Here is a 57,671-nt window from a genome sequence, read left to right as displayed (position 1 = left end):
CGGAGCTTGCCGCCGCAGCCCGCGAACTCTTCGCCGCTGCCTTTCCGGACGCGCTCGAGCCCGCCGGCGTGTGGGCCGCACCCGGCCGCGTCAATCTCATCGGCGAGCACATCGATTACGCCGGCGGCGCCTCCATTCCCTTTGCGCTGGAACAAAACACCGCCGTCGCCGTCGCACTCCGCACCGATGGCCTTCTCCGGATAGCCTCCGAATACGACGGCAGCGTTGCCCAGACCAGTCTCCGACTCTCCGAAGTCCGCCCCGGCCACCCTTCCGACTGGTCCGGCTACGTCGCGGGCACCGTCTGGGCCGCCACTGCCGCGGACGTTCTGACCTGCACCGGCCTCGATATTGCCATCGTCTCCGATGTCCCCGTCGGCTCTGGCCTGTCCAGCTCCGCCGCCCTCGAGTGCTCCGTGGCTGTGGCCGCCTACGAGCTTTGCCACGGCAAAGCTCCCGATGACGCCCCCCGCGCGCAGCTGGCCCAGGCTTGCATCCGCGCCGAAAACGAGGTGGTTGGCGCCTCTACCGGTGGCTTGGATCAGAATGCCAGCCTCTTCGGCCAGCGCGGCAAGGCGCTATTTCTGGATTTTTCCACCGGCGCCGTCGAGCGCGTGCCGTTCAATATCGAGGCCCAGGACATGGTGCTGCTTATCGCGGACACCAATGCGCCGCACACGCTTTCCGACGGCCAATATGCCTCCCGCCGTGGCATCATCGACGCCGTTCAGGCTGTCGCCGGCCGCTCCATCCGCGAAATCCCAGATGCCGTCGCCTTCGCCGCGACCGTCAACCCCCAGGAGGCTGAACTCTACCGCCGCCGCGTGCGCCACGTGGTGGAAGAGACTGAGCGCACCTTAGCCGCCGCTACCGCGCTCACCTCATCCGACCCGGCAGAGTTCCGCCGCCTCATGTGCGAAAGCCACATTTCCCTGCGCGACCTGTACGAAGTCACGACCCCCGAGCTTGACTCCGCTTTCACCGCGGCCGGCGAAATCGGCGCCCGCATGACTGGTGGCGGCTTCGGCGGCGCAGTCATCGCGCTCATCCCGCGCTCTGACGTCGAGTCCACCGCCCAGGCCATTTACGACGCCGCAGCATCCCGCAGCTTCCCGGAACCCACCTTCTTGGTGGCCCGCCCGGGAGACGGGGCCCGCCGCCTCGCCTAACTCTGTAGCCCGGCTCGGCTCAGTCGCGACCCTCCCAGCGCGCCTCTTGTCGTAAGGTCCATACTGATCAGGCTGATCTGAAGACCGGGCCGTCTCAGATCGGCCTTAACTCCCTCAATTCGGCCTGATCAGATCAGCCCCAAAGCCCTAAGCGTTCGGATCACAATGCCGAGAGGGCTTTCTGAATTCCCTCGCGTAGAGTCTCGCGAGACTGCTTCATCGGATGCGCAATCGCGCGCAACCCCATGTACGCAATCTGGTCGGCCGCCCGATTCAGCGGATCGCCCGCATGCCCGAGCACACGGCGAATGTCGACCTCGCATTGGCCTTGGATATCGCCCCAAGCTTGCTGGAATCGGGACCGCGCACCCGAAGACACCCCTCGCCACGTGCGCCCCGGCCGCGATGCTTTAGAGCCGCGCTTATGCACAATCTGCTCGACCGCCTCCAAAGCGGCTACGGAATCGGACTCAATAACCGCCTTGCGCGCGCCCACCTTGAGCAGGTATTTCAGCGCGAGCGTCAGTGCTTCGAGCTCGAGCTCATCCGTGCTCGCCTTGGTTTCTCGAGTTCGTAACCGGTAGTCGCCGTTGCCCGCAACGAAGCACATCGACCCCTTGAATACGGTATCCGAGGAAGCATCGGTGGCTATGCGAACCACGTCGCCCTCAGGCCACGAGGAGGCGCGCGAGAAGTTCGGCCACCAGTGTGCTTGCGGCGTCTCTACCTGTGCCGCTTGCTTCTTTTTCGGCGCCTCACCCATCTTGCGCGCTTTTCGTGCGGTGATGCCGGCTTGTTTTCGGCGCACAGAGCTCGCGGTTTTCGAAGCCCTATTTTCTCCCGCAAAGCTTCCCGTCACCGTGAAACCGTCGGCCGTAAGTGCCGCTCGCAACGCATTTTGTCTGCGACCAGTGACAATCCACACCCGTCCGTCGAGTCCCTTGAGTGCGCGTTTGACCTCGCGCACGGCGATATCGACGATATCGCCCTTCTTCGTCTGGCCGCGGCGCACAAAACGCGTCTGTTTAGTATTGACCGCGATGACCCAGCCTTCGATGGTGCCGTTGGGGGCGGAATCCCAACGCTCGTCCCAGAGCGCGACCGCAACATGGATTGGTGCCGAGACCATATCCGAGGTGATCTTGCGGGTGCCGTAGGTGCGCGATTGCGTACCGGTTAGTTCTGAGAGCTCGATGGGTTCCATTATCTCTAGTAAAGCACGGTTAACCGCGCTGCTGAATTATCCCCCACACCGCTGCTTTGAACTACTTCCCCTTAGGTCGAATGTGATCGAGCCGATCTGAGCACAACCCGCTCTCAATTCAGCCTCAACACCCTCAATTCGGCCCGATCTCCTTCGACCTAAAGTTCCGTCCGCCCCCTACTCAAGGTCCTCGGAAGTTCACCTTCCTGAGCCTCATGACGCGTGCCCCGCCCCGCCAGCCGCGAAGATGAAACCATGATTACAGATCACTTCATCAACCTTCGTTACGCCGGAGCCGAAAGTCCGCACCATTTAGCCCTCCAGTGCGGGGAGCTCACCCAGATAGCGCCCTGGGTCGCCGTTCCCACGGCCACCTGGAGGCAATGGGTGCGCCATAAACAACAATTCGCCAAGGTAGTCGCTGCCGGGTGGAGCACTCACCGCGCCGTCCTCATCAGCAAATCGGCCGCGCGGCTGTGGGGAATATGGGTAATTTCTAGGGAAGGGGAGGAGGTGGAGTTAGCGGTGCCTTCGGGAAGCGTTCCCCCTCGCAGGCTCACCGCGAAAGGATACCGGTACCGCCGGGTAAAGTCCCTCCAGGAATCCACGGTGTCGATAGCTGGTGTGCGCGCCACGAATCCCGCCCGCACCTGCCTCGAAATCGCCCGGCTACACGGCTTCCCAGATGGCCTGGTAGCTACTGATTCTGCGCTCAGACAACATGACGTCACCACCTATGACTTGCGCGAAGAACTGGCAAAAATGCGGCGCACTAGGGGACAAGCAGCTATGCGTAAGGTTATCGAGCACGCGTATGGCGGATCGGAATCGCCCTATGAGTCCTATCTGCGAGCCCTCATTATCGAGCGTTTCCCGCAGGTGAAAATTGAGCCGCAGAAACCGTTGCTCGGGAAATATCGGGCGGATCTCTGTCTCGATGGCTGGCTGGTACTTGAGGTCGATGGCGATGCCAAATATGACGGTACCTATGGCGAGACACCCGCCCACGTGGTCAAGCAACAGATAAAGAGGCAGCGTGCGCTAGAAAACCGCGGATACGTGGTGCTGCGCTTTGGTTCCAACGAGGTGAAAGCGGCGGACGAGGCATTGCGGATAATCTCTAGCCACCTGGGAAAACGCGGCGGGAAAGTTGCCTAGATCACCCCCGCGCCACCCCGTAGTACATAAACGTTGTTGAACAAAAGGCATAGCAACCTTTAAGATGATGCGCATCACAAACTAATGCGACCTGCATCACGAAAGGTGAAATCTAGTGAGTGCTGAGACATCACACGCCACTCCGGCGCAGGCGGGGGACAAGACTCCGCCCAAAGGCCTCGGCGCCATGGCGGGTGCCATGTTCCTTATGGCCACCTCCGCCATCGGTCCGGGATTTTTGACCCAGACCTCGGTCTTTACTGTGCAGATGGGCGCTTCCTTCGCATTTGCGATTATGCTGTCCATCCTCGTTGACATCGCCATCCAGCTCAACGTGTGGCGCGTGCTGTGCGTGACCGGCATGCGCGCCAATACTTTGGGCAATACCGTGCTCCCTGGCCTGGGCTGGGTGCTTGCCGTATTCGTGTTTATCGGTGGCGCGGTCTTTAATATCGGCAATATCGCCGGTTCTGGCCTGGGCATTAACGCGATGCTGGGTATCGATTCGCGCATCGGCGGCGTCATTGCCGCGGCCATCGCGATCTTCATCTTCCTCTCCAAAAAGGCGGGTATGGCCCTCGACCGCCTCGTCGCGGTCCTGGGTGCAGTCATGATCTTGCTTATGCTCTACGTTGCGGTGGTCAGCCAGCCACCGGTGGGCGAGGCCCTAAAGAATACCGTCGCGCCGGGCGAGATTGACTTCTTCGTCATTACCACCATCATTGGTGGCACCGTGGGTGGTTATATCACCTTTGCCGGCGCGCACCGCCTCATCGATTCCGGCCACACGGGCGTGGAAAACGTCAAGAACATTACCTATACCTCGGTAAGCGGCATCGTGGTCACCGGCATCATGCGTATGCTCCTTTTCTTGGCCGTTCTCGGTGTGGTCGCCACCGGCGTGGCGCTTTCGGACGACAACACCGCGGCCGATGCGTTCTACCATGCCGCCGGCGAGTTTGGCCTGCGTGCCTTCGGCGTGGTCCTCTTCGCGGCCGGTTTGTCCTCGGTTATCGGCGCCGCCTATACCTCGGTATCCTTCGTGACCTCCCAGGGCACCTCGACGCGCACCCGCAATATCCTCACCATTATCTTCATTGCGGTGTGCACGGTAGTCTTCGTAGCCATCAACTCCGCGCCACAGAAGTTGCTTATCTTCGCCGGCGCCATCAATGGCCTGATCCTGCCTATCGGTTTCGCCCTCGTGATGTGGGTGGCCTGGCGCCGCCGCGACCTCCTACAGGGCTATAAGTATCCCAAGTGGTTGCTGGTTATCGGCGCCCTGGCGTGGGTGCTCACCATCTTCATCGGCTTCAAGGCTTTCTCCGGCATCACCGAGCTGTGGGCATAATGCAGACCCCAGAGCAAGTGCGTGAGTATGCGCGCAGCCATGACATGGTCACCACCGCCGGGTATGCCCGCGGTTTCATGCAGGCTAACCTGCTGGCCGTGCCGCAGGAATACGCCTTTGACTTCTTACTCTTTGCCCAGCGCAATCCCAAGCCATGCCCGATTGTGGGCGTGCTGGAAGCCGGTCAGTACACCTCCGAGCTGCTGCCGGGTGGGGACATCCGCACCGATATTCCGGCCTACCGTGTCTTTGAAAACGGCGAGCATACAGCCACGCTTGCCGACGCCACCTCGTACTACACCCCAGACATGGTCAGCTTCCTCATCGGTTGCTCTTTTACCTTTGAGACTGCGCTGCAGGATAACGGCATTGAGGTCGCGCACATTGCCCAGCAGCGCAACGTGCCGATGTTTAAAACCACGATTCCCACCACCCCGGCCGGTGTCTTTTCCGGGCCCATGGTGGTCTCCATGCGCCCGATCCCGGCCGCGCAGGTCTCCGATGCCGTGCGGATTACCTCCCGTTACCCATCAGTTCACGGCGCCCCGGTCCACGTGGGTGACCCGGCGGCCATTGGCATTGAGGACTTGAACCGCCCGGACTTTGGTGATCCGGGCGAAGTGCCGGAGGGCTGCCTGCCGGTCTTTTGGGCCTGTGGTGTGACCCCGCAGGCCATCGTGATGGAATCTAAGCCGCGCTTAGCGATTACACACGCACCGGGCCAGATGCTCGTGACCAACGCCCGCGATCAAGATTTTCTCATTCCTTAATCGTCCAACACGGCGAGGATCTTCTCGCAGGTATTCATGAGGCTGTCATGCGAAAGCGTGGCGGCCTCGAGGCGTTTTCCATCTGCGATAAGCGTGGCCAAGGTGATATTGCCTTGAATATGGTCCGCATGAAGCTGCGGGTACCGCGGGATTGCTAGCAAGAAGGTGAGCCGCATGCGGGCGAGCAGATTATCCATCTGCTCATTCAAGGTAGGGGAGCCTAGCGCGGCCACCAGCGCGCGGTGGAAGCGCTGATTGATGGCGGAGACTTCCTGGTGCTCGCCGCGTGCCGCGTAGTCGAAGGCAGAGGAAGTCAGGGTGACGAGTGAGGGGGCGTCGGCAAAAGCGCCCCAACGTACCGCGGCCGGTTCAATGGCTGCGCGGGCAGCGAAGAGGTCGCGGATGTAGTCTGCATCGGGCGTCGCAAGGAATACGCCTCGGTTGGGGATGCGCTCGACGATGCGCTCCGCGGCAAGCCTGGTGAAAGACTCGCGGAGGGTATTGCGCGAGCAGTTAAAGCGCTCGGCCGCCTTGACCTCGCTGAGCTGCTCGCCCGGCTGAAACTCGCCGGAGGAGATGGCCTCGCGCAACTCGGAGGCGACAGACTGGGAAAGCATGACCACAACTGTACTAAAAAGTTATGCACCTCACATTGAAATGAGGTGCATAACGATGGCGCGAGCGCTAATCGATGGTCGCGATGACCTTGGAGGAATCCAGACGGTCACCTTCTGCGGCCAGGAGCTTGATGGTACCGCCGCGCGGAGCCTTGATGGCCGATTCCATCTTCATGGCCTCGACGGTGGCGATGGCATCGCCCTCGGCCACGGTATCGCCGTCCGCGACGTTCCAGGCCACGAGGTTGGCCTCGAACGGGGAGGTGACCGCATTGTCATCGGTGGACTGCGCGCCAGCCGAAGACGGTGCGGTGGACGCGGAGCCACCGGCCGAGGCGGCGCCCGGCGCGGCGAGGAAGTCCACGGGGACGCCGACGTTGACCAGCTTGCCGTCGATTTCTACGGCCACAGTGCGGCGCTGGGTGTAAATGGCCTCGACCTTTTCCACCTGGTTGGCGGCAGACGGGCGGTAGTTGTGATCCACCCAGTCAGTAAATACGCCAATCTCGGAGGCGCCGGCGGCAGCGGCATCGTCTGCTGGGGCGGCGGTGCCGATGAGTGCAGGCTCATCCATCATGTCGCGGTGGAACGGCAGCACGGTGCGCACGCCGGTGACGGTGAACTCACGCAGGGCAAAGCGGGCGCGGGCCAGGGCGATCTCGCGGGTCGGGCCCCATACCACCAGTTTGGCAATCAGGGAATCATAGTACGGCGGGATGATAGAGCCAGAGCGTACCGCGGAATCTACGCGGATGCCCGGGCCGGTGGGCGGCTCGAAGGAGACAATGGTGCCGGGGCACGGGGCGAAGCCATTGAGGATGTCCTCGGCATTGATACGGAATTCAAAGGCGTGGCCATGGGACTGCGGATCCGCATCGAAGGACAGCGGCTCGCCGGCCGCGATGCGGAATTGCTCGGCGATGATATCGGTGCCGGTGACTACCTCGGTGACTGGGTGCTCGACCTGCACACGGGTATTGACCTCGAGGAAGGAGATGGTGCCGTCTTCGGAGACGATGTATTCCACGGTGCCGGCGCCGGTGTAGCCTACTTTGGAACAAATGGAGCGGGCGCCTTCGATGATGCCGTTGCGTTGGGCGTCGGAAAGCGCGGGCGCCGGAGCCTCCTCAATGAGCTTTTGGAAGCGGCGCTGGGTGGAGCAATCGCGGGTGCCGAGCACGCGGACATTGCCGTGCGTATCGGCCAGCACCTGGGCCTCGACGTGGCGCGGGTGGGTGAGGAACTTCTCCACATAGCACTCCGCGCGGCCGAAAGCCTCCATGGCCTCGCGACCGGCAGAATTGAATGCACCCTCAATCTCTTCCATATTGTCCACGACCTTCAAGCCGCGTCCGCCACCGCCATAAGCGGCCTTGATGGCAATGGGCAGACCGTGCTCTTCGGCGAAGGCGCGGGCCTCCTGCCAGTCATCGATGGGATCGGAGGTACCCGGTGCCAATGGCGCGCCGACCTCCTCGGCCACGCGGCGTGCAGCGATCTTGTCACCGAGCAACTCGATGGACTCTGGCGACGGGCCAATCCAGATCATGCCGGCCTCGGTAACCGTGCGGGCAAAGTCGGCGTTTTCGGACAAGAAACCGTAGCCCGGGTGGATGGCATCGGCACCGGCGCGCACCGCGATATCAAGCAGCGCGGGCACGTTCATGTAGGTATCGGCCGCGGTATTGCCCGGCAGCGCATAAGCTTCATCCGCTACCTGGGTATGCAGGGCACCTGCGTCCGCTTCGGAATAAATGGCGATGGACTTAATGCCCAGGTCGCGGGCGACGCGGGCGATACGCACGGCAATCTCGCCGCGGTTAGCAATGAGGACGGTTTTAATCTGCATTCTGTTCTCCAGTGTTCAAGGCTTGGGGTGCAACGAGTTCAAAGTTCACGCGCGCGCCGGGTGGCAGCTGCGCGGCAATATCAATATCTTCTTCCAAGACGGTGGCGATGACCGGGTAGCCGCCGGTCACGGCATGATCGCGCAGGAAGACCACGGGCTTGCCATTAGGTGGGATTTGGATGGAACCGGCGACCATGCCCTCGGAGGGGAGCTCGCCGTCTTTGACGCGTTCAATCGTCTCTTCGCCATCGAGACGCAGGCCCACGCGGTTGGAATCCGAAGTGACGGTCCACTCGGTGTCCAGGAAGGCGGAGACATTATCGCCAAACCAATCATCGCGCGGTCCGAGCACGCAGCGCAAGGTGGCGCGGGTCTTGCCATCGGAGCTTTCGCGCACGCGCAGTGGGTTGGCCAGCTGGGCGTCGGTCATGCCGGTAGAGCGCGGCAGCACGCCGATGACATCGCCGGTGGTGACCGGGTCCGGGCCAAGGCCAGAAAGGACGTCGGTGGCCGCGGAGCCAAGCTCGGATTCAGCAATAATGCCGCCGCGGATGGCCACGTAATTGCGCATGCCTACCGTTGCAGGATCCACCGTGACGGTGTGCCCGGCCGTAACCAGTACGGGGCGAGCAAGGTGGACCGGCATCTCGCCGAGGCGCACACGCGCGGTCGCGCCGGTGACACAAATGACGGTATCGGTGAGCGCGTGGAGCTTAATGCCGCCGATATTTTCCAGCACTGTTGCCCCACGCGGATTGCCCACGGCCACGTTGGCGGTCGCGGCGGCGGCGCGGTCGGCAGCACCGGAGGGGGTCACGCCGAGATCGCCCACACCGGGGCGGCCCAAGTCCTGGTAGAGCGTGAGTAGGCCGGCATCGATAACCTCCATGCGCGGCAAGCGGGCAGGGGCGCGTTTCGAGCGGGCAGAGTGATCAACGAGCTCCGGCAGCTTATCCACGCTGCGATAGCGCACGCGGTCTCCCGGCTGTACCAGCGCCGGCGGGTTAGCATTGGAATCCCACATCGGCGTATTGGTGGTGCCCAACAGCTGCCAGCCGCCCGGGGAAACGCGCGGGTACACCGCGGAAAACTCACCCGCGATACCTACGGCACCGGCCGGCACCGCGGTACGGGGATTGGATCGGCGTGGCACAGCACGCGCCTGGGAGGGGTCCGACGGCGCACAGTAGGTAAAACCCGGGGCAAAGCCACCGAATGCCGCGGTCCACTCGGTAGAGGTATGCCAGTTAATGAGCGCTTCGCGCGAAAGACCCAGCAGGTCTGCGGCCTCGTCCACATCCTCGCCGTCATAGAGCACATCAATTTCTACCGTGCGCGCCTCCGCAGCCGTCGCGGCGGCAGGGGAGAAGTCCTGCAAAAATTCCGCCGCATCTCGCGCCGAATCGGGTGCTTCAAAGGTCAGCAGCAAGGTGGTGGCGGCCGCGATGCAGTCCACCTGATTCTTCAACGGCTTGGCAGAAAGCGCCGCGTGCCAATCCATCACCTGGTTCAATCCATCCAGGTCAATGAGCAACGCGCGCGTGCCCACAAAATTAATGTGCATTAGATAAAGCTCCGAATCTCGATGCCTTCTTCCCGCAGGCGCTCCACCACGCCGCGCAGCAACTTCACCGCGCCGGGCGAATCGCCGTGGGTGCATACGGATTGTGCATCTACCTCTAACTTCGTGCCATCCACAGCCGTGATCGACCCGGTCTGCGCCACCTCCAGTACTCGCTGCACCACCTCATCGGCGCTACCCAGCACCGCATTGGCTTCCTTGCGTGAGACCAGCGTGCCATCGGGGTTGTAGTTGCGGTCCGCAAAGGCTTCACGGATGACGGTAAGCCCGCTGCGCTTGGCGACGTCCACCGCTACTCCCCCCGGCAGCAGCATCACCGGCAAGTCATCAAAGGCCTTAATGCCCTTGATGACGCCTTCTGCCTGCGCCTTATCCTTGACGATGGCGTTATACATCGCGCCGTGCGGCTTCACATAGGAAACCTTGGTGCCATTGGCGCGGGCCAAAGCATCGAGCGCGCCAATTTGGTAAGTTACCTCGTCCGCGAGTTCGTCCGGGTTGTAATCGATAAAGCGGCGACCGAAACCTGCGGCGTCGTTGTAACCTACATGTGCACCTACGGTAACGCCCGCTTCTGCAGCTGCCTCGAGCGTGCCGGCAATCGAGTGTGGGTCACCCGCGTGGAAGCCCGTGGCCACGTTTGCTGAGGACACCATCTCCAGCATCGCCGCGTCATCCGCGACCGGATTGCCCGCGGTCGTTTCTCCCAAGTCCGCGTTCAAATCAATATGGAGCGAGGACATTCAACACCGTCCTTTAAGATTGTTGAACAATTCGAATGCCTTTAAGTGTAACCCTCGCCACTGTCATTTGTGAAGACGGTTACTTTTTATTTACCCGCGTGCGCACCCCCACCTAGGCATGAGAAAACCGCCCCGCCCCGGGCAAGAGGTCCGGGAGGGGGCGGGGTGGCCCGCTAGAGCCCAAGGGGCCGAAGGCCCTAGCTTGTGTAATCTTTAGCGGCCGTAGTTCTGGACAGCGTAGAGCTTGCCCTCAGAGTTTATGGCAACACCAACGCCGATGGTCTTGGCGCGTGGGTCGAGCATGATCTTGCGGTGACCCGGAGATTCGTACCAAAGCTTGACCAGGAGGGCATCGGAGTAGTCGCTCCATGCCTGCAGTACGTTCTCGCCGCCGGCCGGGATGTTGGAAGGGTAGTAGTTCCAGTGCTGTGGGCGGTGGCTGAGCTTATCGGCGCGAACCAGCTGGTTGGCCCAATCCTGAGCCAGCGCATTGAGTGCACCGTTGGCGCGAACCGGGCGCAGGCCGTGTGCCTGGCGGTAGGCGTTGGTGTGGTTGATGATGCTCTGGACTCGGTTGGAAGCTGGGGCAACTGGCTTCGCAGCGGCAGCTGGGGCGACGGGCTGGCTGGCGGACGGTACCGGAAGCTTTACACCACCGAAGCTACTCAAGGAGCTGGAGGCCTCTGCTGGAGCTGCGCCAACGCTGAGGGCGACGGCTGCTGCAAGTGCAGGAGCAAAGAACTTCTTGGCGGAGAAGTGAATTTTGGGGGTAAACATGAGCGGCACCTTTCTGCTGGGACCTAGCGGAAATCAAGAGGGCGGGAATCTCGGAGTGTTAACCGCTAACTTCCGTTCCCCTTCACTTAAAAGTTAATCAATTCCGCTCGGGTAAAATCCAGCTGACCAGCAAATATTAGGATTCATGAAGTTGATGTCGCGTAAAACTAATTGCCTCTTAGTTATTTCTCGATTTGAGCTAGGAAACCCCTAAATTTCCTCAGTGATGTCGCTCAGTTCCCCGCCCCTACGGGGGTAGATCTCAACCAGTATCTCAGGTTCCCAGAGGAGTGAGGTTCTTTTAAGACATACAGCCTTAGTTTTAAGCCCGTCTCTGGTAAAGCTGGCCATTTTCTTGAAAGAGCCTATGAGAAACCTTGTGTATTTCTGGCTGTCTAAGGAGTGTAAGAGAGCATCAGGGTGATGCCGGGTCTCGTTTGAACCCGCCGCGCTACCGCTGCTCCTCCCGCGAAACCGCCCCATTCGCCCCATTCCTGTGCGGTGTTGGCATAAGAAAAGCGCCCAGCGGGTATAACCGCTGAGCGCTAGTAGCTGCAAGACAATTTAGGCCTGGGAGGTTGCGGCTGCGTTGTCAGTCGATGGTGCAGGGGAGAGCACCTGTGAAATGATGTCGGCGGCTTCCTTGCGCGTCTTCGCACCGTGGAGCTGGGCTCGGAAGTCCTCTTTCATGATGCTGCGGGCCAGCTTGGAGAGCAGCTTGAGGTGCTGCTTTCCGGCGTTATCCGGAACGGCAATAAGGAAGGCCAAGGTGGTCGGGTCCTCACCCGCGGCCCACGTGACGCCCTGGGGCAGGCGCGCGAAGGCGAGAGTTGGTACCTTCGCCCCCGCAGATCGAGCGTGCGGAATGGCCACTCCGTGGCCCACTCCGGTGGAACGGGTAGATTCGCGCTTCAACGCGGCGCTGGCGACCGCTTCCGCATCAGACATACGCGAAGAGGTGAGCTTCACCATGGAGCGAATGACCTCTTCGCTGGAAGAACCCAGGTCTTTATCGAGGCTAATCGTATCGACAGCAACAAGCGGCTTATCCTTGCGCTGCGTCAATCCCACTAGCAGGAGAATAAGGCCAGCACAGACAGCGATGCCGGCAAGCATGGCGATAAAGAAGCCAACGACGTTATCTACCGCGCCGAGCACCGCGACGATGGGGCCGCCGTGCATGACGTGGTCTTGTGCACCAAATAGACCGGCGAGCGCACCAGCTACGGCGCCACCGGCAACGTTGGCAGGGATAACCTGTAGCGGGCGTGCAGCCGCGAGCGGAATGGCGCCCTCAGTAATGCCGAAGAATCCCATGAACAACGCGGCGATGCCCGCATCATTTTCGGCCTTGGTGAACCAGCGGCGGCGCAGGAGCGTAGCTACACCAACGGCGAGAGGCGGTACGGCAATCGCGCATGCTGCCATGCCCATGGGTGCCGCATTGCCGGCCGCGATCATGCCGCCGCCAAAGAGGAAGGCTGTTTTATTAAAGGGACCACCCATATCGAAGGCGATCATGGCGCCCAGGATAAGACCCAGCACGATGACGGAGGAGCCCTGCATGCCAGCGAGATAGTCGGTCATTGCCTCGAACGCGGCCGAAACTGGTGCGCCAATGAGCAAGATGAAGATGAGCCCCACGATCAGTGTGGTGAAAATCGGGATGACGATGATGGGCCAAATCGGTGCAATGAACTTGTGTACCGGAATCTTCTTAATGGCAAGAGCCACATAACCGGACAAAATACCGGTGACAATGCCGCCCAAGAAACCGGCGCCCGCCTCAGAACCGTAAAGCGAGCCGGTGGTGGCGATGAGGCCAGTAATAAGGCCAGGGGCAAGGCCCGGCCGGTCCGCGATGCCCACCGCAATATAGCCAGAGAGCACTGGGACCATCAGCGAGAACGCCAGGGCGCCGAGCTCATTGACTATGTTCCAGAAGCTATCTTCTGGAATCGCCATGCCCTCAGGCGTGGGCGTGCCGCCGATGGAGAGGGCGACCGCGATGAGCAGACCACCGGTTACCACGAACGGGATCATGTGCGAGACGCCGTTCATCAGCGCCTTATACATGGTTTGACCAACGTTGTTTTTACGCGGTGCCTCTTCTTCCGTTTGCTCGGAAGTGCCCTCCCAGCGCGAGGCGCTCAAGGACCTGCTGAGCAGTTCCTTCGGGTGCTTGATGGCCTCGTCCACACCGGTGGCCTCGAGGCGTTTGCCGTGGAAGCGGTCTTTGGAAATTACCGTATCGGCACCGATGACAATGGCATCAGCGTCTTCGATATCTTGCTTGCTAAAGGTTCCTTCGACGCCGATGGAACCGTGAGTTTCAATCTTGATGCGGTAGCCCAATTCTTGGGCTGCGGCCTCGAGGTTTTCGGCTGCCATGTAGGTATGTGCGATGCCCGTCGGACACGCCGTGATGGCGAGGATGAGGGGCGATGACTCTGAAGTGCTCATGACTCTCATTAAACGGCAAACGTTTGCGCTGGCACAAGAGGCAGTGATCCACTTCTTGGACTGTACGCTGGAAGCACTCCACTACAGAAAGGGAATGCTCGCCTGTGAGTAAAGCATCGCCGGATAATATCTTGCTCTACCTGCCGCAAAAGCAGGAGGAACAGGTGCGCGAAATCTTTGCCGGCCTTGCAGAGCGCGGCTTTCCTGTCCAGCAGCAACGCCCGCATATTACTGTGACCTTTTCGCCGCATATGCAGCCGGAGGTCGTGGATTTAGCAGCGCAGCTGTTGCCGGCCGTCATACCGGCAGACTTCCGGCGGGTAGGAAACGTCATTTTCGGCACCAAGCGCAAGCAGACGGTGGCTTGGCTCCTTGAAACGACTAACGAGCTAGAAATTGCCGCGCGAAAAATCAGTGCCGCTAATCCGGATGGGCGCGGGCCGCGGTGGACCCCGCATCTGACCATGGGGTTGCGCCTGCCGCGTGAGGAGGTTCCTGGCTATATCCAAGCAATGGATGAGCTCACCTCATCGCATTTCAAGGAGCTTAGCGCCGTAGAAGCCGCCTATTGGCGGCCGCGCACGCAGGAAAAGACAGTGCTGGCCGAGGCCTAGAGCAGGGCCTGCAGAGCGCGGGCAACGCGCAGCACGGTCAGGTCCTCGCCCGGCTTGCCGACGACCTGCACCGCATCACCCACGCCTTCTTCCTCTTCGCCGCGCAGCGGCACCGTAATCGCCGGCCATCCGAGCACATTGAAAGGCTCGGTCCAGCGCCGCAGGCTCGCGGCCGATTCCGCGGTATTTTCCGCGGTGATATCGGACCACTTGAGGGGGCCGGAATCGAGGGTAGGGGTGAGGATAACGGGGGCGTCGCCGAGCAGGGCAAGCGCTTTCTCGCGCAGCTCTTTCACGCCCTGTGCGGCCGCGTCATAATCTTCTTGGCTGATATTTTCTCCGCCCAGTACACGCTGCAGGATCACGTCCTGGTACTTATCGCGTTGGTCCAGCAACGGCCGGTGGACGTCATAGACCTCCTTCAAGCGCATCGGCTCGTAGAGCTTGGCCGTGGCGGCGATGGTGTCTTCCAAATCCACGCTCTCGGTGAGCTCAAAGTCCGAGTGCTCCAGCGCCGCCAAAAGATCCGCGAAGCGCTCTCCCTTGGCCTTGAGGGCCGTGATATCAACTGTAGAAACGTCTTGCGCTGCGGCTGGTTCCTCATCTGCGGTGGCAATAAAGGCCTGCTCAATCAGGTCAATTGAGCTGGCAAAGAATCCAACGCAGTCAAAGCTCGGGGCGAAGGGAAAGACGCCTTCTACCGGAATGAGACCAAAGGTGGGTTTGAAACCCAGCACGCCCTGGCATGCGGCAGGCACACGCACCGAGCCGGCGCTATCGGAACCCACCGTAAGCTGCAGCGCGCCGCAAGCTACCAGTGCCGCCGAACCGGAACTCGATCCACCGCCGCACACTTCGGGATCCCGCGGATTGATAACTCGTCCATACGCGGAGGCATCGCCCAAAATGCCATAGGAAAATTCCTGCAGGTTCGCCTTTGCCACCGGCAGCGCACCCTTCGCCGTCAAGCGCTGCACCACTGGCGCATCCTTGACCGGTGCGCGGCCAACATTGACCTTGGTGCCGCAGGTAGTAGCCACACACGCCACATCAACGATGTCCTTGAATGCCACCGGTTGTCCCATGAGCGTGGGCGATTCATCCACCGCGTGCTCATCAAACGGGATGATGGTGATCACCGCGTTAAAATCCTGCTGGGCTCGGTGCAGGCGATCAGAAACTGTAGGCATAATGGAAGCTAAGTCCTTTCAACGTCGGCGTCCTTTGCTGCTGACGATGTAGTAGAAGGGTGCAGATGTTACTACCGTACATCAGGAATCGGTGAACAATTTCCCGTTTCCAGGCAAAGCACCGCCTGCGCGGTGTTACTTAGCAAAGATTCCCAGCGCATCCCAAGCTAGCCAGCCGCCTTCGCGCAGGGTGAAGACCAGCTGGTTCTCTCCTTCCTTGAGGGTATCTGCGGCGAGATCAAACTCGATTGCTGCGGGGCGCAGCGGGGTTGGCTCGCCGCTGGCATCGCCTTGGCGCGAACCTTGCGTTGCGCCCTGTGGGAGCTCTATTTGTTTATGAAAATCATTAATCGTGATATCGAGAACACCGCCGAGCTTGGTGGTATCAATGAGCCACAATGCCAGCGCCGCTTTTGAAGCAGGCTTATCCAATTTCACCGTCCACCTCAGCGTGTAGGACTTGCTGCCCGCCCACTTGTCGCCGGGGCCGGGGAGGAGATAGGGGACCTCGGCAGGCGTAGCATCCGGTCCAACAGTGATTGTCTGGTCTGGGTGCGCGGTGACGATCTTCTTATAGTCCTTTGGTGAGTACTGAAACTCCGTGCCCTTTCGGTCAAAGGAACCAATCGTGGCTAGCGCTTTGCCGGCAGTGACCGAAGGCAGGGAGGTAGACGTCGCTTTGCCAGAAGGAGAGGACTCAGCACCGGCAGCATCAACCACCTTGACATAATATGACCATTTTTCACCGGCAACATCGCGCCGTGAGTGGTGGAAGAAAGGGAAGATGGTCTTGCCCAGCAGCACGTCTACACCATTAGGATCGGTGCCGATGACTCGGTAGTGATCCAAAACGACGTTCCAAGAAACAGGTTCCCAGGTGATGTAGTTTTCCATGAGCTGCGGCTCTGCCTGAACACCGGTTACGACCGGCGGAGCAGCACTCGCGGTAGGAGCTGGAGCAGAGGAATCCTGGTCAGAGGAATGTTTGCGGGAAGAACCGTGGCGAGGGGAAGAAGAGGAAAGCGAGCTAAAAAGTCCCATGATGAATTGTCCTTTCGGGGCTTAGAGGGAGCGCAGCGTGTGCTCGCCGGCATTGGTACGGAAGGAGAAAGCAGTCTCACGCGGGGCGGTATCATCGCGCTCGATCCAGGGCACGACAACGAATTCGGAATCGAGGTGCTCGCGGGTAGCGCGCACTTTGATGTAGCCACGGCGCTTATCCATGGCCTTCACATACGGCTTTTCCAGCCACTCGGTGCTCTTGGAACCAGCGAAGCCATCGCCATCGGAAGCAATGGAGGTAGCGACCAATTCCACGCCGACGGGCTGGCCGGATTCGGATTGGATTTCGGCAGCGCAGTGTTGGTGAATATCGCCGGTGAAGACAACGGGATCGCTGACCTTGGAGAGGGACTCGATAAGGCGGCGGCGGGCTGCTGGGAAGCCGTCCCACTGGTCGGTGCTATCGGCGATCGGTACGACGATCACGCTATTGACCACCACGTTCCACTGTGCCGGGGAGGTGGTGAGTTTATCGTTGAGCCACTGCTCTTGCTCCGCGCCCAAGATGCTGGCATCCTCCGCGGATTCTTCGCGGTATTGGCGGGTATCGACTAGATTGAAACGCATTAGCGTGCCCACGTCGAAAGAATCATAGATGCGGTTATTGGGGCCTTCGGGAAGCGCCGGCGGGGCCACCGGAAGATTCTCATAAAAGGCACGGTAGGCAGCCGCGCGCTGGTACAGGAAGTGCTCGGCCGTGGTGCCAATCTCGGACCAACTACCGGCGTAGTTATTTTCTACTTCGTGGTCATCCCACACAATCGCCATCGCGGCGCGCGCATGCGCGGCCTGCAGGTGCTCATCAGATTTGAAGAGCGAGTAGCGCAGGCGATACTGCTCCAGAGTCTCCACCTTTGCCTTGAAAACATCGGGCACCCTTGCGCCTTGGCGCCAGAGATTATCGCCTTCCACAATGCCGTATTCGTAAATGTAGTCACCCACGAAAATCGTCATATCCAGGTCCGGTTCCTGCGCAATATGCTTCCACGGGGTGAAATAGCCGTGGTACCACGCCTGACACGAAGCCACAGTGAAGGTGAAATTATCCACCTTCGCACCGGGCGCCGGCAGAGTCTTAAACCGACCTACGGGGCTCACCTTGCCATCCACGCGGAAGCGATAAAAGTACTCAGTTGCAGGTTCCAGCCCAGTTATCTGTGGATGTACCGAGTGTGCCAGCTCGCGTTGGGCTAGGGCTTCGCCCTGCTTGGCGACGTCCCCAAACCCCTCATCCTTCGCAACTTCCCAACCCACGCGGACATCGCCGCCGGTCATGCCGCCGTGACCATCCTCGGCCAGCGGTTCCGGGGCCAGGCGGGTCCACAAGATCATCGAATTGTGCCGCGGCGTACCCGCCGCTACACCTAGACCAAAAAGCTCCGAATCCTGCGGCAGATCACCATCCCGTGAAGAACCCCATGAACTCAGGCTCGATTGCGCACCCGCCTTTGCCGGTGCACTAATACCCGCAGCCACCGCCGCGGCTGAAACACCGGCAATCTGCAGGAAGTTACGACGGTTAAAAGAAGGACGACTATTTGAATAAGGCATACAAAGCTCCACAAGAGGTTAAAAGGAACCTTTTCAGCCTAAGTAGCCGCGGTGAATCGCTGGTTAATTCTGCGGCAATAGTAAGAGAACGTCAGTAGGCGTCCCGTTGCCATGGATCGTTCTCTCGGCAGTACTCTGGGGAGTACGTGCTTACACAATCCGCCCACCATTTATGTGCCCGCATATGTTCTTCTTCTACCTCGCCGGTCCGCGTCATCGCTGCAGGCAAATCCGAATCTGAGTTGTCATTCCCGATGCCTACTGGGGAGGAGCACTGAGATGGATCGGAGACGTAGTGATCCGTTTGCGGGCACCGGTAGGGGTATTTTGCCATTTGCTCGTCGTGGAGGTTCTGGCATTCTTGTGCCCAGCGAATAGTCCCATCGCTGTACAAACCGTTGGTGGTCCAACTACCGCCGCCATATACGCACTCGGTCAGGGTGGGTTCTGTGGTGGATTGGGCGGTGTTCGTTAGGGGAGCGTCGGCAAGCGAAGGCTCAGCTTCCGCTGCCGGTTGCGGCTCCGAAGAGGACGACTCGGCCGCAGAGCTTGTGGAACTAGAGCTGATAGTTGAACTATTGCTCGTGCTGGAGGAGCTAGTTGCAGTCGCTCCTTCCGGTTGCAAATCCGGAGAGGTACAGGAGGCTAAAGAAAGCATCACCGTTGCGGCAGTGACGATATAGGAGAGAGTCTTCATAAACTATGGATAGTAGACAATTAGAAAATATCTGGAGCGTTAAGCAGTACTTTTCATGTGTTGGGCGAGAATTAGCTGAGCCAAGCTTTCCACTATCGAGCGCAGGATTCATCAACTACGTTTAAAGCCATGACTTCCACCGCCTCCGAGCCAGCAAAGCTCCAGCCCAGCTCCTATATTCCATTGATGTTTGCACTGCTTACGGCGGTGTTCGCTTTCCAGCTCAATGCGTCGATGCTCTCGCCTGCCTTGGCGACGATGGAAGACGAGCTGGGCGCTACCACCGCCCAGATTGGCCTAACGCAGACGGCCTTCTTTACCGCCGCGGCATTGTTCTCGCTGTTCCTGCCGCGCTGGGGCGATCTCATCGGACGCAGGAAGGTCCTCGTCGGCATGATGGCGGTAGCTGCGTTGGGCTGCGTGGTTTCGGCCATTGCACCGAACGTCGCTGTGTTGCTTATCGGCCGCATCATTCAAGGCGTGGCAGGGCCTACGGTTCCGCTGTGCCTGATTATGCTGCGCCAGCAGGTCCTCAATGAGCAGCAGTACGCCCTGTTGCTGGGCATTGTGACCTCGGTAAACGGTGGTATTGCGGGCGTGGATGCCCTGGCCGGCGGTTGGCTGGCGGGCAATTTTGGCTACCGCTCGGTCTTTTGGACCATGGCAGTACTATGCGCCATCGCAGTAGTAGCAGTGCAGGTATTCACTAAGGAATCCACGGCCACCGAAACCCCGCGTATGGACTGGGCGGGCGTGCTGCCCCTAGCCGTGGCGCTGGGTTGCGTTCTCACCGCATTCAACGAGGCCGGCAAACTTGCCGAGGCCAATTGGTTCCTCGTCATTATCCTCATCCTCATTGGCGCCGCCGGCTTCTGGGCCTTCTGGAACGTGGAGAAGAAGGTCGCCGATCCGCTCGTTCCGGTGGCCTACCTCAAACAACGCCGCACGTGGGCGCTGCTTTCTACCACTCTGCTCACTATGACCGGCGTCTTTGCCGTAATGAACGGCCTCATTCCAAACCTCGGTCAGGAGGCAGAGGCCGGTGCTGGAATTTCTGCCAGCACCATTTCTTGGGTCACCCTTACTCCATACGCTCTTGCGGGCTTGGTTTTCGGCCCGATTGCTGGCTGGATGGCGTCCAAGCTGGGATATAAGTACGTCCTGCAAACCGGCTTGATCGGCACCGTCGTAGGCCTGATTATCTCCATTTTCGTCGTGGGCTTTCCGAACGCGTGGAGCCTGCTCTTCGTCTCAATTTTCTTGGGCGTGACCTACGCGGGCATTGCCAATATCATGCTCAACGGACTGGGTATTGTGCTTTCGCCGGCCGATAACCAGGGCTATCTTCCCGGCATGAACGCCGGCGCCTTCAACCTAGGCGCGGGCCTGTCCTTCGCGGTGCTCTTTGCGGTTTCCGGTTCCTTCGAACACGGCTACCGCGCGGGAATGATTGCCGGCGTCATCATCTTGCTTGCGGCCCTGGGCTTGTCCTTCCTCATTCCGCGCCCGGAGTCCATCGATGACACCGTGGCGGCCGTCAACGCCCGAAAGTAGGCTCGTGGCATGACGCGAAAAATCATTTTGGACTGCGACCCCGGCCACGATGATGCGGTGGCCCTGCTCCTAGCCATGGGCAACCCCACCATCGAGCTGCTGGGCATTACCACCGTGGGCGGCAACCAGACCTTGGATAAGGTTTCCCGCAATGCCCTGGTCGTCAAGGAAATCGCTGGTCACCCTGAGGTTCCGGTTTATGCCGGCTGCGATCGCCCGCTCGTGCGCCCCGTTGAGGTTGCCGAGGCGATCCACGGCTCCACCGGCATGGACGTGGAAGGCGTCCAACTTCCGGAGCCAAGCACCGCGCTTGCCGACGCCCACGCTATCGACTTCATCATCGACACCATCATGTCCCATGAGCCCGGCACCATCACCCTGGTGCCCACCGGCCCGCTTACCAATATCGCGATGGCCGCGCGCAAGGAGCCGCGCATCGTCGAGCGCGTCAAGGAAGTAGTTCTCATGGGCGGCGGCTATCACGAGGGCAATTGGTCCCCAGTCGCCGAATTCAATATCAAGATCGATCCCGAGGCCGCGCACATCGTCTTCGAAGAGCCTTGGCCCGTCACTATGGTGGGCCTCGATCTCACCCACCAGGCGCTTGCCACCCCGGAGGTCGAAGCCGAAATCAAGGCTCTGGGTACCCCAGTCTCAGAATTCGTCGGCGGTCTCTTCGGTTTCTTCCGCAAGGCCTACCAGGCCAACCAAGGCTTTGGTAACCCACCGGTCCACGACCCGTGCACCATCGCTTACCTCATCGATCCGGACATCGTCCAGGCTCGCAAGGCACCGGTCCACGTCGAGCTCGCCGGCGCACTGACCACCGGGATGACCGTCACCGATCTGCGCGAGCCTGCCGACGCCTCCTGCCACACCCAGGTCGCCACCACCCTCGACCACGCCGGTTTCTGGTGCCTGGTTACCGACGCCCTCAAAAACCTCGGCTAGGTCACCTTCGGCTCCGCGAGCCATCCAACTTTCAGCCACGTTATCGCCCTAGAACCACCAGTTAGAGGAGGCAACGTGGCTGCTTGGGCCCTTATGTTTCACCTCTTCTAGGCTTGCGTACCTTGGAGATTCTTTAAGGAATATCGTGAGGTTCTTTCTGGGGAAATTCGAGATTCGGGGCCACAAGATGAAGCACTTTCTGGCGAAACTCGCGAATTGAGGTCTCGAGACCGACGCTAGCGAAAGCTACAGGGTGTCCGTCGAGAAGGAATGAGATCGTCTCATCCTGTTGGTTTCGTCCCGAAGAAGCATAGAGCATGATGCCCTTAGCGGTTTTCCATTCTTCGCCGAGAATTTCTTGGCTGCGTAAGTAGGCGTAAAGCTGATAAAGGTGCGGGCTTTTTAAGGATTCGTTTCCTACTCGGTTCTCAATGAGCATATGCGTGAACTTGGCATCGATAACGGAAATTTCACCTGCTGGTGATCGCAAAATGATGTCCGTTTGCATGCTCGGTAATTCTTTGGGCACCTGTTGAGCACTCCAGTACAGCCATTCGCCGCTACTTACTTTCCAACCTAAAGGGCAGAGATGGTATTGGAACAGACCAAATAAAGCTTTTTCGAAAAGCTTGCGGATCTCGTGCTGCGTGAAGTGCTTTCTGCTGAACAGCGAAAGGGCATCGTCCCCGCGCGTGGGGACGGCAAATTCTAAAAGCAATCTAGCTACGGCAACTGGTTTCTTGTCTGCAGGGGATAGCCTAGAGTGAGGAAATACCGTCGACTTTGGTTTGGAAATGCCCATTTGAGAAAGCCTTCGAGAAAGCACCTTACACCGTCGGGCACTGGCGTCACTGTCCACGCTGGACAGTAGTTGCGCTGCGTATTCGAGGGCGTATCGAAGGAATTGGTTAACTTCGCTGTTGATGGTGAGCTCATTGAACTCACAGGCAATAAGCCCCTTCTCAAGGAGTTGGCGGCGGGCAGTTTCGTACATGTTAATTCGGCCTCGCACCCGAGTTATATTTCGTTCGGTCAGCGTAAATCCGATGCTTAATTCTCTCCGGAAACGCTCTTCTACAGCGTCACACAGCATTGTTCCAATGAGCTCTGGAAGCTCAACGCCTGCGTCTTCCGCCGCGGAATTAGATATATGCCCATCAACGAAAGACTGCGAGGCGTATAACTGGAGCATCCATACACTACGGATAGGAACGTATATGTCTTCCGGTTGTAGCGAATTAGCCGATGAGGACATTGAGAGCCTGCTCTCGCTTCGCAGGATTGTCGAACCAGTACTCTCCTATGAGCGGCTTGAGATCCGAGGCTACTACCTGGTTAAACCATTCCATAGTTGCATCGTAGGAACTGTCTGCTAGCTTTCGGCGTGGAGTAACAAAGCTGTGTCCGATTAGGTAGTCATCACCGAGATTGAAATCGTCTCGAATTAATTGATTAACCTCTTCGATTCTTCGCGCGATTTCCCTGAGAGCTTGGTCATTGCGGTTGCGTTGGCCAACACAGAAATTTCGCCAAGTAGAACCCAACTGCGGTTCGAGATTTATGAAGGCAAACCTGCGTCGTAAAGCCATATCTACCATGGCGAGGGATCGGTCTGCCTGGTTCATCGTACCGATAACAAAGAAGTTATCAGGTAAGAAAACTGCTTCTCCTTCCTGGCTATATAGCGTGGTGAGTGCATTTTCTGGATTTCTCTTGTCAGCTTCTAAGAGGGTGAGCATCTCGCCAAAAATTTGCGCGGGATTGCCGCGGTTAATCTCTTCAATCACTACTACGTGTGGATTGGAGTCCTCTTTAGCCTTTTCCACAGCCTGGAGAAACGGTCCATCTTTCAATTCCAGTTTTCCATTACTGCTGGGGCGAAAGCCCTGAACGAAGTCCTCATAAGACGTAGATGGATGGAATTGAACGGAGGTGACGACATCTTCCGCATCTGATTTACACAAGACATAAGCTAAGCGGCGAGCAAGCCAAGTCTTGCCTGTACCTGGTGGGCCTTGGAGAATTAGGTTCTTCTTCTCCTTCAGGCGTTCCAGCATTAGTCCGATATAGTCTTTTGAGATAAAGCAGCCGTCTTCGATAAGTCCAGAAATGGTATACAGGTCTTCTTCCGACGAGGACTCTACGGTTTGGGCAGTAGCATCCGTTGGTTCTTGGTTAAAACCCCAAGCTTCATATGACAATCTCGGAAAATTAGCCGGTTCGATCTCGGCGGTAGTAAGCCAGTCTCGGATTTCATCGAGTGTAAGCAAATAATCTTTACCCGTCGAAACATTTTTCTGAATATTGATTCCAAGCGCGGAGTCTTGGGCAAGATACTTGGTGATGACTGAATCGAAAGTGAGGAAATACCGGGGACGTGCCCAGAACAATGCCATGGTGTATGCCGTGATCTGGCGGTCTTTGGTCATCACGTCGAAATCGTGTATAAACTGAGCTCGATTTTCGGGCGTATCTGATTGGCTCACCGCGAGGGCCGAAGCGAAAAGACTCCAGCTATTCTCCCAAAAATCTAGATTAATAACATCTGACGGCTTCGTAGCAAAGCACGAGCGTAAGTTGTTGAGTTGGGGCAGTCCCGAAAAATCCGTTGGTGCTGGGGCTTCAATTCCGAAGACGGTTTTAAAGGCTTGGCAAATTGCCACCTTATTAGATGCCGAAATTTGCCGGTTAGCAACACCGAGGATGGTAAAAGGATCCATATCAGTAGCAGGCACTTCTTTATCATCTATGTGCCAATTCCATAGGTGCTTGAACCGGAGCGGGCGTCCTGAGATTTCAGCGGTCTCTTTTAGCTTTTCGAGTAGCTCCGCGCGGTTATTTTTGAATGCGAGTAGCTTGGTGGCGAGTTCTTCGAAAAATTCCGGCCAGTCAAACGACGGTGACAATGGAGTCTCAGAGGAAAATTCGGGATCTCCCATGCCTTGGATGACGGATTCTACTCGGTCGTAAGCATGATTGCGTGAAACCTGGCAGATAGTAAGCAGTGAAGTTAGAGATCGTTGGAGGTCTATTCCTAGGTCATCACGATTGAAGAAATCGCTTGACCAGTTGATCGGTCGGACGTGCCGCATCTCTTTCGGCTCATGAGGGCGGTACTCGTAATCGCCGGAGACATAGCCAAAATAAACTCGCCCTTTGTGCAACTTGCTCGGCATCAGAACTAGGTCGCCTACCTGCATTTGGTTTTTAAACCGGTTGAGTTGAGAAGCGTAGCTTGTGGATGTTTGTGCTTTGAGATCTGGGTGCTCTCGGACCATAGCAGCCTTGATAGAGTCCAAGGTATTTTGCTTGTTCACCTCTGGGCCATAGTCCATGCCAGGGATGCCTAGGTTGGACTCTAAAGCTTTCTTTTCGCGCTCGCCCTGGCGGCCCGCGCGAAGTACCCAGAAAAAATCCGCACTAGATTCTTCAGGAACTTCTTCCTGCGGGCTTGAACCGGCGTCTTGTTGCTTATGCGCCTTAGAAATAAGACCATTGATTTCTCGGATCTGATCTTTGTCCAAAGGATATGGGTTGGAAGCAAGCCAATTGGCGCCTTCGGCGGTCAAGGAAAAGGATCCCGGCTTAGAGGAACTGACAAACCCTATTTTCCTTGCGTAGAACACCGCCCATCGGGTTCGGTCTTCCACAACTGATCGGCTTTTGAGCTGGCGGTGAGCTTGTCCTGGAAAGTCCGCTTCAGCAATTTCTTGAACGTGTTCAAATAGTTCAGGGTAAGCGACTACTGACGTACCCCGCATCGTTTCTAAGACGACGGGAAGAACGGTTCTCCAGGAAAAAGATTGCTGTCGGTTACGCATCAAAGCATCCTTAGAAGTCAAAGCAGGGGGCGTTCTCATAATAGTAGGAGAACGATTCACAGGGGATGTGCGTATCTCAATTGGGAATCTCAGGAGGATAAACTCGGGAGGAAGAACCCCAACCCAAGGAGCTACCATGAACCAGCACTGTTTCCGCCACATCGTAGTGATGGGAGTATCCGGCTCGGGAAAGACAACGGTGGGGGAGGCGCTGTCGCCGTTGGTAGGTCTGGAGTACCGCGATGGCGATGATATGCATCCGCAGGCCAATATCGACAAGATGGCGGCGGGAATACCGCTCAATGATGCGGACCGGGAACCGTGGTTGAAGCAGATTGGTCAGTGGCTGGCGGATAGGCCAGAAGGAGCGATGGTGGGCTGCAGTGCGCTGAAGCGCAAGTACCGGGATTTGATTCGCGAGTACTGCCCAGCCGTGGTGTTCGTTCACGTACACGGCGACTTTGATGTGCTGCATGAGCGGATGCAGCACCGGCCGGGGCACTTTATGCCGGCGTCGCTCTTGCAGTCGCAGTTCGATACTTTGGAACCGCTGGAAGAAGACGAAACTGGCCGCGTCTTTGATGTGACGCGGCCAGTCGAGGAGATTGCCCAAAAGGCCGCTGCTTGGATTAAGACTGGGGTCTAAAAGAGCGCTGCTACTGCGTAGAGCACCAAGACTAGGGCAAAGCCGATGACGGAAATCAGAATTTGGTTGACCGTCCAGGTCTTCAGTGTGGTGACCGTATCCATGCCCATCAAGCGGCCGACGAGCCAGAAGCCGGAGTCGTTGACGTGAGAGCCGAAGACGGAACCGGCGGCGGTAGCCACGACGATTAGGGCGAGCTGCAGCTCGTTGAAGCCGCCGGCTTCCACGGCGGGAACCATGAGGGCAGCGGCTGTTGTTAGTGCCACGGTGGCGGATCCTTGGGCTAGGCGCAGGGCCACGGCGATGAGGTAGCAGGCCAGGATGACGGGGATGCCAAGGCCGGAGAGGGAATCGGCCAGGGCGTCGCCAATGCCAGAAGTGCGCAGTACTCCACCGAACATGCCGCCGGCACCGGTGATGAGCACAACGGAACAGATGGGCCCGAGCGAGGAATCGACGAGCTTTTCCAGCGCAGTCTTTTCTACGCCGCGGCGCAGGCCCAGGACCACGAGTGCAATGAGCACGGTGATGAGCAGCGCGATCGGGGTCTGGCCCAGCATGACAAAGAACCGCACCCACGCGGCGTCGGCATCGATGGTGCCGTTGGAAGCCAGCGCGTTGAGGCCGGTGTTGAAGAAGATGAGCACCATCGGGATGAGCAAGAGGGAAATTACCGTTGGGGCAGAGGCCGGCTTGAGGGGTTGCTCTTCTTCCGAAAGCACCGGGCCGGCGATGGCATCAGTAACCTTCAGCGGGAATTTCTTGCCGGAAAGCAGGCCGAAGCGGTAGCCGGAAATATACCAGGTAGGCAGCGCAAGCAGCAGGCCGACGAGCAGGACGAGGCCGAGGTCAGCGCCATAGAATTCGCTGGCTGCAACGGGGCCCGGGTGCGGCGGCAGGTAGACGTGCATGACCGAAAACGCACCAGCGGCCGGCAGGCCAAAGGCCAGGACCGGACCGTCCAAGCGGCGAGCAACGGCGAAGATAACCGGCAGCATCACGATCAGGCCGGCGTCGAAGAAGATAGGAAAGCCCATGATCAGCGAAGCCAGGCCGAGTGCAAGGGGCGCTTTGGATTCGCCGAAGCGGCGGACCATGGCGTCGGCAAGCGATTTGGCGCCACCGGAGGCTTCCACGAGCCGGCCAATCATGGCACCCAGTCCCACCAGCAATGCTACCGAGCCCAGAGTGGAGCTAAAGCTTTCAGTCATGGTGGGCACAATGCCCTCCAACGGAATGCCAGCAGCCAGCGCCGTAAGGGCCGAGACCACCAGCAGGGTGAGAAAAGCGTGGAGCTTGAAATAGATGACCAGCACCAAAATCACGGCGATGGCGGCCACCGCAATTCCTAGCAGCGGGCCGGTAGATAGTGTAGGTTCCCACGTTTCCATAGAGAGTTCCTTTTCCTTTGCAAACCTTTGAATAAAAGAAACGTTAGCAGTGGTCCTGTGCGCTGCCTAAAGCAATCGGCTAAATGCGACCTACCCAACACGGAGCCGGGTGAAGACAGAAAAATCCCCTAGGCGCCGTACTGGGCCTAGGGGAAAGGAGGCGTCAAACGATTTAGTCGAACTGACCCTGGATGACAGCCGCCGCATCCAGTGGGGTCACGTGGTAGGAGATGGGATTCTGGTTGGCGCCGGCCATGAGCGCGCCGGCGCAAGAGTGACCTGCGCCCATCATGTGGCCCAGCTCGTGGGCGATGGTGCCCTGGACTGCCTCTGGGTACTGGGCATTAGGAATCTTGATAAAGACCATCTTGTGATCCGGGTAGGCGGCGCCCTGGACGTAGCCATTTGGGTCGGGCTTGAAGATGATGGCGATGGTGTCATCATCAGCCTCAGAAGGCTTAACTTCCTTCAGAGACGCCTTGCCCTTGAGGGCCTTGTTCCACTCCGCAACCGCGGCATCCAGCTGCTTGCGGTACGGGAAGTTTTCGACCACCTTGTACTCCAAAACGCCATCTTTGAAGTACGGCTTTACGGAGTCTTCATCGTGGAGGATGGAAGGATCCGGAACCGGCTTGCCATCGTTGGCCAGCTTGGTGATGGTCTTGCAGGTGCCTGGATCAATGAGGGAGCGAACTGGGTCGCTCTTGGCGCTGGCGGCCGGTGCGGCGACGGTACCGAGGATTGCGGTTGCAGCCAGAGTGACGGCAGAAAGCTTCTTGAAAGAATACATAGGCAGTGAGTTACCTTTCGGTTGATTTTAAGGTTCGCTGAGTGCGATATTCCCAGCAATATCCGTGGTAAATGGCATTGTGTGGGTTTCTTATGCGTGCGAGCATATATCAGGTTCTTATTGTCTGCAAAGGGAAAAATAAGAATCTAAGGTGTCAACTGCCTATTTTCTACTTCTAGTTCAGGCGTTCGCCAGTAGTGGTGCTAAATAGATGCACTCGGTCCGGGTCGGGGGAAACGTAGAAAGTATCGCCCACCGCATAGCGGCCGCGGGCATCGACCAAAATGCCGGTCTGGCCACCCATCCGGGTCGAGGACTTGAACACGCAGTCGGCGGAGCTGTTGCCGGCGGCGTCGTCAAGCTCGCCATAGACATAGGTCTGGTTTCCCAGCTCCTCGACGTGCGCGACGGTGAACTTTGCCCCGCCATTGCCGGTATCGCTTAGCTGCCAGTCTTCCGGGCGGATGCCCACCGTGACGGTCTCCACGCCCTCAAAGTTGTAGTTGGCCAGATTGATGCGGGTAGAGCCGATGGTGAGCTCAGAGGAGTTATGGGTGAGGTCGTAGATATTCATCGCCGGGGAGCCAATGAATCCGGCGACAAAAACGTTCTGTGGGCGGTCATAAATGGTACGGGTGGTATCCACCTGCTGTAGGACGCCGGCGTTGAGAACGGCGACGCGGTCACCCATGGTCATTGCCTCAGTTTGATCGTGGGTGACATATACGGTGGTGGTACCAAGGCGGCGCTGCAGGTTGGAGATCTGCGCGCGGGTGGAAACGCGCAGCTTGGCATCCAGGTTGGACAGCGGCTCGTCCATGCAGAATACGGCCGGTTCGCGGACGATGGCGCGGCCCATGGCCACGCGCTGGCGCTGGCCACCGGAAAGATTAGCCGGCTTGCGGTCAAGAAGGTCTTCCATCTGCAGGATCTTCGCGGCCTCGTGCACGCGGGATTTAATCTCGTTCTTCGGGACCTTGCGGTTTTCCAGCGCGAAGGACATATTCTGCGCCACGGACATATTGGGGTAGAGGGCATAGTTCTGAAAGACCATGGCCACGTCGCGGTCCGATGGGCTGACCCCGGTGACGTCCTTACCACCGATGCGGATGGAGCCGCGGTCGGTGGGCTCAAGACCTGCCAGCATGCGCAGGCTGGTGGACTTGCCGCAGCCGGATGGGCCAACGAGGACCAAGAATTCGCCATCGGCAATATCCAGGTTGAGACGGTCAACGGCGGGGCGTTCCGCGTCCTTAGAGTAGATGCGGCTTGCGCCATCGAAGGTGACAGTAGCCATGGTTACCTTTCAGAATCTAGTGGGGAAGGGGTGGCTGCGAGAGCCTACTTATTGATGACGGTCTTGACCTGGTTGTCATAGATAGACTGCAGGGTCTTTTGTAGATCGGTCAGCACCTTGGTGACGTCATCGCGGTTGGTGACGATCTTTTCAAAGGCGCCGCCGATTTCCTGGTCCGCGCCGGGCAGGAAGGCGCGGGCATTGTCCTGCGGTCGGGTCTCTGGCAGCTGTTTGATAGCGGTTTCGAAGTTCGGGTTGTCCTTCATGAACTTCTTTTGGTCCTCGTTGTCCACCGCGGTGGAGCGCACCGGCATGTAGCCCACGTTCTGGGACCAGTAGCAGGTGTTTTCCTCATTGGTGATGAAGTCAATGAGCTTGATAGCAGCCAGCTGGCGGTTCTTGCTGATGCCAGCCGGGATAGCCAGGCCGGCACCACCGGTGGGGCAGGCGCCTTCGCCAGTCGGGTTAGGCAAGAAGGCGGTGCCGAGCTCGAACTTGGCGGTATCGGTCAGACCCGCCAGGTCACCGGTGGACAGGACGGTGGCGGCGGCGCGGCCGGTGCCGAACTCCATGGCCATGTCATTGCCCACGTAGGAGTAACCGTTCTTCTCATCGGTGATGTCCTTGAGCCATTCGACGGCCTTGATGGTCTTGTCATCGGTGAACTTCAGATCCCACTCATCGGAGTAAGCGCCGCCCTTGGACCACAGCGGGCCCTGGAAGATCCAGCCCAGGTAGTCCACGGCATCGCCCCAGCCAAAAGGCTTCATCTTGGAATCAGCCTCAGCCAGCTTCTTGGACCACTCATCCATCTCATCCCAGGACTTCGGGCCGCGGTCTGGCAGACCGGCCTTCTTCCACGCGTCCTTGTTGTAGTAGAACAACGGCGTGGAACGAGCGAAAGGAAGCGCAAAGTGGCCGCCGTCGTAGTTGTAGTCCTCATAAAGGGGCTGCACGTAGGTAGACAGGTCGATGCCCGCTTCCTTAGCAAGGTCATCCACGTTGGCGATTTGGTCATTGATGGCAAAGTTGTACCACCAGACGTCAGACAGCACCACGATGTCCGGCAGGTCCTGGCCGGTGAGCGCGGCGTTGAACTTCTGTGCTGCTTCTTCGTAGTTCTTGCCGGCATCAACGAGGTTGACCTTGATGTCCGGGTTCTCCTTTTCAAAGCGGGAGATGATCTCCTTCTCAATGTCCTTGGACGTGCCCGGGTGGTTGGACCACCAGGTCAGCTCGGTGACTTCACCGTCGCCGCCCTTGTCGTTGCCACCCTGCGGATTGGTGGACGAGGTGCCGGCACAAGCTGCGAGTGCGGTAGCAGAAGCGGCTGTGGAGGCTAGGGCGAGGAATTTGCGACGTAGCATGTAGTTCTCCTTAAAAGGGTGGTTAAGGGGTGGAAAGTAAAGCAAGTGGAAACGGCGAGCGTGGGTGGGGAAGAAGCCTTCTAACCCTTCACGGCGCCAGTGGTGAGGCCTTGAATCATGTACTTTTGCAAGGCTAGGAAGATGATGACCATAGGAATGATGGTGAGAATGGTGGCGGCCATTACCGGGCCCCAGTTGGTCACGCCATCGTTGTTTTGCAGCATGGTCAAACCCACCTGCAGCGGGGCAACGTCCTCTGTATCCGCCATGAGGAAGGGCCACAGGTAGGTATTCCATTCATTGACCATGGTGATGACGGAAAATGCGGTCAGCGTGGGCCATGAGACCGGTAGTAACACCTTGGTGAGCAGGCGGATAGGGCCGGCGCCGTCCATGCGGGCAGCTTCCACCAGCTCATAGGGCAGGGACAAAAAGTGGTTGCGCATCAAGAAGGTACCGAAAGCCACGCCGGCTAGTGGCACGATGATGCCCACGAAGGTATTGCGCCAGCCCAAGGAATTGACCAGGGCGTAGTTGGAAATGACGGTGATTTCGCTGGGCACCATGAGCGAGGAAATGACCAGCAGGAATACCAGGTGGCGGCCCGGGAAGCGCAGGATCGCCAGCGCATAGGCGGAGATGACGCCCAGCACAATCTTGATGATGGACAGTACTGCGGTAATGAGCACCGAGTTGCGCAGGTAGGTCCAGAACGGCACACGGGTGGTGGCATCGGAGTAGTTCTCGGTTTCCCACACGGGCGGAAGCCAATTGACCGGGTCGGTATAGATATCGCCCTTGGCCTTAAACGAGGTCATGAGGATCCAAAACAGCGGCAGGCCGATGAGCAGCAAGACCGCCAGGATACCCAGGTAGCCACCGGCGATTTTGGCACGGCGGGCGGTGGGGGACTCATCCGTGACCATGTGAAGGGTAGAAGTAGCCATGTTGGGTTAACCTCGCTTATCCATGATGCGGACCTGGATCAGGGTGATGATGAGCAGGATGAGGAACAAGATGGTGGCGGCAGTCGCACCGTAGCCGGCGCGGAAGTTGACGAAGGTCTCGTTGTAGATCTGGAAGACCAGCGTCTGCGTGCCATTGCCCTGCGGGCCGCCACGGGTCATGACGTTGATGATGTCGAAGACCTGCACGGAGTTAAGCAGCACCGTAATGGATAGGAAGAAGGTGGTATTGCGCAGCTGCGGCATGGTCACGCGCCAGAACTTGCGCCAGCGTCCGGTGCCGTCGATAGCGGCAGCTTCATCTAATTCCTTATCCAGGCCCTGTAGTGCTGCCAAATAGATGACAAAGGTATAGCCCAGGTTCTTCCACACAAAGGTAAAGGTCACCATGAACATGGCCCAGCCCGGTACTGCGTAGAAGTTGGGGGAGTCCACACCGAACCAGCCCAGTATTTCCTGGATGAGGCCAAAGTTGGGATCGAAGACGAATTGGAAGGCAATGCCAATGGCCGCGCCGGAGATGGCATAGGGGGCAAAGACCACCGAGCGCGCAAAGTTGCGACCCTTAATGTTTTGGTTCAGCAGCAAGGCCAGCGCTAGGCCGATGACCATGGAGCCAATCACTGCGAAGAAGGTAAAGACCAGGGTGTTGAGCACGATTATCTTCGTGTCATCGCGGCTAAACCACTCCGCATAGTTATCCAAGCCCACGAAGGTGGAGGTGGGGCTGGAGATATTCCAATTGAAAAAGGAGAGGCGGATATTGTCCAGCAGCGGCCGGTAGGTAAAAACGGTCAGCAAGATAAGGTTCGGCGCTAAGAGCGCTGCGGCCAGTAACCATTCCTTGTGTCGGTTGCGCTTGGCCTTGCGGACAAGCGCCGCGGAATCACCGGAGTTTTCCGCGCGTGCGGGAGATGCGGTTGTAGTGCCGGCGACACCGGCACCGAGAGAGTCTTCCTGAAAAGTCACTCGGTCAATCTAGGGCGGGCAGGTGACGCCTAGCTACACAGAAAACAAACATCTGATGAATAATAAGAAGCCGATGAGTTAAAGGTGGACACGTCATCAAAGATTCTATAAAGTCGCAGCGCAACCCCCTATGGCGCTGGTCGCTCCGCTGCCCAACTATGTCTGTCGTTACAAAGATGCCCCGCTTGCCGGCGCCACCTTCCTCCCACCTCACTACACTGGCTCCATAGTCCACCACGTTGCCCACCAGGAGGAAGCAATGTCTGTCCGTACCGTTTGCAGCAATTATGACTCCGTCAAGAATTGGCAGGAGCCGCTGTATAAGGATCTGCACCAGCACCCGGAGCTATCCATGCAGGAAGAGCGCACGCCGGGTATCATCAAGGACAAGCTTTCTGACCTTGGCTTTCACCAAATTGAAGTAGGCGGCGGCGTGCTCGGTGTTTTAGAAAACGGTGCTGGGTCTACCGTCATGCTGCGCGCGGATTTCGATGGCCTGCCGGTTAAGGAGGATACCGGCCTAGATTACGCCTCCACCGATACCGCCGTTGACCAGGAAGGAAACGCGGTCCCCGTCATGCACGCCTGCGGCCATGACTCCCACGTGGCCAGCCTGCTGGGCATGGGCGCGCTCATGGCGCAGGCCACCGACCAGTGGTCTGGCACCCTACAGCTCATTTTCCAACCGGGCGAGGAGATTGCCGCCGGTGCCCAGTCCATGGTGGATGACGGACTTGTGGACAAGGTCGCCACGCCGGACGTGGTACTGGGGCAACACGTCTTTGCCAGCAACTTTCCCGCCGGTACGGTGGCGCTGGCCTCCGGCCCATTCATGTCCACCGCGGTCAGCATGGACGTCAAGGTTTATGGTCAAGGTTCGCACGGCTCCATGCCGCACCTCAGCGTCGATCCCGTTGTACTGGCCAGCTCCATTGTCATGCGTTTACAGACGGTCATCTCCCGCGAACTCAACCCCTCCGAATTCGGCGTGCTGACCGTGGGTGCCATCAATGCTGGCTCGAAAGCAAATATCATCCCCTTCGAGGCCAACCTAAAGATCAATGTGCGCGCCTATAGCGAGCAGGTGCGCGATAAAATCACCGGCGCCATCGAGCGCATCGTCAATGCCGAGTGCGAGGCCGCCGGCAGCCCGCAGCCCGCCGAGTTCAGCTACCACGATTCCTACCCGCTTACCAGCAACGATAAGGACACCACGGAGCGCCTTCAGGAAGCCTTTACTGCCTACTTTGGCCCCGACCGCGTCCTTGATGCCGAGCCCCTCACCGCCTCGGAGGATTTTTCCACCATTGCCCGCGCCTTCGGCGTTCCCTACTGTTTCTGGGTATTTTCAGGCCGAGAAGAAGAAAAGGATGTCCCTAACCACAGCCCGCACTTCGCCCCGCTGCTCCAGCCCACTCTGCGCACCGGCACCGAAGCCCTTATCGCCGCTGCGATGAGCTACCTAGGAAACAACTAACCGACACGCAACATTCGGCCGCACAGCTCCAATGGGGTGTGTGGCCATTCCTCCTGGCATGCGCGCTGTATGCGGCGGCGGGGTGGGGGAGTAGTCCGCAGGATCCATAACCGCGAATCTGGGCCCTGCATCGCTTTCCGACGCCCACTTCTTCCTTCACACCCCAACCTGCAGACCCCTAAAACAGCTCCAGAGCCCGGGCCTCGCTTGGGGCCACAGAGCGCTGGAACTGGTTCTCTCTATCTCTCTTGCGTTCTCTCGAACACGTAAATTCAAGATAACGCGCTAGGCTGCCATAGGTCTGCAATTTGTCTGTGAATATAGTGGCAATCATTTGGTGGAGGGTAAAAATGGCTCATCAGCTTACGGGTATAAAGGCGGAGGCCTTTGGATTGCTGAACATGATTCACCAGAGGCTTCTTTTGCGTAAGATTTTAGGAAAGCTACAAGCGCGCTATCGGGTTGGGGTCGGCAAGTCTTTAATTGTGCGCCGAGAGCAATGTCAGAGGAGGAGATATGGCACAACAATTTGATCCAGAGATGCATCGGCAAATGGGTGTCGAGGCGGACGTTGTATTGCGGGTGGGAATGCTCCTAATGGGTGCCGGCACCTCTGGTTATCGCGTACTTAGAGGGATGAAGCGGAGTGCGCGAGCTTTGGGGTTTGACCATCTAGATGCCACAGTGGGTCTGACGCAGATCACCTGTACGTTTCACCGCGGCGAATACTTCCGGACGGTCATTGCTCGGCAACATTCGCCCGCAGTTGATGCCTCTCGGATTGAAGCCTTGGAAGATTTAACCCACAACCGCCTCTACGCAGGGATCACGGCTCGGGAGTTAGCGGCGATGCTGGATACTATTGAGCATAATGTCAAAAAGCGCTGGGGCGGTCTAATCCTTTCTTTCGCTGCCGCGATCGCATGTGCGGCGTTTGCGTATCTTAATTTTTTCCCGCTGGAAGCAGTGGGGTTGGTTGCTTTGGCGGCGTTTGCAGGCCAGTTTGTTCGTTATACAGTTCTCCACCGTCACGTTCATCAAATTGGAGGAGTGATTGCTGGTGGAGCGACGGCAAGCATTGTTTTCTTTTTGTTGACGGAGATTTTCGGAGCTTTAGGTTCGGTGGAGCCTAGTGAATTGTCCTCGGGCTTTGTAGCAGCTGTTTTATTCTTGATCCCTGGGTTTCCACTTTTCTCTGCTTTGATCGACATAGCCCGCTTTGATCTTGATGCGGGTATTGTCAGGTTGGGGTATGCTTTCACCGTTATATTTACGGCCGCTTTCACGGTCTCAATGGTTAGCTGGCTGACTAAACTTAGCCCTGACCCACCTGCACCTGCACAGGATATGCAATGGTTTCTGTTGGCGCCGCTGGCAAGTTTTCTAGGCATTGCTGGGTTTGCTTTTCTTTTTAACTCTTCCCGCCGCATGGTCTTAGTAGCGGCGTGTGTTGGAACCGTGGCAAATGAGCTTCGTTTGATTCTAATTCACGCGGGAACAACCATTTTCTTTGCAGCCTTTGTGGGTGGATTGCTTATCGGGTTGCTGGGGGCAGTAGCTTCTAAAAGGGCGCGTCTTCCTCGTATTACAACTACCGTTCCGGCCGCGGTGATTATGATCCCAGGGGTGACGATGTTCCGGGCAGTGTTTTATTTGAACGATGGTCAGATGGATCAAGCATTGGCCAATGTAGCAACTGGAATGATGGTGGTTGGATCTATTGGTGCCGGTTTGGTCTTTTCTCGCCTGCTTACTGATAAGGATTGGGCGCTGGGTCGTCTCATTGATTTTGATAAAAAGCTTCCGCAAAGGCCTTCTTCCGCGTGATGCTTAGACTCTTGTTAGAAAGGCCTGTTGTCCTGTGGAAACTGAAACTACCAAGGGTCCTCTCTGCCTCTCTCATATGCGCTGTCTCAAACGCCCGAAATCAGTATGGGGCACTGGGCCGTAGCGCCCATGGGGTCTAGCTGTTGGGTTGCTGTTAGTAGTTGGGAATGGGGTGGGGAGGGCGTCGGAAAGCGGGGCAGAGGTAGAGTTGTGCAACATTAGAACATCAAAGTGACGTAGGACATAGTTTGTTTCTGTAGGGTGGAAGATATGCGCGCACTCTGGCTGCGTCGTTTCACATGCTTGTAGAGCTACAGAATTGAGGTGAGGAGCATGTCTCCTCTCACAGCACAACCCCCAGCCAAGAACGCCGTGCCGGCACAGGTGGAAGATACAGAAGTTACGAAGCGCCAACATCGCTCGGCCATTAAGGCGGCGTTTATCGGCACCTTCATCGAGTGGTTCGACTACGCGGCCTATATCTATATGTCCGCGATTATCTCCCGCGTGTTCTTTCCGGAGATGGAAGGCCGCCGCGCGCTGATTATGACGTTTGCGCTCTTCGCACTGTCATTCCTGGTGCGGCCGTTGGGAGGCATTGTATGGGGTCACTTTGGCGATAAATACGGGCGCATCCACACGCTGACGGTGTCTATTGTGATGATGTCGGTGGCTACCGCGTGCATCGGATTCCTGCCGGGGTATGCCACCATTGGCTTTGCCGCCTCCATCTTGCTATTGCTGTGCCGCATGGTGCAGGGATTTTCCGCAGCCGGAGAGTATGCAGGCGCGGCCACGCACCTAGCTGAGATTGCCCCGGCCGGTAAGCGTGGCATCTATTCGGCGGTAGTGCCGTCCGCGACGGCCTCGGGTTTGCTCTTGGGCTCGCTCATTGCGGCACTGCTGACTGGAGTCCTCGATGATGCCGCCCTGGATTCCTGGGGGTGGCGCGTACCATTCCTCATTGCGCTGCCTTTGGGTCTGTATGGCCTGTGGATTCGCCGCAACACGGAAGAGTCCTCCCACTTTGAGGATCAAGATGAGCCGGAGGAATCCCCGCTGCGTGAGGTCCTCAAGTATCCCAAGGCCCTGGCCATTGCCTTTGCGGGCGCGGTTCTCAACGCCATTGGCTTCTACGTCATTTTGACCTACCTGCCCACATACCTGTCGGAGGAGTTGGGCATGGCCGCGACGCCGGCGTTTATCGCGTCCTCGGTGGCGTCCGCATTCTATGTGGGCTTTGCCTTGCTTACCGGCATGCTTTCGGATCGTCTTGGTCGCCGCACAACGATGCTGTGCGCGGCCGCGTTCATGGGTGTGTCCATCATTCCGGCCTTTATGCTTCTTGATGGCGCCGGGCTCCTGCTTGTCATTATCATCCAGGTGTGCTTGGGCGGCGTGCTGGCGCTTAACGACGGCGTCCTGCCCTCCTTCCTTTCCGAACAATTCCCCACGCACGTGCGCCTTTCCGGCTTCGCACTGACGTTTAATACGGCCAATGCTGTCTTTGGTGGTACCGCTCCCATGATTGCCACCTGGCTTATTGATGTCACAGGCCTGCAGCTTGCTCCCGCCTTCTATTTGGTGGCTGCGGCGCTGGTGACCGGAACTGCGGTGCTATTCGCTTCGAAACACAATAAGCTGCACCAGTAGCGCTTCGGTACAAGGTAAAACGCCTGCGGCCCTCGGAACCAAAAGGAACCGAGGGCCGCAGGCGTCTCTCTCTACAAGGTGTTTCCATGTATCGGCTTAAGCCGCCCTCTGGAAACTGAGGGGTTCTCTCTATCTCTCTCGTATGCGCTCTCTCAAACGCATGATTTAAGTATGGGGCATGGGGCTGCTACCACAATGGATTGTGCCTGATAAGTCCCTGCTAGTTGCTGAAAGTTTACTGCTAGCCCATCTGCGGCTTAGTAGTCATAACTTTCGGCAGTGTTTGCATCTGCGCCAATGCGTTGCAGGTGTGTGCGGCGCTTTAAGCGGATAGCCGGGCGGGCTGCCATGCCGAGGCTGCCCAGAAGGTAGAAGACGGTAGCGACCATCGACAAGCCGGCAAGTGTTAGCACCGAGCCGAGGATAAAAACCACGGAGATGGCGATGTCATTGGCGATAGAGAAAGTCTCGTATTTGTTTTTGATTCTGATTTCGTTGTTCTGCCCGAGCTTAATTGTGAAGTCGGGATCCTTTTCCTGTTCTGACATGATGCCTCCCACCTTGCCAGACAGGAAAAGCCCTTGTCGAGCCACGTTTTTGTGGGATTATTGGAACATTCCCCAGATGGTGGCAAAGAGCACGATTAAGCCCATAACTGCCACAAAGTAGTTGGTCTTTTTACCGCGGAAGCGGGCTAGTGCCTCCACGCGGTAGATGACCCAAATAGGCAGCAGGTAGGTCATGAAGGCGAAGAAGACGCCGCCTACGACAGAAATCATGTCCAGGATCGAAGGGTTGAAAATTCCTACTAGAGACGTGGTGATGAAGATGAAGAGGTAGGTCCACAGGTCAAGTGTGCGCGCAGACATCTTCTTTGTGGCTTTCGGGGCGGCCAGGTTGAAGAGGTACTGGGTACCCTCGATGGTGCCAAGGGCGTGGCCGAAATAGGACGAAGCCACTGCGCAAATAACCACGATGGGCGCCATGTAGGCCATAAATGGGGTGCCGGTTTCGTTGGCGAAGTAGGAAAGTACCGGCAGGTTCTTGTCATTAGCTTCCTGCATGCCGTCCGCGCCCATGGCCAGGGCGCAGGACCAGACAAAGAACATGGTGAAGATGGTCAGCAGGATGGCGGAGTTGCGGATAACCTTATCGGACTGTGAGTGGTGGTCCGCGCCGTATTCCTTTTCCATGCCCAGCGAGAACTGGGAGATCGCAGCAACGAAGGAAAAGGAGAAAACCAATACGGGAAGGATAAGGATGATGGCCTTGATAACGCCGCCAGCGGTGTGATCGCCGGCCTCCATGAAGGAACCGAGGTCCCATTGCGGAATGAGGTAGAGCGATACCACTGCGAGCGCCACGATGAGCGGGTAGACCACGAACTGGGCAATCTTGAGCATGATGGCGTTGCCAAAGGCCAGCGCGAGTGTCATGAGGCCCACGCACAGCGGCGCCAGGATGTAGCGGGAGATTTCCGGGCCACCCAGCTGGTTGACGATGAAGCTATCGACCGTATTCGTAATCGATACGCCGTAGATAAGCACCACCGGGAAGATGGTGAACCAGTAGATGATGGCGAGGATGATGCCGTTGCCGCGGCCAAAGAAGTGGGTGAGTACCGCGAGGACGTCCTCGCCATGCAGCGGCGAGTAGCTAATGATCCAGGAGAAGGCGCGGTGGGCTAAGTAGGTCATCGGGAAGATGAGCAGCGTGGCTACCAGTAGCGGGATGAAGCCGAAGCTGCCGGCAGAAATCGGCAAGAAGAGGATACCTGCGCCCACGGCAGTGCCGAAGAGTGTGATTGTCCACTGGCTGTTGACGGCCTTATTGGTGGTCACCTGGCTGCTGTTGGGGGTGTCTGCGCCGCCGGTAGCGGGTGAACTGGCCGGTGAAGCAGGCACATTCGCAGTCGTGTGAGACATAAAATTCATCCTTCAGTACGTGTGAATGAGCTAACATAAACAATCTATCTGAAGGTTTTGTCGAACGAAAGCAAATTTGTGATCTAAGTTAAATAAATGTTAAAGACCGCCGCACCGAGGGTGGCGCAGCGGTCTTTGGGAATCTTGTTAAGGTGCCGCAGCTAGTCCGCGATCAGGTTTTCTTCCTTCAAGAAGTACTGCGCGACGGTGGTATAGTCCTCGCCATCGACGTCGACGCGGGCATTGAGTTCCTGCATTTTTTCGTCGGTAAGCAACTGCGAAAGGGGAGCGAAGAGTTCTTCAATCTCTGGGTGCTCGTCCAAGACCTCGGTGCGGACAACCGTGGCAAGGTTGTGCTTAGGAAAGAACGGATCAGGGTCTGCCCATAACCTACAGCTGCAGAGCCTGGCTGCGACCGTAGGGGGCGAAAACTAAGCCAGATAGCGCCGCAGACAATATGTGTTGCCATGTAAAAGGAAATGAACAAGGAGAAGGCCGCCACACCATCAGTGGTGCAGCGGCCTTCTGGGAGTGACTGGCTAGGAAACTATTTCCCTAGGGCAGAAGTAGGGTGTTCTTAGAACAGGCCCTCAGCCTTCTTGCCGGTGTCCTTCAGGGTGTGCTCGCGGGAGTCAACGTTCTGGTCGTTGTGCTTGGAGTCATCACCCTTGATGCGGGAAGTCTGGGTTACCTCGATGTTGTTGATGAGGCGGCCTTCCTTGGTCTTGCCATCGCCGAAGTCCAGGTTGGCGATGCGGGCCTCTTCGCCAGCGTTAATCGGGTTAGCCAGGGTTACCTCGAAGGAGCGGGTGGAGGTCTTCTCGTTGAAGCCCAGGTCACGGATGTGAGCGCCGTTGGAGGAACGCGGGGTGATGAGGCGGTCAACGCCCTTCGGTCCCTTAGCGGTCTTCACGTCCACGCGGAACTGGGTAGCTGGGAACTCGCCGTAGTAACGCTCGGAGCCAACGTTCTTAGCGCGCAGAGCAACGGTGCCTGCGAAGCCAGCGTGCTTAGCGCCGGAAACGGTCAGGTAAGGTTCGAGGTCGAGCTTGTGCTTGGAGTCCTTCTTGTCCTCCTTGGCGTCAACCTCTTCCTGCTTCTTCTTGTCAGCAGCCTCTTCGTTCTTGCCCTCTGCTTCAGAGACCTTCTCGGTTGCTTCCTTGGCGTTGCCCTCGGACTCCTTGACTACCTCTGCGTCAGCCTCGAGGTTCTTGTCCTCTTCAACGACCTTCGGGTCATTGACGTCGGTGGTGTTCTGCGCGTCCTTGTTGGGAGCGTAGGAGTCAGACAGCTTGTCGTACAGCTTGACGCGAACCTCGTTCTTTACCGGCTGCATTGCGTTCCAAGCAGTCGGGGTGGACCAGGTGCCGTTTGGCTTGCAGTACTGCTGGGTACCAGTCATGTTCAGCACGCGGAAGCCGTAGGTAGCTTCACCGGTGTGGTTTGGCGGAACGTCGTAAGGTCCGATGGACTGGCCAGCATCCCAAGACAGGGAGTAGGAAGCGCTAGCACCAATCTTGGTAGCGATCTCGTGAGAGATGCCGAAGGAGCCTTCAGCGCCCTTTTTGGAGCCCTTGCCGCCCAGGTTCATGGACGTGGTCTCGGTGCGGTCACCGTTGACGGAAAGGGAGATGGACTGAGACTTGGACAGATCCTGCTGCAGCGGGATGTCCTTCTTGGTCTGGTTGGTGGTGGAGATGGTGCCGGCCGGCAGGAAGCGGTCGGAGACCTTGTAGACCACGGTGCGGTGGTCCTCCCACGGGTTACATACCGGGCGAGGGTTCAGGATGTTCGCCTTCATGTGGTCGGAACCGTGGGTGGTGTGGATGATTGGCAGGTCCGGGTTCAGGGCCGGGGTCTCCGGGTAGGACTCGGTCTGGGTAGCTGCGCCAGCCAGCGGTGCCGCGAATGCGGTGCCGGCGACGATGAGGCCGGCGGTCAGGCCGGTCATGCGACGACGAATCGACATATAGAACTTCTCCTAGGCAGGTAGAAAATGAATGAACTTATGAATGAAATCCAGCAACTCTCAATGTTGCGCTGAGAAAACGCTAAAACAGGCTCAGAATTAATTCATCTCTTAGATGTCTATATATTTTTCACGCCGGCGGGTGGGTATTTTTTATATAGACCAAGCTGTTTATTGGTGTTTGTTCCCGCTAAGCGGCTGATAGTGCGTGAAAAAATATTGATGGATGATTGTCTATACAATAGAGAATCGACACGAGGAGAGTGGGCCCCTATCTGGGGGTGTTTGGGTGGACTCTGGAGGGGTTTAGGAGCCTGACGAAAAGTTGTAGACACGTCACAATATGTGTCGTACGCTGCATTTAAGCGGTTAGGGAAGGGTTATAAAATGCTTTGTCATGAATGTTACATGACATAAGTTATAGGCGTTTACATGGCAGAGGTTGGCACGTTTCGCAACTAGAACCTGCCGGGACTTTCCGCTGAGGGGGTAGGGCCCGGAGCTAGAATAGGGCCGATTCGACAATCAGCATGAGGGCCGCAGCGATGGCCACGGTGATGACGATACGGTTGAGAAGGTGCCTATCTATAAATCGGTTGAGGTAGTTGGCGGCAATGAGCCCAATGACGACTAAGGGGAAATAGGCCGCCGCGGTGGTGACCTGGGTGCCGCTGATCTGCCCATTAAACGCGAGAATTATAAGAGAAATTAAGGTTCCGAGGACAAAGGTGCCCGCTAAGGTGCCGCGTGTGCGGTTGGGGTCAAAGCGCTTCATGATCAGCGCCATGGGCGGGCCGCCGATCGAGGTCGAGGTGCCCAGGATGCCGGAGGCTACGCCAGCGATGAGCGTATTGGCGGTGGTGGGGCGAGGGCTCCATCCCAAGCTGGATAGCGTCATAGCAAGGAGTACGGCACAACCGATAAAGATGGACAGCCCATCAGGAGAGAGGCTGGCAATTGCCCAAGCGCCCACTAGGGAACCGGGAATGCGGGCGAGGGAGGAAATGCCCACAACGCGCCAGGACGTCTCGCGGTAGGTGCGCGCGAGCGTATAACTGGAAATGCACAGCGCGAGCAGCAGAATGAGCGTGGGCACGAGCTCAGGACGAATGAGCGCGATTATGGGCGTGGCAATGGTGCCTAAGCCAAAACCGATGGTGCCTTGAGTAATGGTGCCAGCGAGGATGAGGACGCCGATGAAGATAGAGGACCATGCGTCTACAGAGATTCCCAGAAACATAACGAGGGCTAAGTGTATCTGGGCCCAGTCTGCATTCTGAAACTATTAGAGGCGGGCGGTGGCCTTTTCATTGGCGGCGATTTCCTCCAAGCGTTCGGTCGGGCACATGCCGGCAACGATGACCGCGGAACCGCCAGCGGCTAGGGGCTCGAGCACAGCGCGGGAGAAAGACTCATTATTGGACCAGCCGGTAGAAAGCAGGCGCTCGGCAGATGCGGGGGCATCGATAAGCCGGGGCAGTGGTTGGGTTTCGCCGAAGTACTGATCACCGTAGAAGCGCACGGTGGGTCCAAAATCGATGGCGCCGGTGGGCAGCTCCCCGCCGGACTCGACGATGCCGCGGCCAAAGGGGTCCTCGCTAATGAGCACGATGTCGGCCTGGGGCTGGCGGTCGTGGGCGGCCGCGTAGCGGGAGGGGGAGGTAAAGACGACGTCGGCGAGCGGGGCAGATTCGCCAAAGGTATAGGAAGGGCCGGAGGCGAGCGCGCCCAAGGCTACAACGGCCGCCTGCCACGAGGAAGGAAGATCGATAGCGATGGTGGAATCCGGCTCCAAATCGAGCTCTTCTTCCAACATATTGGCAATCTTGGCCACCCAATTGTCGAGGGTTTGCGCGGAAAAATCCATGCGTGCGCCGGTCGCCTCGTTGTATACGGTAAGCCGCGGGGAGGCGGCGTCGGCACGCAAAAGATGGGCGAGTAGTTCCATACCCGCCCATCGTAGGGGAGAAGTGCTAGTTCACGCAGCGCGGGCCGTCGCCACCAGCGTCAATCTCCGGGGAGACCTTAGCGGTACCGAAGTCATCGCCCGGGGTGCCTACCGGCTGGCTGGACTTATCCGCCTCCGGCTCCTGGTCGCTAGCTTCCTTATCGGAAGGTCCCTGGTAATCATCGGTAGCAACCACGATGAGGGTGTTATCGTCGAGTTGCGGATTCTCTGCCACCGGCAACCCACCCAGCTTCTTGGCCAGGGCCTTAGCATCCTCGCTTGTCGGATCGGCGGCGACGACCTGTGACTCGCTGTAGATGCCCGGCTGCGCGTTCGCGGAGCGCTCCACCGTGTAGCCCTTGCCTTCCAGCCAAGAGCCGATGCCTGATGCCAAGCCATCAATATTGCCGGCGTTGAGGACGTGAATATTGATATTCGGATCGACGTCCTTGTCCTTGTTTGCCTTTTCTTGCTTGTCCTTATCTTCGGCCTTGGACTCATCGGTGGCTTCATCGTGGGTCTTGGCCAGGTCATCCATGAAGCGGTGGACCTCGGCGGCATCGATGGTGACGATGGATTCGCCATAATCGCCCTGGCCGTCGATGGAGGTTACCGGGATAGTGGTGAAGGTGACATTGCCGCCGGCAAGGCCGGCCAGCTGGGTGACAAAGCCCATGATGTCCCAGCCATCATCAATGACCACGGAGCGCTCTACCGCCTTGGCAATCTTGGACAGTTTGGAAGGATTGGCCAGGGTGTCATTGTCTAGGATCTTATTGACTAGGGAAGCCATGAAGGCCTGCTGGCGCACGATGCGGTCGAGGTCACCGCGCGGGAGGTTATAGCGCTGGCGCACGAAAGCTAGGGCCTTGGCGCCGTCGAGGGTCTGCTTGCCCTTGCTGAACTTAGCGCCAGACATGTCATCATCAACATCATCGTTGAGGCAGACATCCACGCCATCGACGGCGTCAGTCAGCAGGGTAAAGCCCAACAGGCCCACCTCCGCGTAATGATCGATGGACACACCAGTCAAGGTGCGCACCATGGCCAGCAATCCTTCGCGGCCGGCTTCGACGCCCTGCTTTTCGATGTCCTTATCCGAGTGCGGCTTCTTTTTACCCTTAGCCTCCGCCTCGGCATTTTCCTGCTCGAGCTCTTCCACCTTGGCGTTCTTATGGGAGGCGAAGACAGCATTCATCTTCATATTGCCGTAGTCCGGATCCTTGACATAGGTATCGCGCGGAATGGATACGGCGGTAGCGCGGGAACCGTCCTCCGGAACGCGGATGAGCATCATGGTGTCGGTATTTTCCTCACCATCGGCCACGCCGGCGTGCAGGTCCGCCAATTCCTTTTCAGAGAGGGGATCGCCTTTGGCGTCGGTACGCGAATCCTTGCCCACCAGCAAGATATCCACTGCGCCATCGAGCGAGTTACCCGACAAGCCCTGGCCGTCCAGGGACAAGTCCGTGGCCGAAGACATGCCATTATCCAGCCGGCCCACGGTGGCATAACCCACGCCAGATACCACCAGGATCAAGGCAGACAGGAGTGCCACGATCGCCTTGATGGCCGTGGAACCTTTTTGCTTTACCGCACTAGCGGCAGAGGGCGCCGGCTGGATGGTGCGCGCCCGGCGAGTGTTCTTAGAAGTCACAAGTGGAGGCTTTCTAGATTGGTGGGGATCTGGAGACAGTTTAAGGCAGAGCGGGCAAAAATTAGTGATCCGTGTCCGATTTCGCGTGTTCGGGTAGTGTCCCTGCCCCGTGCGAGGAGCGCCAGTGACTAAGCTCGGGGCCATTGTGACTACACCAAATCAATCCCTGCTGGCCGTGATCACCGTGACCTATAGTCCCGGTGAATACCTCGGTAGTTTTTTGGACTCCCTGCCGGGCGCCTGCGCTCGCGGCACCAAGGTCGTGCTTGCGGATAATGGCTCCACCGACGGCGTGCCCGAGGCCGCTGCCCGCGAGCGCGCTGAGGTGGACTTTCTCGATACCGGCGGAAATATCGGCTACGGCGCTGGCATGAATGCGGGTGCCCGCTTCGCCCGCGAGCGCGGTGGTGTGGATGAGGAATTTTTCCTTATCTCTAATCCCGATGTCACCTTTACCCCGGGATCTATTGACCGGCTCATCGAGTGCGCTCGCCAGTGGCCGGATGCTGCGGCCGTGGGCCCGCGCATCGTCGAACCGGATGGCAGCAATTATCCCTCGGCCCGCGCCGTGCCCACCGTGGCTACCGGCATTGGGCACGCACTCTTTTCTTCGATCTGGCCGGCCAATCCATGGTCGCGCGCCTACCGCAATGAATCTGATATGACCACGCAGCGCCCAGCCGGATGGTTGTCCGGTTCCTGCCTTCTTGTGCGCTGGGAGGCCTTCGACGCCATCGGCGGGTTTGATGAGCGCTATTTCATGTACCTCGAAGACGTGGATCTAGGAGATCGCTTCACGCGCGCCGGCTACCAGAACATCTTCTGCCCGGAGGCCGTCATCAGCCACGCTAAGGGGCATTCCACCCAAGCGCACGCTGGAGCGATGCTGCGCGCCCACCACAACTCCGCCTATCGCTTTCAGGCAGACCGCCACCCTGCATGGTGGCAGGCCCCACTGCGCGGCGCGTTGTGGCTGGGGCTGCGAGTCCGCGGGCTTATTGCCTCGGCCTCGGCACGTTCTTAAGGATCGGTGCGCGTGCCGTTGACCTGGATTGCGCGCCATACGCTCTACACTGTCCCTCAGAAAATCACAGAATAAAATTGTCCGCATACATAAGGAAGACTATGACTGAAGCAGCCACCACCCACGGTGCCAGCACGGATGCAGTGATTCTCGTCGGCGGTCGCGGCACCCGCCTGCGCCCACTAACCATCGGTACGCCGAAGCCGATGCTGCCGACGGCAAACTACCCGTTCCTGCAGCACCTGCTCGCCCGCATCAAGGCCGCCGGCATTGAGCACGTCGTCATGTCTACCTCCTATAAGGCCGAGGTCTTTGAGGAGTACTTCGGTGATGGCTCCGATCTGGGCTTGGAGATCGAGTACGTGGTGGAAGAGACCGCGCTCGGCACCGGCGGCGGCATCCGCAACGTCTACGACAAGCTGCGCAATGACACGGTCATGGTCTTCAATGGCGACGTGCTCTCCGGCATGGATCTGGAAGGGATCCTCACCACGCACCATGACAAGGACGCCGATGTCACCATGCACCTGCTCAACGTGGCTGACCCCCGTGCGTTTGGTTGCGTGCCGACCGACTCCAACGGCCGAGTCACCGCGTTCCTAGAAAAGACCGAGGATCCGCCAACCAATCAGATCAACGCCGGTTGCTATGTATTCAAGCGTTCCGTCATCGAGTCCATTCCGGCCAACCGCGTTGTGTCCGTGGAACGCGAAACCTTCCCAGGGCTCTTGGCTGAAGGCCGCTTGGTTGTCGGCCACGTAGACAACTCCTACTGGCGCGACATGGGTCGCCCGGATGACTTCACCCGCGGTTCCTCCGACCTGGTGCGCGGCATCGCGCCGTCCCCGCTGATTGAGGGTAAGACCGGCGAGTCTCTTGTGGATCCCTCCGCCGGTATCGCCGGTGGGGTGCTGCTGCTGTCCGGTACCGCCGTGGGCCGTGGCTCCGAGGTGGGCGCGGGTTCCCGCCTAGAGGGCACCGTTGTTTTCGACGGCGTGCGCATCGAACCAGGCGCCATCATCCACAACTCGATCATTGCCTCCGGCGCCCACATTGGTGCCAACGCGGTCATTGAGAACTGTGTCATTGGTGAAGGCGCCCACATCGGCGCACGCTGCGAGCTTCTCGACGGCATGCGTGTTTTCCCCGGCGTTTCCATCCCTGATGCCGGCGTGCGTTTTAGCTCCGATGCTTAACGCTTGTGCAGCGGTCTGGGCACTGCACTAGGTCCAGCTGACATAGGCCGAACTGAGGACAATGGAGCCTCGGTTCGGCCTCTCTTTTTATGGGGCCACCGAGCCCGCCTGTCCGCACCAGCCGACATGGTGCGAACTCTGCACAGATCTGAAGTACATGGATCCCTTCTTTGTGGGGTTGTGCGCGCGACACGCCGGGATTTCCTGAAAATTGTTGACAGAAAAACAGGGCACCACTACATGTAGTACCCCCTACCTACACCCCCACGGGGGATCAGTTGTTACAGATGTGACGGATGGGGATCGTGTGCTGCGTTTTTGCCGGAAAGCGCGAAGAAGCCGCCAATTCGGGTTGACGATATTTAGTGATCCGGTGTGAAATTACATCAGTGAAAGAAACAGCGGCCGGCGCCGTTACTTCCACACCATCCCGGCGGGGCTACCCAAGGAGAATGTGGTGTACAGTCGGTCGCACTGATGAGAATTACCCAACCTCGGAGAAAGGAAAAGGCGTGGACAAAATGGCTAATAACAACGCCATTCTCCGTGGCGGTGCTGCTGCAGAGATGTCGCTCGATGAACTCTTCGGTGCCGTCGAGCAGGAGTGGCAGGACCAGGCGCTGTGCGCGCAGACCGACCCTGAAGCATTCTTCCCTGAAAAGGGAGGCTCTACCCGTGAGGCCAAGCGTATCTGCCAGGCCTGCGCGGTGCGCGATGAATGCTTGGAGTACGCGCTGGAGCACGATGAGCGCTTCGGTATTTGGGGCGGGTTATCGGACCGTGAGCGCCGCCGCCTCAAACGTGAGATTGGATAATTAAGGTGTCCAGTAAGGCCCCTGGTTAGCACGCAATGTGCGGCCAGGGGCTTTTCTGCTGCGCCGCGAAACTTACCGAGGGGTTACCAGCTATAGCGCGGGTCCACTTCTTCGGGATCCAAGTTGAGGTAGTTGGCCACCAGCGCGGTAATAACGGTGCCTAGGAGCTCGGAGCGCTCGGGTGGGGTGGAGGCACGTTGCTCGATGGGCATGCGGAAGATGACCAAGCGTGCGCGGGTGGGCTGGCCCTCGGAATCTACGCCGGCGGGAACCACGCGGCCGAGGGGAACTGGGCCATCGGCGATAATCTCATCCGGTAGCACGGTCATATCGGGCGAAAGTCGCATGCGCGGGATGGTGTCTACAGCCAAGTCGAGGCCCCGCAATTGTGGCGCGAAGGCGTTTTGGATGGGGGCATAGGCCTCCAATACGGCCATGTCGAAGTGCTCGCGCGCGCTGCGGTAGCGCGGGGTCTGCTGGGGGAGGAGAGGTCCGCGCATGCCGTGGCCGTGGCGGTCGCGGGCGGGGCGGATATGTGGGCGAGCGGCGGTCATGACCTTGATTCTAAGGTGCTGGCGGGCTGGATTTAGCGGAGCCACGCCGGGGCGAAGACTATCTAAATCTCAACTAAGGGTTTAGACTTATGCGCTGTGACTATTTCTCGCCATTGCTCCCGCCCAGGCTGCGGCCGCCCCGCCGTGGCGACATTGACCTACGCTTACGCGGACCAGACGGCCGTCGTTGGGCCGTTGGCAGAAGAGGAAAACCCACACAGCTGGGATCTGTGCGCCACCCACCGTGACCGCATCTCCGCCCCAGTGGGTTGGGAGCTGGTGCGTGTGGACCGCATCGAGCTGGATGAGGAAGATGACCTGATGGCCCTGGCAGAGGCAGTCAAGGAAGACGGTCGCGTGACCACCGGGTTGGTCGATGACCGCAGCGCCGGCTCCGGTGCAGACCCTATCGACTATTCCGCGACCTTTGATGGAGCGGACCCTGCCAATTCGAATCACCCGGTCTTTCGCACCCGCCGCGTGGCTTATGCCAAAAAGGCGCGCCGCGCGCACCTTTCGGTCGTGCCCGATGAAACGACGCCCGCGGAACCGGAACAGGACTGACACGAACCCCGTGGTGCGGTAGTTTCCCAGCGGGCGGGAGTACTATTGCAGGTTATGCGAACTCGTGAGCATCTTGATGCAGTAATTAAGGCCTATGACGTCCGTGGCGTGGTGGGCGAAGATATCGATGAGAACTTCGTGCGCGATACGGGCGCCGCGTTCGCCGCCATCCTGCGGGAAGAAGGCGAAAATACCGTAGCAGTCGGCCACGATATGCGCCCGTCCTCGCCGTCTCTGGCGCGCGCTTTTGCTGAGGGTGTGACCTCGCAGGGCCTCAACGTGACCCTGCTGGGGCTAACCTCTACCGACGAGCTCTACTACGCCGCCGGTTCCCTGGAGTGTGCGGGTGCTATGTTTACCGCCTCTCATAACCCGGCCAAGTACAACGGCATTAAGCTCTGCCGCGCCGGCGCGGTACCGGTGGGCCAGGAGACCGGCTTGGAGCAGATTAAGCAGATGCTTATCGACGGCACCCCGGAGTTCACCGGCACCGAGGGCGCAATTGCCGAGCAGGAGATTCTGGCCGGTTACGCCGACTTCCTGCGCAAGCTGGTACCGCTGGAGGATTCCAAGCCGCTCGTCGTAGCTGTCGATGCCGCCAACGGTATGGGTGGCCACACCGTGCCGGCCGTCTTTAATGGCTTGCCTTTCGACGTCCGCGATTTGTACTTCGAGCTCGATGGCACTTTCCCGAACCACGAGGCGAACCCGTTGGATCCAAAGAACCTCGTAGACCTGCAGAAGTTCACCGTGGATCAGAAGGCCGATATTGGCTTGGCCTTCGACGGTGATGCGGACCGCTGCTTCGTGGTGGATGAAAAGGGCCAGCCGGTTTCTCCGTCTGCCATCTGTGCACTGGTGGCGGAGCGCTACCTAGAGAAGTTCCCCGGCGCTACCATTATCCACAACCTGATTACCTCCAAGACCGTGCCGGAGCTCATTAAGGAAAAGGGCGGCACCCCGGTGCGCACCCGCGTGGGCCACTCCTTCATCAAGGCGCAGATGGCCGAGCACCAGGCCGCCTTCGGTGGCGAGCACTCCGCGCACTACTACTTCCAGGAGTTCTGGAACGCCGATTCCGGCATGCTTGCTGCGATGCACGTGCTGGCCGCTCTGGGCCAGTCCGATAAGCCGCTGAGCGAGCTCATGGCGGAATACTCCCGCTATGAGGCCTCCGGCGAGATCAACTCCACCGTGGAGGACCAGAAGGCCGCTACCCAGGCGGTGCTGGATGAGCTGGCGGATAAGATTGAGTCCGTCGATGAGCTCGATGGAGTGACCGTCGAGCTCAAGGGAACCGAGGCATGGTTCAACGTGCGCGCGTCCAATACAGAGCCGCTGCTGCGCCTCAATGTAGAGGCAAAGACCGCCGACGAGGTGCAGTCCATCGTCGACGAGGTCCTAGCCATCATTCGCCGCTAAACTTCGGCGCGCGAGTGGGAGACCATGTCCTCCCACTCCACAAACTTCTTACGCTCGCGGCCCTCGCGCTCGCCTAGGGCGCGCTCGGCCGCGTCCAAGCGCTGCCAATCCTGCCACGTCAGATATTCGATACCGCGCTCGGCAAAGACCTCGGTGATATCCGTGGCGCTGGAGGGGGAGGGGAGGGCGCCAGAGGCGGCGTCGGCAAGCAGCATGCCAATCGTTTCCGTGGCATCGGACTTGGTATTGCCAATCAAACCCACCGGGCCACGCTTAATCCACCCGGTGGTGTAGAGGCCAGGCACTACCGCGCCGGACTCATCAATGACATGGCCACCGTCATTATTGATGACGTTCTTCTCTTGGTTAAAGGGCACGCCATCGACCGCATCGGAGCGGTAGCCGGTGGCGAAGTAGACCGCCTGCACCGGCCATTCGGTGAATTTGCCGGTGCCGTGCACGCTGCCATCGCCGTTGAGCGCGGTGCGCTCGGTCTTGATGCCGCTGACCTTGCCGTCCTCGCCCAAGATCTCTACCGGCTGCTCAAAGAGGTGGATCTGCAGGGTGTGTGGCGCCTCCTTGGGATCGCGGATGGCATACTGCTCGAGCACCTGGCACACCAAGTCGGTGGACTTGCTTTCCTGACGCGCGGCCAGCGAAGCCTCGTCATAGTCAATGTCTTCCGGCGAGACTACAACATTGATGGACTCGGAATGGTCCAGCTCCTTGAGTTCCTGTGGGGTGAATTTGGCCTGCGCCGGGCCGCGGCGGCCGAAGACGCGCACGGTCTCAGCCTGGTTCTTGGCCAGGGACTCGTAGACATTATCGGGAATCTCGGTGACCTTGAGCTCATCGCCGGTCTTGGCCAAGATGCGGGAGACGTCCAGGCCCACATTGCCCACGCCAATGACTGCCACCTCCTTGGCGGAGAGATCCCAGTCGCGCTCAAAGCGCGGGTTGCCATCGTAGAAGCCCACGAACTCGCCGGCGCCATGCACACCATCCAAGTCCGCGCCAGGGATATCGCGGTGACGGTCGCCCACGGCGCCGGTGGCAAAGACCACGGCATCGTAGTGTTGCTGTAGCTCGTCGACGGTGATGTCACGGCCGATGTGCACGTTGGTCAACAGGCGAATCTGCTCGGTGTCGAGCACGCGGTGCAGGGACTTGATAATGCCCTTAATACGCGGATGGTCCGGCGCTACGCCGTAGCGGATGAGACCGAAGGGCGCGGGCATCTGCTCGATGAGGTCAATCTGTACCTCGCCGCCGGTCTTTTTCACCAGGATATCGGAGGCGTAAATGCCGGCCGGGCCTGCGCCGATGACGGCTACTTTCAAGGGCTGATTCATACTGCGTGAATGCCTTTCTCTTAATCGCGGGGGTCTAGACCGCTAGGTCCATTTTTTATGGTTTATCTTTCTGGCAATTGAACCGTTTAGTCTAGGTTGCGGCAAGGAGTTGAATTAGATTCTAAAAATGTTCTCCTTTTTGGCCAGTTCAGGGCGCTTTTTTGCTTGAAAATAAAAAAGACCGCTTTGTCTACTCAATTTAGACGGGTAGGTTGTCTTTCAATACTTTGGAAAGGCAGGTTGAGATCTACACCATGACCACCGCGACTAGGACCAAGCGCACGCCCCGCGCCAAAAAGCCCGAAGGCCAATGGAAGATTGACGGCACCGAGCCCCTCAATAACGATGAGGTAATTAAGCAGGAAGACGGTGGGCTTTCTGCCAAGCAGCGCGTCATCGATATCTATTCCAAGCAGGGATTTTCCTCTATCCCAGCTGATGACCTAGCCCCTCGCTTCAAGTGGTTGGGCCTTTATACTCAGCGCAACCAGAACTTGGGCGGCGAGATGACCTCCAAGCTGTCTAACGCGGAACTGCAAGACGAGTACTTCATGATGCGCGTGCGCTTCGACGGCGGCCGTGCCGATCCTGCCAAGCTGCGCGCCGTCGGTGAGATCTCGCGCGATTATGCCCGCTCCACGGCGGACTTTACCGACCGCCAGAATATCCAGCTGCACTGGATTCAAATCGAGGATGTGCCCACCATTTGGGACAAGCTCGAGTCGGTAGGTTTGAGCACGCTCATGGGCTGCGGCGACGTGCCGCGCGTCATTTTGGGCTCTCCGGTTGCCGGCGTGGCCGAGGACGAAATTATCGATGCCACCCCAGCCATCGAAGAAATCAAGAATAACTACCTGCCGCGCGAGGAATTCCATAACTTGCCGCGCAAATTCAAGACCGCTATCTCCGGCAACTCCCGCCAGGATGTCACGCACGAGATTCAAGACGTTGCCTTCGTGGGCGTGAACCACCCAGAGTACGGTCCGGGATTCGATTGCTTCGTTGGCGGCGGCCTGTCCACCAACCCGATGCTCTCGCAGTCTCTCGGCGCCTGGGTTCCCCTAGATCGCGTGCCAGAGGTCTGGGCCGGTGTGGTCGGCATCTTCCGTGACTACGGTTTCCGCCGCAATCGCAACCGAGCACGCCTGAAGTTTCTCGTCGCCAAGTGGGGCATCGAAAAGTTCCGCCAGGTTCTGGAAGAAGAATACCTGAATGAGCCGCTATTGGATGGCATCCCGCTCGAGGTCGAGCCTGGCTCCCGCGATCACCTTGGCGTGCGCCGCCAGAAAGACGGCAAGTTCTACGTCGGCGTAAAACCCACAGTGGGCCACGCCACCGGCGAGCAGCTCATCGCCATTGCGGACGTGGCCGAAAAGTTCGGCATCAGCCGCATCCGCACCACCCCGATGAAGGAATTGCTCTTCCTCGATGTGGAGGAAGAAGACATTCCGGCGCTCTCCCGCGCACTCGATGAAACCGGCCTGTACTCCCAGCCATCGGAGTTCCGCCGCGGCGTCATTTCCTGCACCGGCCTGGAATTTTGCAAGCTCGCGCACGTGACCACGAAGGCCCGCGCCATCGAGTTGGTCGACATCCTGGAAGACACCTTGGGTGATTTGGACGTGCCGATTTCCATCGCGCTCAACGGTTGCCCCAACGCCTGTGCGCGTTCGCAGGTATCGGACATCGGCCTGAAGGGCCAGATTGTTACCGATTCCGAGGGCAACCGTGTCGAGGGCTTCCAGGTCCACCTGGGCGGCGCCCTTGGCCTGTCCCCGGACTGGGGCCGCAAGCTGCGCGGCCACAAGGTCGTCGCCGATGAAGTGCCCGAGTACGTCATTCGCTTGGTCAATAAATACAAAGAACAGCGCGAGGAAGGCGAGCAATTCCGCCACTGGGTTTTGCGTGCCAAGGAGGAGGACCTGCAGTGAATTTTCGCCGCCAGCCCAACCCCAACCGCAACCATCCCAGCTTCTGCCCTTATTGTGCCGGTACCGACCTCTTCCCGGATGAGGAAGATGACTTTGCCTGGAAGTGCCAGGAATGCCTGCGGATTTTCTCCGTGCGCTTTCACGGCCAAGACGATGCCCCGGTAGCCCCCGCACCGGCTGTGTCATCCAATGAGGCCCTAAAGCGCTCGCTTGCCCGCCGCGGACACTCCACGGCACCGCAGGCATAAGGATGCGCCCCATGCCCGCACTTATTACCCTGTCCCACGGTTCGCGGCACCCAGGCGCCGCGGCCGGCATTGAGCGCCTGACCCAGGCCGCGGGTCTGCGCCCAGCCCGCGCGGCGCACCTGGAATTCAACGAGCCTGACCTCACCACGGCCGCGCTCGAGCTCGCCCAGCTAGGGGAGACCGAGGCCGTTGTAGTTCCGCTGCTTTTTACCCAGGGCTACCACCAGCGCGTGGACGTCCCGCGCGCGCTTGCCGACGCCTCCAAAACCTCCCACCTTTCCCTCCACCTCGCCCCTGGGCTCGGCACCGGCGAGGACCTCGCCCGCGTGCTCGCCTCCCGTACCCGGACTGGCGACGCCCACGTGGTCATCTATTCCGTTGGTTCCTCCGATTCCGCGGCGAATGATGCCATCCGTGAGCTAGCCCACCGCACCTTCGCGCTCACCGGCGTGCCCATCTCGGTGGAGTTTGCCACCCGCGGTGGCCGCGAAGGGATTGAGTCCCTGTGCCGCGAGCATAAAGACCCCGCCCGTGTACGCGTGATCCCGCTCTTCGTGACCGATGGCCTGCTCCTGGACCGGTTGGCGGGCGTACCCGCCACCGTGGACCGTCCGCTAGGCACCGACCTCGCGGGCCTCGTCGCAGATCGCTTTCACCACGCCCGCGGCGTCGCACAGGAGGTGTTCGCGCCATGTTAACCCTCATCCTCATCGCGCTCGCCGGTGCGGCCGCAAACCTCGTGGACGGTGGCATCGGCATGGGCTTCGGCGTCACCTCTACCACCATGTTGTTGCTGGCGGGCCTTGGTCCCGCGCAGGCCTCGGCCGTCGTCCATACCGCCGAACTAGGCACCACGGCCATCTCCGGATTGAGCCACGCGCGTTTCGGCAACGTGGATTGGAAAACCGTGGTCCGACTGGGCGTGCCGGGCGGGATTGCCGCCTTTTTGGGTGCTACGTTGCTGTCGAATATCTCCACCGCGGCGGCCGTGCCAGTGACCGCACTCATCTTGGTCGGCATCGGCGCCAACCTCATTTGGCGTTTCTCCCAACCGCGCCGCCGTGGCTCCGCCTATAAGCGCACCCACTCCACGCCGTTTCTCGCCGGCCTTGGCCTTGTGGGCGGATTCGTCGATTCCACCGGTGGCGGCGGCTGGGGCCCGGTGTCGACTTCAACGCTCATGGCCATCGGCCGCGAGCAGCCGCGCCACATTGTGGGTACGGTCAATGCCGCTGAGTTCCTAGTGACCTTTGGCGCTACCGCAGGCTTTATCGTCGGGCTCTGGCACGATATCGTCGCCAACTTAGCCGCAGTCATCGCCCTGCTCATCGGTGGCGCCATCACCGCGCCCATCGCCGCGTGGCTTATCTCCCGCATCAACCCCGTCTTGCTCGGCGGACTCGTCGGCACGGCCATCGTGGGTCTCAATATCAGCAAGGTCATTGGTGGCGCCGAGACGTACTTCGGCTGGGCAGTGCCTTCAGCAATCACCCCGGCGGTCGTCGCCGTCGTGGTCGCGGCTGGTGTGGCCGCCACCATCCGTGGCGCGCTGCGCACCAGGCGTGCACGTGCGGCGGAATTGGAAGCCGAAAACGCCGAGGAAGCCGCCCATGCTGATTTCCATGCGCCTGATTATCCGGAGCGCGTCGCCGCCGCCCACCGCGTCCACGGTTCGCGCAAGTCTGGCGTAACCATCGTGCAAAACATAGCTCCCGAAAGCCCCGCCGCTGACCGCGCGTAGTCCTTCCGTCGCGACCTTTGGCCACGTTATCGGGCAGAGCTCGCCTCCGGTGGACTAGAACGAGGCCATAGGTTGGCCCCGGCCACCCAGGACTCGAGAACCCGCTACCTGCTGCCTGCTACAGCCCGGCCACCTCGCCGATGACGTAGACCGCCGGCGCGGAGATCTCGTGCTCGGCCATTGTTCGCGCCAGAGTGCCCAAGGTGCAACGGTAGGCGCGCTCGGTAGAAAGCGTGCCTTCTTGGATGACGGCGCAGGGAGTAGAGGGGGAGAGGGAGGCGTCGATTAGCGCACTGGCAATCGCCGGGGCATTTTTCACACCCATGATGACCGCGAGCGTGGCGCCAGAGCGGGCGAGCGCTGTCCAGTCCACCAAGGACTTCTCATGGCCGGGCGGCAGGTGGCCGGAAACCACCGTGAATCCGTGGACGATGCCGCGCTGAGTTACCGGGATGCCCACGGCCGCGGGAACGGAAATGGCGGAGGTCACGCCCGGAATGACCGTGGCGGGAATAGACGCTTCCGCTAGCGCTTGCACTTCTTCAAAACCGCGCCCAAAGACGAAGGGATCGCCCCCCTTAAGGCGGGCCACCTTGCGGCCAGCACGGGCGTGCTCGATAAGCAGCTCGTTGATCTTTTCCTGCGAGATTGACTTCTTATAGGGGAGCTTGGAGACGTCAATAAGCTCTTTGGAAGAAATATCACACAGCTTATCGAGCTGCGCCGTAGGTCCCAGGTGATCGGCAAGAATAACCTCTGCTTCCTGCAGGGCGCGCATGCCGCGCACGGTAATGAGGTCCCACGCGCCGGGACCGCCGCCAATCAGGGTAACGGGATGGATCTGTGCGGAAGTCATAGGACTTCATCTTAGTGGGCGCCCGACTATGCTTGGGCCACATGGATACCGGTAATTATGATGCCGAAGCCGTGCGCTTTTTTGATGTGGCGCACGAAGGCGCCCAAATCCGCCTTGTGGCCGGAGAAGTGGAGCGCTGGGGTGAGGCGCTCAGTGGTCTCAATCCCCGCTCGCTGGTCATTATCCCCACCGATGCGATTGCCCGCCAAGCCGCCCACCTAGGCGTCGGCCTAGCCGAGCCGCTGCGGATCCCGATTGTGGTGACCGAATCGCTCCCGCGTTACGTGGGGGCGCTGGACGTGGTGGTGGTCGTCGGCGAGCCCGACGAGTGCGACTGGGCGTCGCGCGCCCTCATTACTGCCAGCCAGCGCGGGGCCACCACCGTGCTCATCGGGCCGGCCAAGGGCCCACTGGTGGAGGACTGCCCGGAGGATACGCTCGTCGCCCCTTGCTTACCGACGGCCGAGGGTAGCTCGCCCGCGCGCAGCATTGCCGCCCTGCATGCGCTGTGCTGCCTGCTCTATCAGGGCCCGATCGCGGTGAAGGAAACCCTCGAGGACCTCGCTGCGGCCGTGGACCGCGAGCTTGCGCAGCTTTCTCCCGAGCGCGATGCCACCACCAATCCGGGCCGCCAATTGCGCGAGTTTATTGACGGCGCCCGCATCATCCATTCCTGTGTGCTCGACCCGTACTCTTATTCTGAGCGGCGCGAGCACGTGCAGCTCGACGCCCTCGTGGCCCGCATGGCCGCGACCATCTGGGCCGTACACGGCCTGCCGAGTGCTTATGTGGACCCAGCCGAATTGCGCCGGGCGCTCGACCGGGATTCTGATAGTTCCCCTGCCAATGATCTCTTTTATGACCCCTTCATTGATGGCGATGGTGCCGAGGGTGCTTTGGTACCCTTGAAGGTGGTTTTCTGGGGGCAGGAAGAGGCGAACCTGCCCAACTCGCTTGCAGTGCG

At 59.0% G+C, this 57,671-nt stretch carries 50 protein-coding genes (2 of these 50 cut by a window edge); 21 read left to right on the top strand and 29 right to left on the bottom strand.

Annotation, left to right across the window (positions count from 1 at the left end):
- Positions 1-1,169: the 3' portion of a galactokinase gene (galK, locus tag RAE04_RS02490; protein WP_317026323.1), read on the top strand. 31 nt of this gene lie to the left of the window's left edge; 1,169 of the gene's 1,200 nt are visible here — the last part of the coding sequence; its start codon lies off the left edge, out of view; it ends in the stop codon at positions 1,167-1,169.
- 160 nt (positions 1,170-1,329) lie between these two features.
- Here the strand turns inward: galK and RAE04_RS02485 are convergent, their stop codons facing one another.
- A complete protein-coding gene (locus RAE04_RS02485) occupies positions 1,330-2,373 on the bottom strand; it encodes an RNase H family protein (RefSeq protein WP_317026322.1) in 1,044 nt (347 codons plus the stop codon).
- A 255-nt stretch (positions 2,374-2,628) separates the two neighbouring features.
- On the opposite strand from RAE04_RS02485, the gene RAE04_RS02480 reads away from it, so the two are divergent.
- From RAE04_RS02480 to RAE04_RS02470, 3 genes are all read left to right on the top strand, one after another.
- Positions 2,629-3,531, top strand: coding sequence for a DUF559 domain-containing protein (locus tag RAE04_RS02480; RefSeq protein ID WP_287555954.1), 903 nt, complete (start codon positions 2,629-2,631; stop codon positions 3,529-3,531).
- Positions 3,532-3,718: 187 nt separating this feature from the next.
- Complete coding sequence (locus RAE04_RS02475) at positions 3,719-4,882, top strand: divalent metal cation transporter (protein ID WP_308572657.1); 1,164 nt, start codon at positions 3,719-3,721, stop codon at positions 4,880-4,882.
- Positions 4,882-5,652, top strand: coding sequence for a putative hydro-lyase (locus RAE04_RS02470; RefSeq protein WP_049378651.1), 771 nt, complete (start codon positions 4,882-4,884; stop codon positions 5,650-5,652). The genes RAE04_RS02475 and RAE04_RS02470 overlap by 1 nt, the downstream gene beginning before the upstream one ends.
- On the opposite strand, the gene RAE04_RS02465 is transcribed toward RAE04_RS02470, so the two are convergent.
- The 6 genes from RAE04_RS02465 to RAE04_RS02440 all read right to left on the bottom strand — a co-directional run bounded on the left by RAE04_RS02465 (position 5,649) and on the right by RAE04_RS02440 (position 13,683).
- Positions 5,649-6,269, bottom strand: coding sequence for a GntR family transcriptional regulator (locus RAE04_RS02465; RefSeq protein WP_317026321.1), 621 nt, complete (start codon positions 6,267-6,269; stop codon positions 5,649-5,651). The genes RAE04_RS02470 and RAE04_RS02465 overlap by 4 nt on opposite strands.
- Positions 6,270-6,336: 67 nt before the next feature.
- Entirely contained in the window at positions 6,337-8,118 is a 1,782-nt protein-coding gene (locus RAE04_RS02460; RefSeq protein WP_288211736.1) for an acetyl/propionyl/methylcrotonyl-CoA carboxylase subunit alpha, read from the bottom strand.
- Positions 8,108-9,682, bottom strand: coding sequence for a 5-oxoprolinase/urea amidolyase family protein (locus tag RAE04_RS02455; protein WP_239273421.1), 1,575 nt, complete (start codon positions 9,680-9,682; stop codon positions 8,108-8,110). The genes RAE04_RS02460 and RAE04_RS02455 overlap by 11 nt, the downstream gene beginning before the upstream one ends.
- The gene (locus tag RAE04_RS02450) at positions 9,682-10,443 is read right to left on the bottom strand and encodes a LamB/YcsF family protein (protein ID WP_286688220.1); all 762 of its coding nucleotides are present in this window, start codon (positions 10,441-10,443) and stop codon (positions 9,682-9,684) included. Before RAE04_RS02450 ends, RAE04_RS02455 begins: the two co-directional genes overlap by 1 nt.
- 213 nt (positions 10,444-10,656) lie before the next feature.
- A complete protein-coding gene (locus tag RAE04_RS02445; RefSeq protein WP_317026320.1) occupies positions 10,657-11,220 on the bottom strand; it encodes a CAP domain-containing protein in 564 nt (187 codons plus the stop codon).
- A 564-nt stretch (positions 11,221-11,784) separates the two neighbouring features.
- Positions 11,785-13,683, bottom strand: a complete 1,899-nt coding sequence (locus tag RAE04_RS02440) for a fructose-specific PTS transporter subunit EIIC (RefSeq protein WP_317026319.1) — start codon at positions 13,681-13,683, stop codon at positions 11,785-11,787.
- A gap of 104 nt (positions 13,684-13,787) precedes the next feature.
- On the opposite strand from RAE04_RS02440, the gene RAE04_RS02435 reads away from it, so the two are divergent.
- Positions 13,788-14,297, top strand: a complete 510-nt coding sequence (locus tag RAE04_RS02435) for a 2'-5' RNA ligase family protein (RefSeq protein WP_284815626.1) — start codon at positions 13,788-13,790, stop codon at positions 14,295-14,297.
- Here RAE04_RS02435 and RAE04_RS02430 read toward each other — a convergent pair.
- The 4 genes from RAE04_RS02430 to RAE04_RS02415 all read right to left on the bottom strand — a co-directional run bounded on the left by RAE04_RS02430 (position 14,294) and on the right by RAE04_RS02415 (position 18,797).
- Complete coding sequence (locus tag RAE04_RS02430) at positions 14,294-15,487, bottom strand: amidase (protein WP_317026318.1); 1,194 nt, start codon at positions 15,485-15,487, stop codon at positions 14,294-14,296. The two genes, RAE04_RS02435 and RAE04_RS02430, sit on opposite strands and share 4 nt — an antisense overlap.
- Before the next feature lie 135 nt (positions 15,488-15,622).
- Positions 15,623-16,528 (bottom strand): polysaccharide lyase family protein, encoded by a 906-nt coding sequence (locus tag RAE04_RS02425; protein WP_317026317.1) that lies wholly within the window; start codon positions 16,526-16,528, stop codon positions 15,623-15,625.
- 21 nt (positions 16,529-16,549) lie between these two features.
- Entirely contained in the window at positions 16,550-18,100 is a 1,551-nt protein-coding gene (locus tag RAE04_RS02420) for an alkaline phosphatase D family protein (RefSeq protein WP_317026316.1), read from the bottom strand.
- A gap of 91 nt (positions 18,101-18,191) precedes the next feature.
- Positions 18,192-18,797, bottom strand: coding sequence for a hypothetical protein (locus RAE04_RS02415; protein ID WP_317026315.1), 606 nt, complete (start codon positions 18,795-18,797; stop codon positions 18,192-18,194).
- A 129-nt stretch (positions 18,798-18,926) separates the two neighbouring features.
- On the opposite strand from RAE04_RS02415, the gene RAE04_RS02410 reads away from it, so the two are divergent.
- Complete coding sequence (locus RAE04_RS02410; RefSeq protein ID WP_317026314.1) at positions 18,927-20,351, top strand: MFS transporter; 1,425 nt, start codon at positions 18,927-18,929, stop codon at positions 20,349-20,351.
- Between the two features lie 9 nt (positions 20,352-20,360).
- Positions 20,361-21,302, top strand: a complete 942-nt coding sequence (locus RAE04_RS02405; protein WP_317026313.1) for a nucleoside hydrolase — start codon at positions 20,361-20,363, stop codon at positions 21,300-21,302.
- Positions 21,303-21,435: 133 nt separating this feature from the next.
- Here RAE04_RS02405 and RAE04_RS02400 read toward each other — a convergent pair whose 3' ends face one another.
- Together RAE04_RS02400 and RAE04_RS02395 are read right to left on the bottom strand one after the other, a co-directional pair.
- On the bottom strand, positions 21,436-22,494 hold the full coding sequence (locus RAE04_RS02400) for a 5-methylcytosine restriction system specificity protein McrC (protein ID WP_239661103.1): 1,059 nt from the start codon (positions 22,492-22,494) through the stop codon (positions 21,436-21,438).
- Between the two features lie 46 nt (positions 22,495-22,540).
- On the bottom strand, positions 22,541-25,123 hold the full coding sequence (locus RAE04_RS02395; RefSeq protein ID WP_317026312.1) for an AAA family ATPase: 2,583 nt from the start codon (positions 25,121-25,123) through the stop codon (positions 22,541-22,543).
- A 136-nt stretch (positions 25,124-25,259) separates the two neighbouring features.
- Here RAE04_RS02395 and RAE04_RS02390 point away from each other — a divergent pair, with 136 nt between their 5' ends.
- Positions 25,260-25,769 carry a gluconokinase gene (locus tag RAE04_RS02390; protein WP_317026311.1) on the top strand — a complete coding sequence of 170 codons (510 nt, stop codon included), beginning with the start codon at positions 25,260-25,262 and terminating at the stop codon, positions 25,767-25,769.
- On the opposite strand, the gene RAE04_RS02385 is transcribed toward RAE04_RS02390, so the two are convergent.
- The 6 genes from RAE04_RS02385 to RAE04_RS02360 all read right to left on the bottom strand — a co-directional run bounded on the left by RAE04_RS02385 (position 25,766) and on the right by RAE04_RS02360 (position 32,548).
- Positions 25,766-27,160: a GntP family permease gene (locus RAE04_RS02385; protein ID WP_317026310.1), complete on the bottom strand. Its 1,395-nt coding sequence runs from the start codon at positions 27,158-27,160 to the stop codon at positions 25,766-25,768. The genes RAE04_RS02390 and RAE04_RS02385 overlap by 4 nt on opposite strands.
- 172 nt (positions 27,161-27,332) lie before the next feature.
- Positions 27,333-27,950, bottom strand: a complete 618-nt coding sequence (locus RAE04_RS02380) for a hypothetical protein (protein WP_269954380.1) — start codon at positions 27,948-27,950, stop codon at positions 27,333-27,335.
- A 175-nt stretch (positions 27,951-28,125) separates the two neighbouring features.
- Positions 28,126-29,247: a sn-glycerol-3-phosphate ABC transporter ATP-binding protein UgpC gene (locus RAE04_RS02375; protein WP_317026309.1), complete on the bottom strand. Its 1,122-nt coding sequence runs from the start codon at positions 29,245-29,247 to the stop codon at positions 28,126-28,128.
- Positions 29,248-29,291: 44 nt separating this feature from the next.
- Positions 29,292-30,614, bottom strand: a complete 1,323-nt coding sequence (locus RAE04_RS02370; protein ID WP_317026308.1) for an ABC transporter substrate-binding protein — start codon at positions 30,612-30,614, stop codon at positions 29,292-29,294.
- A gap of 80 nt (positions 30,615-30,694) precedes the next feature.
- Positions 30,695-31,540 (bottom strand): carbohydrate ABC transporter permease, encoded by an 846-nt coding sequence (locus RAE04_RS02365; RefSeq protein ID WP_317026462.1) that lies wholly within the window; start codon positions 31,538-31,540, stop codon positions 30,695-30,697.
- 27 nt (positions 31,541-31,567) lie between these two features.
- The gene (locus RAE04_RS02360; protein ID WP_317026307.1) at positions 31,568-32,548 is read right to left on the bottom strand and encodes a sugar ABC transporter permease; all 981 of its coding nucleotides are present in this window, start codon (positions 32,546-32,548) and stop codon (positions 31,568-31,570) included.
- 259 nt (positions 32,549-32,807) lie between these two features.
- Between RAE04_RS02360 and RAE04_RS02355 the strand changes: the two genes are divergently transcribed.
- The 3 genes from RAE04_RS02355 to RAE04_RS02345 all read left to right on the top strand — a co-directional run bounded on the left by RAE04_RS02355 (position 32,808) and on the right by RAE04_RS02345 (position 37,505).
- Positions 32,808-34,025: an amidohydrolase gene (locus RAE04_RS02355; RefSeq protein ID WP_317026461.1), complete on the top strand. Its 1,218-nt coding sequence runs from the start codon at positions 32,808-32,810 to the stop codon at positions 34,023-34,025.
- A 516-nt stretch (positions 34,026-34,541) separates the two neighbouring features.
- A complete protein-coding gene (locus RAE04_RS02350; protein WP_317026306.1) occupies positions 34,542-35,852 on the top strand; it encodes a threonine/serine exporter family protein in 1,311 nt (436 codons plus the stop codon).
- 333 nt (positions 35,853-36,185) lie between these two features.
- A complete protein-coding gene (locus RAE04_RS02345) occupies positions 36,186-37,505 on the top strand; it encodes an MFS transporter (protein ID WP_269954186.1) in 1,320 nt (439 codons plus the stop codon).
- Between the two features lie 257 nt (positions 37,506-37,762).
- Here the strand turns inward: RAE04_RS02345 and RAE04_RS02340 are convergent, their stop codons facing one another.
- The 7 genes from RAE04_RS02340 to RAE04_RS02310 form a co-directional block, all read right to left on the bottom strand.
- Positions 37,763-38,053, bottom strand: coding sequence for a YrhK family protein (locus RAE04_RS02340; protein WP_239661104.1), 291 nt, complete (start codon positions 38,051-38,053; stop codon positions 37,763-37,765).
- 57 nt (positions 38,054-38,110) lie between these two features.
- The gene (locus RAE04_RS02335) at positions 38,111-39,430 is read right to left on the bottom strand and encodes a septum formation initiator (protein WP_317026305.1); all 1,320 of its coding nucleotides are present in this window, start codon (positions 39,428-39,430) and stop codon (positions 38,111-38,113) included.
- A gap of 161 nt (positions 39,431-39,591) precedes the next feature.
- The gene (locus tag RAE04_RS02330) at positions 39,592-39,753 is read right to left on the bottom strand and encodes a glycine betaine ABC transporter substrate-binding protein (protein ID WP_317026304.1); all 162 of its coding nucleotides are present in this window, start codon (positions 39,751-39,753) and stop codon (positions 39,592-39,594) included.
- Positions 39,754-40,007: 254 nt separating this feature from the next.
- The gene (locus RAE04_RS02325) at positions 40,008-41,399 is read right to left on the bottom strand and encodes a hypothetical protein (protein WP_049378742.1); all 1,392 of its coding nucleotides are present in this window, start codon (positions 41,397-41,399) and stop codon (positions 40,008-40,010) included.
- A gap of 502 nt (positions 41,400-41,901) precedes the next feature.
- The gene (locus RAE04_RS02320; protein WP_317026303.1) at positions 41,902-42,639 is read right to left on the bottom strand and encodes a sulfite exporter TauE/SafE family protein; all 738 of its coding nucleotides are present in this window, start codon (positions 42,637-42,639) and stop codon (positions 41,902-41,904) included.
- 45 nt (positions 42,640-42,684) lie between these two features.
- On the bottom strand, positions 42,685-43,347 hold the full coding sequence (locus tag RAE04_RS02315) for a TIGR03089 family protein (protein ID WP_317026302.1): 663 nt from the start codon (positions 43,345-43,347) through the stop codon (positions 42,685-42,687).
- A 25-nt stretch (positions 43,348-43,372) separates the two neighbouring features.
- Complete coding sequence (locus RAE04_RS02310; protein WP_317026301.1) at positions 43,373-45,004, bottom strand: LCP family protein; 1,632 nt, start codon at positions 45,002-45,004, stop codon at positions 43,373-43,375.
- A gap of 124 nt (positions 45,005-45,128) precedes the next feature.
- Here RAE04_RS02310 and RAE04_RS02305 point away from each other — a divergent pair, with 124 nt between their 5' ends.
- The 3 genes from RAE04_RS02305 to RAE04_RS02295 all read left to right on the top strand — a co-directional run bounded on the left by RAE04_RS02305 (position 45,129) and on the right by RAE04_RS02295 (position 48,039).
- Entirely contained in the window at positions 45,129-46,028 is a 900-nt protein-coding gene (locus RAE04_RS02305) for a glycosyltransferase family 2 protein (RefSeq protein ID WP_317026300.1), read from the top strand.
- Positions 46,029-46,129: 101 nt separating this feature from the next.
- A complete protein-coding gene (locus RAE04_RS02300) occupies positions 46,130-47,224 on the top strand; it encodes a sugar phosphate nucleotidyltransferase (protein WP_179387501.1) in 1,095 nt (364 codons plus the stop codon).
- Positions 47,225-47,790: 566 nt separating this feature from the next.
- On the top strand, positions 47,791-48,039 hold the full coding sequence (locus RAE04_RS02295) for a WhiB family transcriptional regulator (RefSeq protein ID WP_005528147.1): 249 nt from the start codon (positions 47,791-47,793) through the stop codon (positions 48,037-48,039).
- 83 nt (positions 48,040-48,122) lie between these two features.
- Here RAE04_RS02295 and RAE04_RS02290 read toward each other — a convergent pair whose 3' ends face one another.
- The gene (locus RAE04_RS02290; protein WP_286688332.1) at positions 48,123-48,593 is read right to left on the bottom strand and encodes a metallopeptidase family protein; all 471 of its coding nucleotides are present in this window, start codon (positions 48,591-48,593) and stop codon (positions 48,123-48,125) included.
- A gap of 96 nt (positions 48,594-48,689) precedes the next feature.
- On the opposite strand from RAE04_RS02290, the gene RAE04_RS02285 reads away from it, so the two are divergent.
- Both RAE04_RS02285 and RAE04_RS02280 read left to right on the top strand, forming a co-directional pair.
- A complete protein-coding gene (locus RAE04_RS02285) occupies positions 48,690-49,157 on the top strand; it encodes a DUF3499 domain-containing protein (protein ID WP_150850639.1) in 468 nt (155 codons plus the stop codon).
- A gap of 54 nt (positions 49,158-49,211) precedes the next feature.
- Positions 49,212-50,579, top strand: a complete 1,368-nt coding sequence (locus tag RAE04_RS02280; protein ID WP_005322425.1) for a phosphomannomutase/phosphoglucomutase — start codon at positions 49,212-49,214, stop codon at positions 50,577-50,579.
- Here RAE04_RS02280 and RAE04_RS02275 read toward each other — a convergent pair.
- Positions 50,576-51,931, bottom strand: a complete 1,356-nt coding sequence (locus RAE04_RS02275; protein WP_317026299.1) for an FAD-dependent oxidoreductase — start codon at positions 51,929-51,931, stop codon at positions 50,576-50,578. The two genes, RAE04_RS02280 and RAE04_RS02275, sit on opposite strands and share 4 nt — an antisense overlap.
- Before the next feature lie 254 nt (positions 51,932-52,185).
- Here RAE04_RS02275 and RAE04_RS02270 point away from each other — a divergent pair, with 254 nt between their 5' ends.
- The 4 genes from RAE04_RS02270 to RAE04_RS02255 are packed head-to-tail and all read left to right on the top strand — an operon-like array spanning position 52,186 to position 55,851.
- Entirely contained in the window at positions 52,186-53,862 is a 1,677-nt protein-coding gene (locus tag RAE04_RS02270; protein ID WP_317026298.1) for a nitrite/sulfite reductase, read from the top strand.
- A complete protein-coding gene (locus tag RAE04_RS02265) occupies positions 53,859-54,110 on the top strand; it encodes a hypothetical protein (RefSeq protein WP_005322420.1) in 252 nt (83 codons plus the stop codon). The genes RAE04_RS02270 and RAE04_RS02265 overlap by 4 nt, the downstream gene beginning before the upstream one ends.
- An 11-nt stretch (positions 54,111-54,121) precedes the next feature.
- A complete protein-coding gene (locus RAE04_RS02260) occupies positions 54,122-54,808 on the top strand; it encodes a sirohydrochlorin chelatase (protein WP_317026297.1) in 687 nt (228 codons plus the stop codon).
- Entirely contained in the window at positions 54,802-55,851 is a 1,050-nt protein-coding gene (locus tag RAE04_RS02255; RefSeq protein ID WP_317026296.1) for a sulfite exporter TauE/SafE family protein, read from the top strand. The genes RAE04_RS02260 and RAE04_RS02255 overlap by 7 nt, the downstream gene beginning before the upstream one ends.
- A 118-nt stretch (positions 55,852-55,969) precedes the next feature.
- Here the strand turns inward: RAE04_RS02255 and cobA are convergent, their stop codons facing one another.
- A complete protein-coding gene (cobA, locus tag RAE04_RS02250; protein ID WP_317026295.1) occupies positions 55,970-56,707 on the bottom strand; it encodes a uroporphyrinogen-III C-methyltransferase in 738 nt (245 codons plus the stop codon).
- 41 nt (positions 56,708-56,748) lie between these two features.
- Between cobA and RAE04_RS02245 the strand changes: the two genes are divergently transcribed.
- A protein-coding gene (locus RAE04_RS02245; RefSeq protein ID WP_317026294.1) for an exopolyphosphatase crosses the window boundary here: on the top strand, positions 56,749-57,671 show its 5' portion. Its footprint extends 100 nt past the window's final position; 923 of the gene's 1,023 nt are visible here — the first part of the coding sequence; it begins with the start codon at positions 56,749-56,751; its stop codon lies off the right edge, out of view.

This window comes from Corynebacterium sp. CTNIH16, assembly GCF_032821655.1.
Classification (GTDB): Bacteria; Actinomycetota; Actinomycetes; order Mycobacteriales; family Mycobacteriaceae; genus Corynebacterium; species Corynebacterium marquesiae.
The sequence above is the reverse complement of the archived record's forward strand: the minus strand, read 5'-3'. Positions and strand labels throughout refer to the sequence as shown.

Excerpts from the sequence above, each read along its gene's own strand:
- RAE04_RS02485 (WP_317026322.1), bottom strand. The coding sequence starts at position 2,373 with ATGGAACCCATCGAGCTCTCAGAACTAACCGGTACGCAATCGCGCACC.
- RAE04_RS02480 (WP_287555954.1), top strand. The coding sequence starts at position 2,629 with ATGATTACAGATCACTTCATCAACCTTCGTTACGCCGGAGCCGAAAGT.
- RAE04_RS02475 (WP_308572657.1), top strand. The coding sequence starts at position 3,719 with ATGGCGGGTGCCATGTTCCTTATGGCCACCTCCGCCATCGGTCCGGGA.
- RAE04_RS02470 (WP_049378651.1), top strand. The coding sequence starts at position 4,882 with ATGCAGACCCCAGAGCAAGTGCGTGAGTATGCGCGCAGCCATGACATG.
- RAE04_RS02465 (WP_317026321.1), bottom strand. The coding sequence starts at position 6,269 with ATGCTTTCCCAGTCTGTCGCCTCCGAGTTGCGCGAGGCCATCTCCTCC.
- RAE04_RS02460 (WP_288211736.1), bottom strand. The coding sequence starts at position 8,118 with ATGCAGATTAAAACCGTCCTCATTGCTAACCGCGGCGAGATTGCCGTG.
- RAE04_RS02455 (WP_239273421.1), bottom strand. The coding sequence starts at position 9,682 with ATGCACATTAATTTTGTGGGCACGCGCGCGTTGCTCATTGACCTGGAT.
- RAE04_RS02450 (WP_286688220.1), bottom strand. The coding sequence starts at position 10,443 with ATGTCCTCGCTCCATATTGATTTGAACGCGGACTTGGGAGAAACGACC.
- RAE04_RS02445 (WP_317026320.1), bottom strand. The coding sequence starts at position 11,220 with ATGTTTACCCCCAAAATTCACTTCTCCGCCAAGAAGTTCTTTGCTCCT.
- RAE04_RS02440 (WP_317026319.1), bottom strand. The coding sequence starts at position 13,683 with ATGAGCACTTCAGAGTCATCGCCCCTCATCCTCGCCATCACGGCGTGT.
- RAE04_RS02430 (WP_317026318.1), bottom strand. The coding sequence starts at position 15,487 with ATGCCTACAGTTTCTGATCGCCTGCACCGAGCCCAGCAGGATTTTAAC.
- RAE04_RS02425 (WP_317026317.1), bottom strand. The coding sequence starts at position 16,528 with ATGGGACTTTTTAGCTCGCTTTCCTCTTCTTCCCCTCGCCACGGTTCT.
- RAE04_RS02420 (WP_317026316.1), bottom strand. The coding sequence starts at position 18,100 with ATGCCTTATTCAAATAGTCGTCCTTCTTTTAACCGTCGTAACTTCCTG.
- RAE04_RS02415 (WP_317026315.1), bottom strand. The coding sequence starts at position 18,797 with ATGAAGACTCTCTCCTATATCGTCACTGCCGCAACGGTGATGCTTTCT.
- RAE04_RS02410 (WP_317026314.1), top strand. The coding sequence starts at position 18,927 with ATGACTTCCACCGCCTCCGAGCCAGCAAAGCTCCAGCCCAGCTCCTAT.
- RAE04_RS02405 (WP_317026313.1), top strand. The coding sequence starts at position 20,361 with ATGACGCGAAAAATCATTTTGGACTGCGACCCCGGCCACGATGATGCG.
- RAE04_RS02400 (WP_239661103.1), bottom strand. The coding sequence starts at position 22,494 with ATGCTCCAGTTATACGCCTCGCAGTCTTTCGTTGATGGGCATATATCT.
- RAE04_RS02395 (WP_317026312.1), bottom strand. The coding sequence starts at position 25,123 with ATGCGTAACCGACAGCAATCTTTTTCCTGGAGAACCGTTCTTCCCGTC.
- RAE04_RS02390 (WP_317026311.1), top strand. The coding sequence starts at position 25,260 with ATGAACCAGCACTGTTTCCGCCACATCGTAGTGATGGGAGTATCCGGC.
- RAE04_RS02385 (WP_317026310.1), bottom strand. The coding sequence starts at position 27,160 with ATGGAAACGTGGGAACCTACACTATCTACCGGCCCGCTGCTAGGAATT.
- RAE04_RS02380 (WP_269954380.1), bottom strand. The coding sequence starts at position 27,950 with ATGTATTCTTTCAAGAAGCTTTCTGCCGTCACTCTGGCTGCAACCGCA.
- RAE04_RS02375 (WP_317026309.1), bottom strand. The coding sequence starts at position 29,247 with ATGGCTACTGTCACCTTCGATGGCGCAAGCCGCATCTACTCTAAGGAC.
- RAE04_RS02370 (WP_317026308.1), bottom strand. The coding sequence starts at position 30,614 with ATGCTACGTCGCAAATTCCTCGCCCTAGCCTCCACAGCCGCTTCTGCT.
- RAE04_RS02365 (WP_317026462.1), bottom strand. The coding sequence starts at position 31,540 with ATGGTCACGGATGAGTCCCCCACCGCCCGCCGTGCCAAAATCGCCGGT.
- RAE04_RS02355 (WP_317026461.1), top strand. The coding sequence starts at position 32,808 with ATGTCTGTCCGTACCGTTTGCAGCAATTATGACTCCGTCAAGAATTGG.
- RAE04_RS02350 (WP_317026306.1), top strand. The coding sequence starts at position 34,542 with ATGGCACAACAATTTGATCCAGAGATGCATCGGCAAATGGGTGTCGAG.
- RAE04_RS02345 (WP_269954186.1), top strand. The coding sequence starts at position 36,186 with ATGTCTCCTCTCACAGCACAACCCCCAGCCAAGAACGCCGTGCCGGCA.
- RAE04_RS02340 (WP_239661104.1), bottom strand. The coding sequence starts at position 38,053 with ATGTCAGAACAGGAAAAGGATCCCGACTTCACAATTAAGCTCGGGCAG.
- RAE04_RS02335 (WP_317026305.1), bottom strand. The coding sequence starts at position 39,430 with ATGTCTCACACGACTGCGAATGTGCCTGCTTCACCGGCCAGTTCACCC.
- RAE04_RS02325 (WP_049378742.1), bottom strand. The coding sequence starts at position 41,399 with ATGTCGATTCGTCGTCGCATGACCGGCCTGACCGCCGGCCTCATCGTC.
- RAE04_RS02320 (WP_317026303.1), bottom strand. The coding sequence starts at position 42,639 with ATGTTTCTGGGAATCTCTGTAGACGCATGGTCCTCTATCTTCATCGGC.
- RAE04_RS02315 (WP_317026302.1), bottom strand. The coding sequence starts at position 43,347 with ATGGAACTACTCGCCCATCTTTTGCGTGCCGACGCCGCCTCCCCGCGG.
- RAE04_RS02300 (WP_179387501.1), top strand. The coding sequence starts at position 46,130 with ATGACTGAAGCAGCCACCACCCACGGTGCCAGCACGGATGCAGTGATT.
- RAE04_RS02295 (WP_005528147.1), top strand. The coding sequence starts at position 47,791 with ATGTCGCTCGATGAACTCTTCGGTGCCGTCGAGCAGGAGTGGCAGGAC.
- RAE04_RS02290 (WP_286688332.1), bottom strand. The coding sequence starts at position 48,593 with ATGACCGCCGCTCGCCCACATATCCGCCCCGCCCGCGACCGCCACGGC.
- RAE04_RS02280 (WP_005322425.1), top strand. The coding sequence starts at position 49,212 with ATGCGAACTCGTGAGCATCTTGATGCAGTAATTAAGGCCTATGACGTC.
- RAE04_RS02275 (WP_317026299.1), bottom strand. The coding sequence starts at position 51,931 with ATGAATCAGCCCTTGAAAGTAGCCGTCATCGGCGCAGGCCCGGCCGGC.
- RAE04_RS02270 (WP_317026298.1), top strand. The coding sequence starts at position 52,186 with ATGACCACCGCGACTAGGACCAAGCGCACGCCCCGCGCCAAAAAGCCC.
- RAE04_RS02260 (WP_317026297.1), top strand. The coding sequence starts at position 54,122 with ATGCCCGCACTTATTACCCTGTCCCACGGTTCGCGGCACCCAGGCGCC.
- RAE04_RS02255 (WP_317026296.1), top strand. The coding sequence starts at position 54,802 with ATGTTAACCCTCATCCTCATCGCGCTCGCCGGTGCGGCCGCAAACCTC.
- cobA (WP_317026295.1), bottom strand. The coding sequence starts at position 56,707 with ATGACTTCCGCACAGATCCATCCCGTTACCCTGATTGGCGGCGGTCCC.